This window comes from Azospirillum oleiclasticum, from assembly GCF_013423485.1.
Classification (GTDB): domain Bacteria; phylum Pseudomonadota; class Alphaproteobacteria; order Azospirillales; family Azospirillaceae; genus Azospirillum; species Azospirillum oleiclasticum.
The window spans coordinates 57,672-113,536 of sequence record NZ_JABFFR010000003.1 but is presented as its reverse complement, the minus strand read 5'-3'; the positions used below and the strand labels follow the sequence as shown (position 1 = coordinate 113,536).

Below are 55,865 nucleotides of genomic sequence, written 5' to 3'. Positions count from 1 at the left end.
GGAGGGGATCAGCGGCGTCCAGATCGGACCGGGGGCGACGGCGTTCACGCGGATGCCGCGACCGGCGAGGTGCTGCGAGAGCGACCGGGTGAAGGCGACGATGGCGCCCTTGGTGGAGGCATAGTCGATCAGCATCGCGTTGCCCTTGTAGGCGGTCACCGAGGTCGTATTCACGATGACGGCGCCCTCCTTCATGTGCGGCAGCGCCGCCTGCGCCATATGGAAATATCCGAAGATGTTGGTGCGGAAGGTTCGTTCGAGCTGCTCGGGCGTGATGTCCTCGAAGCTCTGCTGCGGATGCTGTTCGGCGGCGTTGTTGACCAACACGTCGATCCGTCCGTGTTCACCGACGATGCGCTCCACCGCCTGCCGACAGGTATCGCGACCGGTGATGTCGCCGCGGATGGCGATGCAGGGCTGCCCCTCCGCCTCGACCAGCCGCTTGGTCTCCTCGGCGTCGTCGTCCTCTTCCAGATAGACGAAGCCGATGCGTCCGCCCTCGCGGGCGAACAGCACCGCGGTGGCGCGGCCGATGCCACTGTCGCCGCCGGTGATCAGGCACACCTTGTCCCGCAACTTGCCGCTGCCGCGGTACTCCGGCCGGGTCGCCTGCGGGCGCGGGGTCATCGCCCCTTCGCGGCCGGGTTGGGTATCCTGATGCTGGGCGGGCTGCCGCCCTTCCTGCTGTGCCATGGGTTGCTTCCTCGCCGATCCGCCGGCGGTTGCGGGAGAAGTGTCAGGGCTGACAACAGGCGCGGTCCTATGACCGTTCCGAAATGCGGATGACCGGAACAAGGCTGCACGACCCGTGTTTCTCCATCGCAGACGACGCGGTCGCAAGGTTCAGAACGAGCGGACGGCTTGACGCCGCACCACGCACGGGTAAGGGTATCATCCAGCTGTCCTCCGACGGGTCCCCCATCGGAGGCGGCGGATCCCTCTCCACCGCATGCATGGTCGGCACCATATTGCCGGAAGAGTCCTGAACCCTTTCCGTAACCGGGCCTGGACCTTGGCGGCGCGCCGGGATTGAACGAGATGAAGCGTGTGACGATGAGCGATATCAACGCCTACCTCGATGGGGCACTCGACGACACCGAGCGCGAGGCGTTCGAGGAGGCCGTCGAGACGGACGCCGAAGCGAAAGCGTTGCTTTCGTTGCATCGTCAGCACGTGCAGGAACTCCACCGCCTCTATGATCCCATCCTCGACGAGCCGGTGCCGCAGCGGATGCTGGATCTGCTGCGCGGTCGCGGCAAGAGCTGAGCCACCGTTCCGGTCCTCGGCACGTCGCATGATGCCGTCCTGATTCGGGAGGACGCGGGCTTTCCTTTGCCGTGGACGCGTGCGGGCGTTATCAGGGACACATGGCTCGCGCGCGCATCGAACCCACCATCATCCTCGGTCCGGTCCTCTACTTCCGCGGCGAGCAGGCGGAACGCTGGCGGCTGTCCGTGCTGTTCATCCTGGACGGCGAGACCGAGCCCGAGGATCTGCGCGTCGATGGTGTGGGCCTTGCCGTGCCGCCGCGCCATGTCGGCTCCTGGAAGACGCGGCATGTCTGGCGTTTCGATTTCGCCGTCCCCCGCGGCGCGGAGGAGAGCACGGTCACCTATGGCTTCGAGGAGGGCACGCGCTGGCGTGTGACGGTGCCCGGAATTGGCGCGCGCGTCCGCATCGCCTACACCTCCTGCAACGGCGTGGAGGATGAGGCGACCATCACCGACCACCCGGCCCCACGCAACGCCCTGTGGGCCGACCTGTTCGATCGGCACGCGCAATACCCTTTCCACCTCCTGCTCCAGGGAGGTGACCAGCTCTACGCCGATGCGGTGTGGGAATGCCCGTTGATCGCGCGCTGGCGGGCGCGCCCGGCTCCCGCCCGGTTCGAGGAGCCGATGGAGCCGGCCATGGCCGAGGAGGCGATGGCCTTCTACTTCAACCACTATCTCAAGACCTGGGGCCAACCCGAAGTTGCCGCGGTACTTTCCCAAGTTCCGTCGGTCATGATGTGGGATGACCACGACATCTTCGACGGTTACGGCTCGCACCCTGAACCGATGAACCGCGCGCCCGTCCTGCGCGGGGTGGCGGAGGTGGCGCGGCGCACCTTCACCATGTTCCAGATCGGAGCGCCGGCCGACGACCTTCCCGAATGCGTGTGGGGCGGGCCGAGGGGCACCTTCTCGCAGGGGTTCAGGGTCGGTGCGTTCGGCATCCTCGCGCCCGACATGCGCAGCGAGCGTACGCCGCGCCGCGTGTTCTCGGACACCACCTGGCACGACCTTCCGCTCTGGCTGTCGCGGTTCGAGGGTTGCCGGCACCTGTTGCTGCTGTCCAGCGTCCCGCTGCTCTACGCCGACACCGGCGGAATCGAGCGCTTTTTGGGCCGGCTGCCCTTCCGGACCGGCTACGAGGACGACCTGCGCGACCAGTGGCGCAGCCACGCCCACCGGTCCGAATGGCGCCGCATGCTGAAGATGCTGGTGAACTTCTCGCGCGCCTACGGCTGCCGCGTCACCGTGCTGTCGGGCGAGGTGCACGCCGGCGGGCGGGCCGTGCTGCGCGGTGGCGGCACGGAAATCTGGCAGCTCATCTCCTCCGGCATCGTGCACCCACCGCCGCCGCGCTTGTATACGGCGGCCTTGGAACGGCTGGCCGCGCGACCGGACCAGCCGATGGATGGCTACAGTCTGGAGATGCCGGCCTTCGAGGAGAGCGGGCGCCGCATCATCCGGCAGCGCAACTGGTTGGCCCTCACCGTCACGGACCGCGGCCGGGTGATCGCCCGCTGGCGGGCGGAGGGCGAGCCGGCGATCTACGAGCAGGCGATATGATATGAGTGCCCGCTCGAACGAACGTCGTTAAACCTTTGTCAGGACAAACAGAAGCCCCTGCACCGGCTGGCCGCGCTCACGCCGTGGGCTGCACGGCTCCAACAGGGTGACGGCAAGGCCCGTGGCGGCCGCACGGTCGCGCACATGGGCCTCCGCATGGGCGTAGCGGCGGGCCGGTCCCAGGGCGAAGCCGTCGCCGTCCAGCCGTTCCACGGTCGCGGCCATCCGCCCGCCCGCCCGCAGGGCCAGGGCCGCCGACTCGAACAGCGGGCCGAGGTCGGCTATGTAGACGAGCACGTCGGCCGCGACGACCAGATCCCAGGCGTCCGCCTCCGCCCGCAGGGCGGCCACCGCGTCCGCAACGTCGAGACGGTCGTAGACACCGCGGGCGCGCGCCTTCTCAACCATCCGCGGCGCCAGATCGACGCCGGCCAGTTCGCTGGCCAGCGATCGGAACGTCACCCCGGCCAGCCCGGTGCCGCAGCCGAGGTCGAGCACGCGGAGGCCGCTCCGTCCATCGGCGAGGCTGTCCACGGCCTGCCGCAGCAGCTCCGGCGCCCGGTACTCCAGCCTGTCCACCAGATCGCGGTCGAACCGTTCGGCGTAACGGTCGAACAGCGCCCGCACATAGGCCGGCGTTAGGTCGGCCGGGTCGCCCGACTCGAGACGCGCGAGCAGGGCGCGGGCGCCGTGCCGGTCGGAGGGATCGTTGGCGGCGGATCGTTCCAGTGCCACCCGCGCCTTGCCAGCCTCCTGAAGCGCCAGCCAGACCCGACCGGCAACCGCCTGCAGGGCCGCATCGTCAGGATCATCCCGCAGGGCTGGTTGCAGCAGTTCCGCGGCCGCCAGAGCGTCGTCGCCTTCGACCAGAAGCGCCCCGAGCTCGGCCAGCGCGTCGCGGTCGTGCGGGTCGAGAACCACCGCTTCGCGGAACTCGGCGACAGCCTCCCCGTCGCGCCCGGCGTCGCGAAGAGCACGGGCAAGGCCACGCCGGGCCGCGGCCCAGTCCGACCGCTCCGCCACCAGAGCACCGAACGCATCGACGGCGCGCCGGTCACCAGCCGCGAGCCACGCGCCAGCCAGGGCAAGGCGCCAGTCACGCCGCCCGACGTCGATCGCGACGGAGCGGGCGTAGGCGCCAGCGGCGATCGCCGGGGAATGCTCGATGTGGGAGTCGCCCAGAGCGGCCCAGGCGTCCCCAAGATCCGGACACACCGCCGCTGCCGCGCGGAAGAGGATCCGGGCTGTGCCCGGATCACCGGCGCCCAGCGCATCGTACCCTTGGGACAACAGACCGTCGCCCGCCTCACACAGGTCCGTGGCAGGCTCGATTCGGGTCACGTTCGGCTGACCGGAGTAGGTCGAAGGGAAAGGATGTGCATGCCGCATCGCACAAGCGGGCGCAAGAGTGATGTCAGTCTTTTCACGGAAATGTGGCCAAGGCGACACGCCGTCGCACCCGCGTGGCTGGTTTTCCGTCCAGTCTGCACCCGCGAAAAGTGCCGCCCTGGGCTGCAAATTGTCTTAGTGACAACGGCTTAGTAGGGGACAGGCCGGTCGGTCATGGCCCCCGTTCGGTCAAAGGCTGCCGAGGCGAGGTCGGGCGAGGGTGGTATTACCAAGCCGTCAAGCGGGTTGACGGTCGGATAAATTTTTGGAAATGTCTCATCGGCGCCACGGTGGGTGGCGCTGACACTTGGGTAGGAGGCGGTCGCCGTAAGCGAATCGGCGGCCGGAATGAAAACTCCCGGACATGGGGTCCAGGGTTTCCCGCGGGCGGGCGGGGCGGCAAGAAGGGGAGAGATACATGCGACTTACGGACCGGCTCACGGGTGGGAGATTGGGTGGCGTCCTGGCCATCGCTCTCGGTGTGGCGATCCTCCCCTTCGCAGGGAAGCCGGCCCAGGCCGCCGATGACAACTGCGTGTCGCACGCCATCGAGGCGGAGCGTGAGCTGAACATCCCCGCGGGTCTCCTCGTCGCGGTATCGCTCGTGGAAAGCGGCCAGGACGGTGCGCCGTCGCCCTTCGCGATGAGTGTCCAGGGCCGCGCGATCTTCGCCCGCAGCGTGAAGGATGCCAGCCGGCTGCTGCGCGACTCGCGCGGCAACCTGCGCAGCAACACCTACGTCGGCTGCATGCAGCTCTCGCTCAGCCACCATCGTGGTCAGTTCGAGCCGGTCGAGCGCATCGTCGAGCCGCGTGAGAATGTCTGGTACGCCGGTCGCATGCTTCTGCGCTTGCATGGCGAGGAAGGCAACTGGCGCTCCGCCCTCGCCCGCTACAACGGTGGCTCCATGCGCACGGCGCAGAACTACGTCTGCAAGGTCTGGCAGCACCTGTCGGAGCTGGACGCGCGCAGCGCCCGCCTGATCGAGACGGCGGCCTGCGAGGACGGGACCCCGGCGATCGCCCCGAAGACCCGCCGCACCTTCCGCAACGGCCAGGTGGCCGCGCTCAACTAGCCGCGGCACTGAAACCCCACCCCTTGGCCGTTCCGGGGGGATGGGCTACACCGGGTGCATGAACTATCGTCACGCCTTTCACGCCGGAAACGCGGCCGACGTGCTGAAGCACGTGGTGCTGACCGCCATCATCCAGCGCCTGCGGGCCAAGCAGTCCCCCTTTTGCGTGCTCGACGCGCACGCGGGCATCGGACGTTACGACCTGTCCGCGGACGAGGCGCGTCGCACCGGCGAGGCGGAGGAGGGCATCGCCCCACTGCTCGCTGCTCCCCTCGCCCATCCCGCGCTCACCGCCTACCGTGATCTCGTCGCCGCCATGAACCCGCAGGGCGGCTTGCGCTGGTATCCTGGCTCGCCACGGATCGCCCGCGCGCTGCTGCGCCCGCAGGACCGGCTGCTGCTGGTGGAACTCCACCCCGACGACCATCGTGCACTGAAAGCGGAGTTTGCCGGCGACCCGCAGGTTGCCGTGCACCGCATGGACGCCTACGACGCGTTGAAGGCGCATCTGCCGCCCAAGGAGCGGCGCGGGTTGGTGCTGATCGATCCGCCCTTCGAAGCGCCGGACGAGTTCGCGCGCATGGTGGCCGGCATCGCCTTGGCGCACCGGCGCTTCCCGACGGGCGTCTATGCCCTCTGGTACCCGATCAAGGAGCGGCCGGCCGTGTGGCGCTTTCAGGAGGCACTGGCGGGCACCGGCATTCCGAAGATCCTGACGGTGGAGATGACCCTGCATCCAGAGGACACGCACCTCCGCCTCAACGGCAGCGGCCTCGCGATCGTGAACCCGCCCTGGACGTTGGACGACACGTTGCGCGACGCCCTGCCCGCGCTGCACGCGGCGCTTCCGCACAGCGGCGGCGGCGTCCGCATCGACTGGCTGGTGCCGGAAGGACCGCCGGCCTGAACGACCAAGGCCCCCGATCCTTTGACCGAGGGCCTTGGCGTCAGCGTCGCTCGTGCACTGCGTGTCAGCGGGTCAGGGTCTGCTTCGCCTCCTCCGCACGCTCGGTCAGCCGGCGCGCCGCGTCGTTGGCGGCCTGCGCCGACAGCTCGGAGATGCGGACGCTGCGGTTCAGCCACAGCTCCAGCTCACCCTTCACCAGGTCGCTCTGGGCTGCGTAGAAGTCCGGCACGGTGCGGGACCGCATGATGCTGCTCATGCCGTTCACCTGCCGCTGCATCGCCTCCTGGGTGAAGGAGAGATACTCGCGCCAGACGCTCTGCATGCCGTCCATCAGCACCGAGCCGCATTGCACGATGGCTTCGACGTTGTGCTGGGCCTGCTGGGCCACCTCGCCCTGCCCGTTGGCCCCGAAGCCGAACATCCGCTGAAGCTGCTCGGAGGTCATCCCGGCCGCACGCATGGCGGTGTCGGTCAGATTGGTCGCCGTCTCCCGGGCCGTCTCCGCGGTGCGGCGGCTCAGCTCGGCGCCGGCCTCCGTTACGCGGCGGGTGGCCTCGGCGCCTTCCTCGACGGTCCGTCGGGTGGCTTCGGCACCCTTGTCCGCCGCGTCGGAGGCGATGTCCTTGGCAGCGTCGGCGGCGCGGCGGGTCGAACTCGCCGCTGCGTTCGCCGTGTCTTCCATCGCCGCCTTGCCGCGCGCGGTCGCTTCCCTGGTCGCCGTGTTGGCGTCCCGTTCATTGGCCATCGTCACTCTCCCGATCCGGTGTCGATCACGACCGGGTCCCATGTTCCGGGTTTCCCGATTCGATCATGCTGCGCTGCGATATGCGCTGCGGCTGATATAGCACGCGGATAGCGAGTGATTCCGAGAGGGAAAAGGGTGAAGTGATACCTCGTAGTTGCACAGATGCAATCTGAATCCTGCACCACACCAACAGAAATCCCAAGGATTCAAAGCGATAGCGCGCGGGAGCCGTTCGGCGGCGCGACGAAGCATCGCATAAAAAAAGAGCGTCTGCCGGATTCCCCGGCGGACGCTCCTCGATTGACGCGCGGACGGTCAGCCGCGCGAACCTTTCAGGATCCGCGTGAGCTCACCCACGATGCCGCGGCGGAAGACCAGCACGCAGACCACGAAGATGGCCCCGATCACCACCGTCACCGGCAGGTTGGTGGCGGCGAGGTAGTTCTGCAGCGTGACGACCAACGCCGCCCCCACCACCGGGCCGAACAGCGTTCCCATGCCGCCCAGCAGCGTCATCAGCACCACCTCGCCCGACATCTGCCAGGACACGTCGGTCAAGGTGGCGAGCTGGAAGACGATCGCCTTGGTGGCACCCGCCAGCCCGGCGAGCGCCGCCGACATGACGAACGCGGCCAGCTTGTACTGCTCCGTCCGGTAGCCGAGCGAAATGGCACGCGGCTCGTTCTCGCGGATCGCCTTCAGCACCTGGCCGAAGGGCGAATGGACCGTCCGCCAGATGATCAGGAATCCCAACACCGCGATCGCCAGCACCGTGTAGTACATGGCGAGCGGGCTGGTCAGGTCGATCACCCCGAACAGCCGGCCGCGCGGCACAGCCTGAATGCCGTCCTCGCCGCCGGTGAAGGGCATCTGGAGCGCCAGGAAGAAGATCATCTGCGCCAGCGCCAGCGTGATCATGGCGAAGTAGATGCCCTGCCGCCGGATCGCCAGCAGCCCGAACACCATGCCCAGCGCGGCGGCGAAGGCGGTGCCCAGCAGGATGCCGATCTCCGGCGTCACCCCCCACACCTTCACGGTGTGGGCGGAGATGTAGGCGGCACCGCCGAAGAAGGCCGCGTGCCCGAAGGACAGCAGCCCGACGAAGCCGATCAGCAGGTTGAAGGCGCACGCGAACAGCGCGAAGCACAGCACCTTCATCAGAAACACGGGGTAGAGCGCGAAGGGTGCCGCCAGCAGCAGCACCAGCAAGACCGCCGCCAGCACGGTGCGCACCGGCCCGGTCAGGAGTCCCTCGCCACCGGTGACGGATCCGGGCGGCTTGTTCTGAGCAGTCTGGGTGTGGGTCGTCATGGCTCACCTCTCCCGGCCGAACAGGCCGGCCGGCTTGATCAGCAGGACCACGGCCATCACGACGAAGACCACGATGTTGGATGCCTCGGGGTAGAAGACCTTGGTCAAACCTTCCAACAGGCCCAGCGCGAAGCCGGTCACGATGGCGCCCATGATCGAGCCCATGCCGCCGATGACGACCACCGCGAACACCACGATGATCAGGTTGGACCCCATCAGCGGGTTGACCTGATAGATGGGCGCCGCCAGCACCCCGGCAAAGCCGGCCAGCGCCACACCGAAGCCGTAGGTCAGCGTGATCATGCGCGGCACGTTGATGCCGAAGGCCTGGACCAGCACCGGATTCTCGGTGGCGGCGCGCAGGTAGGCACCGAGCCGCGTGCGCTCGATGGCGTACCAAGTGCCGAGGCAGACCACCAGGGAGGCGACCACCACCCAGCCGCGGTAATTGGGCAGGAACATGAAGCCGAGGTTCCGCCCGCCCTGGAGCGCGTCCGGAATGCGGTAGGGCTGGCCCGAAGCGCCGTACCAGTGGCGGAACATCCCCTCCAGGATCAGTGCCAGCCCGAAGGTCAGCAGCAACCCGTAGAGATGGTCCAGCTTGTACAGCCGGCTCAGCATCGTCTTTTCCAGTATGATGCCGAACAGCCCGACCACCAGCGGGGCCAGGATCAGCGCCGGCCAATAGCCGATGCCGAGATATTGAAGCATCAGCCACGCCGTGAAGGCGCCGACCATGTACAGCGCGCCGTGCGCGAAATTGATGACGTTGAGCATGCCGAAGATCACGGCAAGCCCAAGGCTGAGCAGGGCGTAGAATGACCCGTTGATCAGCCCGAGCAGGAGCTGCCCGAACAGCGCCTGGGGCGGGACCCCCAAAAACTCAAACATGCCGTCCGCCCTTTCGATGGCATCCCAGCGCGGGACCGTACGCCGCCCTCACGGGAGAGGACGGACGTGCGGTCCCGTTCACTTCAGCCGTCAGCCCTTGATCGGGCAGCCGCTCTTCTCCAGCGTCGCGAAGGCCTGGTCGCCGGGGATGGTGCTGATGATCTGGTAATAGTCCCACGGCCCCTTGGACTCGGACGGCTTTTTCACCCGCGCCAGGTACATGTCGTGCACCATGCGCCCGTTCGGCAGGATCTTGCCGTTCTTGGCGAAGAAGTCGTTGACCGGCATCTCCTTCATCTTCTTGGCGACGGTGGGGCCATCGTCGGTGCCCGCGGCCTCGACCGCTTTCAGGTAATGCCGCACGGAGGAGTAGGAGCCGGCCTGCACCATGGTCGGCATCTTGCCGGTCTTGGCCTTGTACTTCTCCGACCAGGCACGGGTTTCGGCGTTCATGTCCCAGTAGAAACCGGTGGTGAGTTGCAGGCCCTGCGACACCTGCAGACCCAGCGCGTGGACATCCGACAGGAACAGCAGCAGGCCGGCGAGGCTCTGGCCGGACTGGGTGATGCCGAATTCCGACGCCTGCTTGATGGAGTTGATGGTGTCGCCGCCCGCGTTGGCCAGCCCGATCACCTGGGCGCCCGACGACTGGGCCTGGAGCAGGAAGGACGAGAAGTCCGACGTGTTCAGCGGGTGGCGCACCGTCCCGACCACGGTGCCCCCGTTGGCCTTCACGACGGCCGAGGTGTCGGCTTCGAGCTGGTGGCCGAAGGCGTAGTCGGCTGTCAGGAAGAACCACTTCTTGCCGCCCGCGTCCACGATCGCCTTGCCGGTGCCGACGGCCAGTGCGTGCGTGTCGTAGGCCCAGTGGAAACCGGTGGGCGAGCAGGCGTCGCCGGTCAGGCGCGAGGTGGCTGGCCCCTGCATCAGGAAGATCTTGCCCTTCTGCTTGGTGATGTCCTGCACCGCCAGCGCCACACCCGAGTTGGGCACATCGACGATCACGTCGACATTGTCCTGGTCGATCCACTGGCGGGTGATGTTGGAGCCGATGTCGGCCTTGTTCTGGTGGTCGGCGACGACCACCTCGATGGGCTTGCCGAGCACCTTGCCACCATGGTCCTCCGCCGCCATGCGGGCGGCGACGGCCGAGCCCTCGCCGCCAAGGTCGGCGTAGAGGCCGGAGCGGTCGTTCAGGACGCCGATCTTGATCACGTCGCCGGAAACGCCCTGCGCCTGCGCCGCACCGACGCCAAGGGCCACAAACGCCGCACCCGCGGCGAGAATCCGTGCCAGCATGTCCTTGCCTCCCAATCCTTGGTGTTTCTAGACGCCGAGATACTCGTGAAGGCGCTCCATGTTCGCCTCCAGCTGCTCGTTCGGGATCATGTCGACGATTCGTCCGTCTTCCATGACGTAGTGGCGGTCCGCCAGCGTGGCGGCGAACCGGAAATTCTGCTCCACCAGAAGAATGGTGAAGCCTTTCGCCTTCAGTTCGCGGATCACGCGGCCGATCTGCTGCACGATCACGGGGGCCAGACCCTCCGTCGGCTCGTCCAGCAGCAGCAGGGTGGCGCCGGTGCGCAGGATGCGGGCGATCGCCAGCATCTGCTGCTCGCCGCCCGACAGCTTAGTGCCCTGGCTGCGCCGGCGCTCCTTCAGGTTGGGGAACAGGCGGAAGATGTCCTCCACCGCCATGCCGCCCGGCCGGACCACCGGCGGCAGCATCAGGTTCTCCTCCACGTCCAGGCTGGAGAAGATGCCGCGCTCCTCCGGCACGAAGCCGATGCCGAGCCGCGGGATGCGGTGCGGGGCGAGCCCCACCGTCTCCGTTCCCTCCATGCGGATCGAGCCATCGCGGCGCGGGACGATGCCCATGATGGAGCGCAGCGTGGTGGTCTTTCCGGCTCCGTTGCGACCGAGCAGCGTCACCACTTCGCCTTTCGGCACGGTCAGCGACACACCGTGCAGCACGTGGCTCTCGCCGTAGAAGGCGTGGAGATCGGCAACTTCCAGCATGACGTCGTCAGGCATGCCCGGTCCCCATGTAGGCTTCCATCACGCGCGCGTCGCGCGACACCTCGGCGTAGCTTCCTTCCGCCAGGATCTCGCCGCGCGCTAGGACGGTGATTCGGTCGGACAGGTCCGCCACGACCGACAGGTTGTGTTCCACCATCAGGATGGTGCGCTTGGCCGCGACACGGCGGATCAGCTCGGCGATCCGGCCGATGTCCTCGTGCCCCATGCCGGCCATCGGCTCGTCCAACAGCATCATGTCGGGATCGAGCGCCAGGGTCGTGGCGATCTCCAGCGCGCGCTTGCGCCCGTAGGGCAGCTCCACCGCCAGATGGCCGGCGTAACCGCTGAGCCCGACATCCTCCAGCAGCTCCTCGGCCCGGCCGTTCAGGCGGTTAAGCCGCGATTCGGACTCCCAGAAATGAAAGGAGTTGCCGAGGGGGCGCTGAAGGGCGACGCGCACATTTTCCAGCACGGTCAGGTGCGGAAACACCGCCGAGATCTGGAAGGATCGCACGATCCCCAGCCGGGCCACGTCGGCCGGCTTGATCCGCGTGATGTCCTGGCCGTTGTAGAGAATCCGGCCGCTGGTCGGTTGCAGGAACTTGGTCAGAAGATTGAAGACCGTGGTCTTGCCGGCTCCGTTCGGTCCGATCAGGGCATGGATCGTGCCCCGCTCGACGCGGAGGTCCACATTCCGCACCGCAACGAACCCGCGGAACTCCTTGGTGAGCCCGTTGGTCTCGAGAATGGCGTCCCCCGCCATGCGCTTCCCATCCCTGTTCTTCGTATTTCGTTTCAGCTTCGGATGATACACGAGCCGAACGGTGCGGCAAACCCTGGCTGAGCCAATCCATGCGGAAAAGGATCCATACCGACGCATGAAGCGCCGGGAACGCGCGTCGACCGGTCACGATCCGCCGGCGATAACGCCCGGACGCGGGCGAATCGAGAGATCTTATTAATATACAAATGAAATGCCTGGCGATCAGCAGTGTCGGACGCCGAATCGCAACAATTCGGGCGTCCAACCGATTCGGAAGGACGCCCGCAGGGAGACAGCGTGCGTGGCGGCCGTCAGGCCGCGGACGTCAACGGAAAGCCGCTGTAGTCCAGTGACGCGGACCAGAAGCGCTCCAGCCGGCGCAGGGTCTCGTTCGCGCGGACCAGCTCCTCGTCGCTGAAGCCGGCTTTCTCCAGCGCGGTCAGGTGGCGCTCGAACATGCGGCTGATCTTCTCGCGCAGATCCAGCCCCTTTTCGGACAGGCGGACCCGCACCGAGCGACGGTCATGCGGCGAACGCTCCTGGCCCAGGTAGCCGTTCTCGACCATCTTCTTGACGTTGTAGGAGACGTTCGAGCCCAGATAGTAACCGCGGGCCGTCAACTCCCCGACCGTCATCTCATCCTCTCCAATGTTGTAGAGGATGAGGCTCTGCACGTTGTTGATGTCCTGGATCCCCAACCGGTCCAACTCCGTCTTGAGCACTTCCAGGAAGTGGCGGTGAAGCCGTTCGATCAGCAGGATGCTTTCATAGTAGGGTTTGCGCACCGCAGTCTCCATTGGCTCTGACCTGGAACCGGGGGGATGGCCGACACCGCATCCCAGGCAGCGTAACCTCAGATTAACCGATCATTCGCCGGCAATCATCTTAATAATGTCTGAAAAACACCATCCCGACGCCACAGATTGTCGCAAAAAGCGTAAAATTGACGGGTTTTCCACTGACGGATGTCGTAGATAGCTCGGAAATCGTCGCACTTCCAATGCAATTTCCGGCACCCGGCCGCCTTGCCCCGATCACCGCAGCCCCCCGTCCCTAACCACGCAGCCGGCATGGACACGTCCCGCCCGGATGCCGGACGCCGGCACAGCCCGGCACGGTTGAACGTTCAACGTTCCACGTGTCGGAATGTGCCGCACCGTCACCGTAAGAAAACGCACATGGGCGATGATTCTTCCATGCACGCAGGGCAACCGGGTGTTGCGACGGTTCAGACGGTGAAGGACAGATCACCCGCCTTGGGCGTCGCGAAGTACCGCTCCACCCGCGCCGCGTCCACGGCGTCGAGCGTGGCGGGGTTCCAGCGCGGGTTCTTGTCCTTGTCGACCAGCAGAGCGCGCACGCCCTCATAGAAATCGTCGGCGGCCAGGAATGACTGTGACAGGCGATACTCCATCACCATGCAGTCCTCGAACTCCAACGCGGCGCCGCGGCGCATGGCTTCCAGCGTCACCTTCAGGCTCGTCGGGGCGACGCGGGCGAAGATGTCGAGAACGCCGCGCGCCCAGTCAGTGCCTTCGGCGTCCAGCGCCGCCATGATCGCCTCGACGCTTGCGCCGGCGAAGCAGCGGTCGATGGCCGGGCGCAGCGCGGCCAACGGTGCGTCCGCCGCCGGTGCGGCGTGGGCGCGCAGGATCGCCATCACCTCGTCAGCCCCGCAGCCCGACGCGGCGATGGCGTCGACCAGCGAATCGAGCCGGTCGCTCGGCACCAGCACGTCGCCGACGCCGGCCTCCACCACGTCGGCACCCTTCAAGCGTTCGCCGGTCAGACCGAGATACAAGCCGACCCCACCCGGGCAGCGCGGCAGGAAGTGGGTGCCGCCGACGTCGGGGAACAGGCCGATGCCGGTTTCCGGCATGGCGATCATCGTGCGCTCGGTCACCACCCGGTGCGAGGCGTGCATGGAGATGCCCATGCCCCCGCCCATGGAGATGCCGTCCACCAGCGGGATGTAGGGCTTGGGAAGGCGCTTGATGCGCCGGTTCAGCCCATATTCCGCCCGGAAGAAGTCGCGGCGCAGTGTGCCCACCGGTTCTCCGGCGCGCTCCGCCACACCTTCGCGGTACATGGCCACCACGTCGCCGCCGGCGCAAAAGGCCTTGCCGCCGGCCCCGCGCACCACCACCGCCTTGACGTCCGGATCCTCCTGCCACGCCGCGAGCTGCGCGTCGAAGGCGCGGATCATGCCCAGCGTCAGCGCGTTGAGCGCCTTAGGACGGTTCAGGGTGACGAGGCCCAGCGGGCCCCGGCGGTCGAACAGGATTTCCGGCTCGGTCATGACGTCCTTCGGAGGTTGCGGCCGTGTTTGGTCTCTTTCCTACGCCAGCAGACGGCGGGCGACGATCAGGCGCATGATCTCGTTGGTCCCTTCCAGGATCTGATGCACACGCACATCGCGCACGACGCGTTCGATGGGGTATTCGCGGATATAGCCGTAGCCGCCGTGAAGTTGAAGCGCTTCGTTCGCAACCGCGAAACCCGCGTCCGTGGCGAAGCGCTTGGCCATGGCGCAGCGCTGCGTCGCCTCGGGATGCCTGGCGTCGAGCGCTGCCGCACCGCGGTGCACCATCAGCCGCGCGGCGTCCAGCTCGATCGCCATATCGGCCAGCCGGAACTGCAGCGCCTGGAACTCGGCAAGCTTCCGCCCGAACTGCTTGCGCACGCCCATGTACTCGACCGCCTTCTCCAGGCAGAAGCGGGCGCCGCCGATCGAGCAGGCGGCGATGTTGATGCGCCCGCCATCCAGACCGCGCATGGCGATGGCGAAGCCGTCGCCCTCCTCCCCCAGCCGGTTGGCCACGGGGACGCGGCAGTCGTTGAAGACCACCGCGGCGGTGGGCTGGCTGTTCCAGCCCATCTTCTTCTCCTTCTTGCCGAAGCTCAGGCCCGGCGTGCCCTTCTCCACCACGATGCAGGAGATGCCCTTCGGTCCCTCCCCGCCCGTGCGCACCATGCAGACATAGACGTCCGACGCGCCGCCGCCGGAGATGAAGGCCTTCTCGCCGTTCAGCACATAATGGTCGCCGTCGCGCACAGCCCTGGTCTTCAGCGACGCGGCGTCCGACCCGGCCCCCGGCTCGGTCAGGCAGTAGGAGGCGAAATGCTCCATGGTCATCAGCTTCGGCAGGAAGCGGGCACGCTGCTCCTCCGTGCCGAAGGTGTCGATCATCCAGGCGGCCATGTTGTGGATGGAGATGTAGGCCGAGGTGGACACGCAGCCCGCCGCCAGCTCCTCGAAGATCACCGCGGCGTCGAGCCGCCCCAGCGCCGAGCCGCCATGGTCCTCCCGGCAATAGATGCCACCGAAACCCAGCTCGGCCGCGGCGCGCAGTGCTTCCACCGGAAAGATCGCGTGCTCGTCCCACTCGGCGGCTTCCGGGGCCATGCGTTCCCGCGCGAAGGTGCGCGCGACATCCTGGAACGCCATCTGGTCTTCGGACAATTCAAAGTCCACGGTCACAACCCTCCCCAACCGCGGCGCCTGCCGCGCCGTCGGGCGCGATCCTAGCGCAGCGGAGGCCGCAGCGGTACAGCGCGCCGTGACACCGCCGGAAACCGAGGTCATAAGCCCGGATGGTCAGTTGCATCACCGCCCGTCAAACCGCATCATTCCGCGACGGCGGCCGGCTTCCGGCTGCGCCCCGACCCGTGATCATGGCTTCCGCATGACCGACTCCGCACCCCTCCAGGGCCGCAGCATCCTTCTCGTCGAGGACGAGGCGGTCGTGGCCATGATGGTCGAAGACATGCTGGCGGAGGCCGGCGCGTCGGTCGTCGGCCCGGCCTACAGCCTGGATCAGGCGCTCGACCTCGCGCGCAGCGCCGAACCGGTGCACGCCGCCCTGCTGGACGTGAACGTCGGCGGACAGGCGGTTTTCCCGGTGGCGGAGGCGCTGGCGGCGCGCGGCATTCCCTTCGCGTTCGCCAGCGGCTACGGGGAAGGCGGGATTGTCGATGCGTTCCGCAACCGCCCGTCCCTTCAGAAGCCCTTCCACGAGGCCGACCTGTTGACCGTTCTGTCGGGCCTGTTCGACCATTGACCGGCACCGGGCTGGCGGCACCGGACAGATCCGCGGGGAACCGCGTCCGCCCCTTGCACGTTCAGGGACCGCGCGACAGATCATGGCGTGACCGCGCCCCGCCGTCGGCATCCCTGGAACGGACCTGCATGAAAGTCGCCATCGTTCTGAACATGTCCGCCGGAACGCTGATGGACATGGAGCGGGACACCGCCGTCGCGACGATAGCCTCGGCCTTCGAGCGGCAGGGAGCGACGGTGACCACCGCGGCGGTCGAGGCGCGCGAGTGCCACGCGGCCATGGAACGGGCGGTCCAGTCCGACGCCGATGTGGTTGTGGTGGGCGGCGGTGACGGCACCATCGCGACGGCGGCCAATCTGCTGGCGCCCACGGGAAAGGCGCTGGGCGTGCTGCCGCTCGGCACTATGAACCTGCTGGCGCGCGACATGGGGATTCCGCTCGACTTGCCGGCGGCCGTGGACGCGCTGGCCGCCGGCAGCATCCGCCCGATCGACATCGCCGAAGTGAACGGTGCGCTGTTCCTCAACAACTCCGTTCTCGGCATCTTCCCCGCCATGGTGCGGGAGCGCGAGCGCCAGCGCGGCCAGCATCACCTGCGCAAATGGCCGGCCATGGCGGTGGCGGCGGTGAAGGCGCTCTACCGCTTCCCGATGCTGGAGGTGTGGATCGATCTGGGCGCCGGGCCGCACCGGGTGCGCACCCCGATCCTGGCCGTGTCCAACGGCTCCTACGAGGAGGGGTACGGGCCGGTGATCCGCCGGGCGAGCCTGGAGCGGGGCAAGCTCGGCGTCTATGTCGCCCACCACCGCAACGCCTGGGGCATGCTGCGGCTGGTCGCGCGCATGGGGCTGGGAACCTGGGCCGAGGATGACGAGTTGGACAGCATGACGGCCACGACCGTTACGGTGAACAGCCGGCGCCGCCGCCTGCGCGTCGCCAATGACGGCGAGGTCCTGCGGCTGAAGCCGCCGTTGGTCTACCGGATCAGGCCCGGTGGCCTGAACGTGCTGACGCCGAGGCGGGAGGACCCGTGAAGACGCTCGCCCACATCTCCGATCTGCATTTCGGCCGCATCGACCCGACTGTCGTCGAGGGGCTGCTGGCCGATCTGGTCCACACGCGGCCCGACCTGGTGGTGATCTCCGGCGACCTCGTGCAGCGGGCGCTCCCCTCCCACTTCAAGGCGGCGCGGGCGTTCCTGGAACGGCTGCCCTTCCCTTATCTGGTGGTGCCGGGCAACCATGACATTCCCGTCTACAATCTGTTCCAGCGCTTCACCGACCCGTTCGCGACGTACCGCCGCTACATCAGCCGCGACCTCAGCCCCTTCCACATCGACGACCATGTCGCGGTGCTCGGCATCAACACCGCGCGCTCGGTGATCCTCGATTTCTCCCACGGGCGCATCAACGGCAAGCAGATCCGGCGCATCCAGGAGGTGTTCGCCCAGGTGCCGGAGCATGTGTTCAAGGTGCTGTTCACCCATCACCCGTTCCTGCCGCCGCCCGACGCGCCGCAGACGCGGCTGGTGGGACGCGCCCGTCTCGCCCTGCCGGCGCTGGAGGCCTGCGGCGTCGATCTGCTGCTGGCCGGTCACCTGCACCGCGCCTATTCCGGCGACATCATGAGCTTCCACACCCAGGTCGCCCGGTCGATCCTGGTGGCCCAGGCGTCCACCGCGACATCGACCCGGCTGCGCAACGAAGCCAACGCCTACAATCTGATCACCATAGCCAACCCCGCCGTCACCTTCGAGGTGCGGTCGTGGGAGGGGGCGTCCTTCGCCCGCGGTCTCGTCTCCCGCTACGTCCGCCAGGGGCAGCGCTGGCAGCTGGAGACGCAGGACACCGGATTCCGCCCGGACGGCGTGCCGATGCCGTCGGGCCTGCCCATCGCCCGATGAAGCGTCCGTCGATGGCCGCGTCCGGGCTGGCCCGACGGCCGTGACTTACCCGTGACGGTTCGCGGGAGGACGCCACACCGTCGTCCGTCGGTCCATACAGGCGAGGATTCGCCCGTCGCTTCGTTCCCGATCGCCATGACGTCGATGGAGGCAAGTTTGCCGGGTGGTCGGCAGGGCCGCCCGCTCCGTCGGCGATGCCCTCATGGAACCATGCTTGATTATTCAACAATCAGCGATCATGAATATTAATCATAACAAGAATCCGGTGGCCACGGGGAGGGTTGACCAACATGCGCGCAGTGGTTGACACGGCTTGGCGTACCAACATGTATGGAGCGACCGAGCAATATGAAGCTTGGCAGCGGAAGCTCAACGATGTCTATGGCGCATGGACTTTGACCGGGGGAGGAAAGGCGGAATTCCATGCAGAAGTTCAGCATCATTCCGTCGGAAATCTTCACATCGTCAATTGCATCTGCGATCCTTGTGGCGCGGTTCGAAGAAAGGAGAACGCCAGCAGCGAACGTCAGGACATGATGGCGATACAGCTGGTACTTTCCGGCCGCGAGCACTTCACGATTGGCAGCAAGACCGCCACGCTTGGCGCCGGGGATGTGCTGATCTGGAACACGACGCGCCCCATGAGCTTCGCGGTCGTCGAGCGGCTGAAGAAGATATCCGTGATGATGCCACTGTCGCGGTTGAGGAGCTGGTTGCCCAACTCCTGGCAGTCGCTCGAAAGCACGCTGCCGCATGAGTCGGAGCCGGCCAGGCTCCTTGCCTCGTTCATCAACTCGGTGTCGCCCGGTTTTTTTTCCGGCGCTCTTCAGAACGGCGAAGCGCTGACCGAAGCCATGATGGGCATGCTGATCAGCAGCATAGGCATGGATGAATCCAGGAGCGAGTCATCACCCTTGCGTGCCGCACAGCTCTTGCGGGTCAAACACCACATCGACACACATCTTGATGATCCGGAGCTTTCACCGGGCGGCATCGCCACGGCCAACCGGATATCGGTGCGCTATCTGCACCGCCTGTTCGAACGGGAAGGAACAACCGTTCTGCAGTACGTCATCAGGGAGCGGCTTGCGCGTTGCCGTCGCGAACTGTCCAACCCCACGATGGCCCGGCGGACGATCACCGACATCGCCTTCTCCTGGGGATTCCAGAGTTCGACCCACTTCAGCCGCCGCTTCAAGGAGGCGTACGGAGCGTCACCGTACGACTTCCGCCGTGAAGCCTGCTCGACGGTGCCGACGGATCGGCGTCCGTCGTGACACGCCCAAGCGGAGCCCGCGGCAATCTTCCCCTCGACGGTTGCCGTTGACAGGGATTCCGCCGAGAGGTTCTCGATCCGGCAACCGCCAGGATTGCCGATGACCGCCGGATGCCCAAACACAATGATGTGCGTCTGAGGGCGGAAGACCGGTTCCACGAAAACGACGCGCCGCCGGATGACAGCAGCGGCCGGAGGAAACCGGCTGATCCACGCGTCACATCACGGTCGTCACGCCTCGCGTCGACGTGCAAGGCGGCATCGGCCTGCGCACCTCGCTCCGGTGGGGTCGGTGCGCCGGGCTTGTGCACTCACAGTCAACCGACATTGCGCCGGCAGGCATGCGGGATCGAGCCCCACGGCGCTAAGCTTGGTCCATTCACAGAAAGCGTCCAAGAAAAACGGACCTGCTCCACTCAACGCTCCCAAGGGAGGAAAACAACATGCAAGTCAATGCCGAAAGAAAAAGCAAACATCATGCCGCCGAAGAGTATGTTCAGATCGACGACAGCGCCTGGTCTCCATTCCCCGAGGCCTTCTCCCAAGGCGGCATCACGTGGCGACTCCTGCATGTCTCGCCCGAGATGGGGTCCTGGACAGCGATCTTCGACTGTCCGGCCGGTTCGTCGTTCAACCCCCACATTCACACCGGTCCGGGCGAATATCTGCTCACGAAAGGACGGATGGACGTTCGTGGCGGCAAGCATCAGGGCGGCGATACCGCGGTTGCCCCTGGCTATGGATTCGAGTCATCGGGTGCCTACCATGACAGGACCCATTTTCCGGTCGCGAGCGAATTCTACATGACGTTCCTGGGACCGCTGGCCTTCGTGCGGCCGGACGGCTCGATCATCGCCAACATCGGATGGGCCGAGGCGCAGGGCGCCTGGGATTCCTTCGTCGCGTCCCAAAAGGCCGCGTGATCACGGCGGCCAAGCGCCAGACGCTCAGCCCACCCGACCAGAGTTAAACGACCGGACCATCGACGTCTATCCAGCGAGGAGACCACGCTAGCATGGCGACTCCAACGGAAACAGCCAGCGAGGCGACACAGCGCGTGTTCGGGCACCATCTGGGAGCATTCAGCGACGGCATCGATGCTATTCTGTCCGACTACACGGAACAGTCGGTGCTTCTGACTCCCGATGCCACGTACCGCGGCCTGCAACAGATCCGTGATTTCTTCGATGCGTTCCTGAAAGCCGCATCGCCGGAGTTCTGGAGCGCCTTCAAGCTCGGCACCCACGTGATCGAAGGCGAGGTCGCCTATATGACCTGGTCCGCCGGCTCCTTCATGCCATTGGCCACGGATACCCTTCTGGTACGTGGTGGCCGGATCCAGGTCCAGACCTTCACGCCGTTTCGGTCATGAACCGCAGTGGTCCCCCGGTCCGCGGGAGTCGCGGACCGGGGAAACTTTGGCGGATCGGCTGAACCGGTCCGCCCCAAGCGCCGGGGCCTTCCGACAAAGGATTCCTTCAACGCGATCAATCGTTGAGTCCGCATCGAAATCACCGCCGCGACTTGAGTCGCGGCGGTGAAGGGGCGTAGCATCGCGGCACCGAAGGGTCTCACCGCAGATAGTCCGTCCGATGACCAAGCCGCTTCCGCACGCCGCCTTCCCGCGCACCCGCATGCGCCGCAACCGCGCCGATGGCTGGACGCGCCGTCTCGTGGCCGAAACGACCCTGTCGGTCGATGACCTGATCTGGCCGGTCTTCGTGATCGAGGGGCAGAACCGTCGGGAGGCCGTGGCCTCCATGCCCGGCGTGGAGCGTTTCACCATCGACCTGCTGGTGGACGCTGTCGGCGAGGCGAACAACCTCGGCATTCCCTGCGTCGCCCTGTTCCCCGTGGTTGGTTCCGACGGCAAGTCGGAGGACGCAGCCGCCGCCTGGGATCCGGAAAACCTAATGAACCGCGCTATTCGCGCGCTGAAGGCCGCGATCCCCGACATGGGCATCCTGGGAGACGTGGCGCTCGACCCCTACACCACCCACGGGCACGACGGGTTGATGCGCGACGGCCGCATCTTGAACGACGAAACGGTGGAGGTGCTGATCCGCCAGGCACTATCGCAGGCGGAGGCCGGCGTCGATATCGTCGCCCCGTCGGACATGATGGACGGCCGCATCGCCGCCATCCGCGACGCGCTGGACGGCTCCGGCCACCAGCTCGCCCGCATTTGTTCCTACGCCGCCAAATACGCCTCGGCCTTCTACAGCCCGTTCCGCGACGCGGTGAACAGCGGCGGCTTTCTGAAGGGCGACAAGCGCACCTACCAGATGGACCCCGCCAACGGCGACGAGGCCCTGCGCGAGGTGGCGCTGGATCTTCAGGAGGGGGCCGACATGGTGATGGTGAAGCCGGGCCTTCCCTACCTCGACATCATCCGCCGGGTGAAGGACGGCTTCAGCGTTCCCACCTTCGCGTACCACGTCTCTGGCGAGTACGCGATGCTGCGAGCCGCCGCGCTCAACGGCTGGCTCGACTACGACAAGGCTGTGATCGAGCTGATGACCGCCTTCAAGCGCGCCGGCACCGACGCCGTGCTGACCTACACCGCGAAGGACGTGGCGCGGCTGCTGAGGGGGTAAGGTCAGCCGCCCCGCCACACCTGGAACTGTGGCGTTTCAAGGAGAAGTGCCGCGTTCTTCAAGCCGGCCGCGAACAGCTTGCCGGCTCCCGCCGTGCGTTGGACGATCGCCACCAGCGCACCTTTGGGCCGCAGCCGTCCGGAGGACTGTTTTGCCAGCGCGTCGAGCGTGGAGAAATCCTCATCCTTGCCGCGGTGGATGGGCGGGTTGCTGACGATCAGGTCGAAGCGCTCGCCAGCCGCGAGGCCGGCCCAGCCATCGCTCAACACCATGTCCGCATCCGGAACGTTCCGCCTTGCGGCGTGCAGCGCCAGCGCGTCCACGTCCAGCAGCGTGACGCGGGCGTCCGGCACCCGGTCGCGGATGGCACGGGCGATCACCCCGGCGCCGCAACCGAAATCCAGCACCCGCGCGCCCGCCTTGATCTCCGGCAGCGCCTCCAACAGGCAGGCGGTGCCGGCGTCGAGCCGGCCATGGGCGAACAGACCCGGATACGTAACGATCTCCACCGGGCCGGCCACGCCGGGCAGATCCAGCGTCACCGTCTCCCGCCAGTCCTCCAGCCCGCCGCGCGCCGCTTCGGCCGTGCGGCGCAGCTCCAGCACCCGCGCGTGCCGCTTCACCAGGATGGACTCGGCCCCCTCGGCCAGACCGTCCAGATGCTTGGGAACGGACTGGATGCCCTCGTCCTTGCTGCCGTAGATCCACAGGGGCGAGCCGGGCTCCAGCCGGGCTGCGGCGGCGTGCAGGTCCATGGCCAAGGCGGCGCGGCCCTGCGGCAGCCGCAGGACCACACCACCGAACGGCCCCTCCGGCGGCCAGGCGGAGGCCGGCCGGCCGCCGAGCGCCTGCCGCTGCCAGGGCACCACCTTGCAGCCCGCACCGTGCAAGGCGGCGGACACGCCGCCGTCGAGGTCACCCATGACGAGGACGCGCCCACGGGGCGCCCGATCGGTCAGTGCCTCCGCCGCGACCGAGGCCAGCACCGCCTCGCGGTCGCTGCCGCGCTGGGATGTACGTGCCATGGGATCAGCCCTTCTCGCGCATCAGCCGGGCTTTGTCGCGCTGCCAGGTCCGGGCCTTCTCGGTCTCGCGCTTGTCCACCTTGCGCTTGCCGGTGGCCAGCCCGACCTGCACCTTCGCGATGCCACGGTCGTTGAAGTACACCGTCATCGGCACCAGCGTAACGCCCTTCTGCTTGATGGCGCCCATCAGCTTGTTCAGCTCGCGCTTGTGCACCAGCAGCTTGCGCGGGCGCCGCACCTCGTGCTGGAGCCAGCGGCCGGCCTGCAGGTACTCCGGGATGTACGCGTTGAACAGGTACAGCTCGCCATGGTCGAGCCCGGCGTAGGATTCGTTGATGCTGGCCCGGCCCGAGCGCAGCGATTTCACCTCGGTGCCGGTCAGCATCAGCCCGGCCTCAAGCGTGTCCTCGATGAAATAGTCGAAGCGCGCCCGGCGGTTCTGGGCCGCCAGGCGTCTCGGTTCCGGCTCGCGCGGTGCCAAAAGCTGTCTCCCGTCCGCTCCGTCAGGTCAGCAAGCCGGTCTGCACCATGGCCTCGCGCACCGCGACGCGGGTGGAGTCCGACACCGGCACCAGCGGCAGCCGCACCTCCTCGCCGCACTTGCCGAGCAGGCTGGCGGCGTACTTCACCGGACCCGGCGAGGTTTCCACGAACATCGCGTCGTGCAGCGGCATCAGCAGGTCGCGGTAGCGCTCGCAGGTGGCGAAGTCGCCCTTGCGCCAGGCGTTCTGCATCTCCGCGCACAGGCGCGGCGCCACGTTGGCGGTGACCGAGATGCAGCCCACCCCGCCCTGGGCCAGGAAGGCCACGGCGGTGGCGTCCTCGCCCGACAGCTGGCAGAAGTCCGGGCCGATCTCCACCCGCGTGCGCAGCGGGCGGACCAGATCGGCGGTCGCGTCCTTCACGCCGACGATGTTCGGCAGCTTGGCGAGCCGCGCCATCGTCGCCACCGACATATCCACGACACTGCGGCCCGGAATGTTGTAGATAATGATCGGTAGATCGGCCGCGTCATGGATCGCCTTGAAATGCTGGTACAGACCCTCTTGCGTAGGCTTGTTGTAGTAGGGCGTGACGACGAGCGCCGCGGTGGCGCCCGCCTGCTTGGCGTGCTGCGTCAGCTCGATCGCCTCGGCGGTGGAATTGGAGCCGGTGCCGGCGATGACCGGCACGCGGCCGCCCGCCGCCTCGATGCACAGCTCGACGACGCGCCGGTGCTCGTCGTGGCTGAGCGTCGGCGATTCTCCGGTGGTTCCGACCGGGACCAGACCGTGCGTGCCCTCGGACACCTGCCACTCGACGAAGGACTGGAAGGCGGCCTCGTCGACTTTCCCATCCTTGAACGGGGTGATGAGCGCGACGATGGAACCGTGGAACATGACGTGACCCTCCGTCCTGCACAAAAAAAAGCGTCGCGCACAGTAGCCGTCCTCATGGGCGCGGGCAAGAGCACCAGAGCCGCGCTGCGAGCCGGTCTGCTGTCGATTCCGCTCACCCTGGCGGCCGCCCTGCCCGCCGCCGCCGCACCCCTGTCGCAGGCCGACATCACCATCTACCGCGACGCGTTTCGGGCGGCCGACAACGACCGCCATGACGAAGCGCTGCGATTGGCGTCGCGCGCCAAGGATCCGTTGCCGGCCAAGGTGATCCGCTGGATGCAGCTCGCCACCCCCGCCGGCGGCAGCTTCGACGAGATCGCCGCCTTCATCCGCGACAACGGCGACTGGCCCAACATGACCCAGCTCCGCCGCCAGGCGGAGAAAGCGATGCCGCTCGACATGGACGAGAACCGCGTGCTCGCGTGGTTCCGCGACTACCCGCCCCAGTCGAACGAGGGGGTGATGCGCTACGCCGACACGCTGCTCGCCACCGGCGGGGAGGAGCAGGCGGTGAAGCTGGTGCGCGCCCGGTGGGTCGAGGGTTCCTTCGGCCCCACCGACGAGGCGGAGTTCCTCGGCCGCTACCGCAGCCACCTGCGCAAGCAGGACCACGTCACCCGCTTCGACCGCCTGCTGTGGGAGCGGCAGGAGACGTCCGCGCGCCGCATGCTGGATCTGCTGGGCGAGGGCTATGACGCGCTGCTCGACGCCCGCATGGCGCTGGATGGCGACCGGGGCGGGGCTGATGCCGCCTTCGCCCGCGTGCCGTCCAGCCTGCGCAACGATCCCGGCCTGCTGTTCGACCGCGCCCGCTGGCTGCGCCGCAAGGGCGACGACGACGGCGCGCTGGCGATCTTCCTGAAGCCGCCGCCGGAGCTGGGCCGCCAGCAGTCCTGGTGGGGCGAGCGGCACATCCTGGCACGGCGCGCCATCGAGCGCGGCGACTACCGCATGGCCTACCGGATCGCCTCCACCCACCGGCAGGAGGACGGCGTCACCCACATGGAGGCGGAGTTCCTGGCCGGCTGGCTGGCGCTGCGCTTCCTCGACCAGCCGTCCGAGGCCTTCAAGCACTTCCACACCCTCTACCGCACGGTGACCGCGCCGATCAGCCGGGCGCGCGGCGCCTACTGGTGCGGACGCGCCGCCGAGGCGCTCGGCAACCGCGAACAGGCGCGGGAGTGGTTCACCAAGGCGTCGGGCTACGGCACCACCTTCTACGGCCAGCTCGCCGTGTCCAACCTCGGCGGCTCGGCCCGTGTGACCGTGCCGGAGGAGCCGAAGGTGGCGAACGCCCAGGTCACGGCCTTCGAGCGGCGGGAGGTGGTGCAGGTCATCCGCCAGCTCGTTCAGATCAGCGGCCGGGAGAACGACCGGCTCACCGGCTTCCTGCGCCGAATCAGCCTGGACGCCAAATCCCCCGCCGACTATGTGCTGGCCGGCCGGCTGGCGCGCGATGTCGGACGCCCGGACCTCGCGGTCGCCGCCGCCAAGGACGCCGCGCAGAACGAGGTCTACCTGACGGAGGTCGGCTACCCGCTGGTGTCGGCCAGCCGGAATGCCACCGAGGTGTCGCTGGTCCACGCCATCATCCGCCAGGAAAGCACCTTCAACACCAACGTCGTGTCGTCGGCCGGCGCGCGCGGGCTGATGCAGCTCATGCCGACCACGGCGCAGCTCGTGGCCAAGCAGCTCGGCATCCGCCACACCCACGCGCGGCTGACCGCCGATCCCGACTACAACGTGCTGCTGGGATCGACCTACATTGGCGATCTGGTGGACCGCTTCAACGGCTCCTACGTGCTGGCGATCGCCGGCTACAACGCCGGTCCGGGCCGGGTACGCCAGTGGATCGACCAGTTCGGCGACCCGCGGACCGAGGCCATCGACGTCGTCGATTGGATGGAGCTGATCCCCATCTACGAGACGCGCAACTATGTGCAGCGCGTGCTGGAGGCGCTGCTGGTCTACCGGTCCAAGCTCCAGGGCGGCCGCGCGGAGCTGGACATGGCGCGGGAGCTGCGCCGATGAGCAGCCCCTTCCGGGGCGTGCGCGCCTGCGTCTTCGACGCCTACGGCACGCTGTTCGACGTGGACGCCGCGGCCCGGCATTGCGCCGCGGAGCTCGGCGACCGATGGGAGGCGCTGTCGGCCCTTTGGCGTACCAAGCAGCTCGAATACACGTGGCTGCGCAGCCTGATGGGCCGCTATGCCGATTTCCGCACCGTGACCGCGGATGGGCTGGACTTTGCGCTCGCCGCCCACGGAATCGCCGACACCGCCCTGCGCGACCGGCTGTTGGGCCTGTACGACCGGCTGGACGCCTATCCGGACGCCGCCGCGACGCTCGACGCGTTGCGCGCGGCCGGACAGACGACCGCGATCCTGTCCAACGGCAGTCCGGCCATGCTGGACAGCGCGGTGAACCATGCGGGCCTGCGCGACCGACTGGACGCGGTCCTGTCGGTGGATGAGGTCGGCGTCTACAAGCCGCACCCGTCGGTCTACCAGCTCGCCTGCGACCGCCTGGCGGTGACGAAGGACGAGGTGCTGTTCGTCTCGGCCAATGGCTGGGACGGCTGCGGAGCGGCGGAATTCGGCTTCCGGGTCGCCCGCCTCAACCGGCGGGGGTTGCCACCGGAACGCCTGCCCGCCCAGCCGTTGGCCGAGATCGCGGCCCTGGCCGAGCTTCCAGCGCTTCTGTAGCCGGCCGGTGTTCGAAGGTGGTCGGACATAGCCGTACCCGCCGTTACTGCGCCTGAATCCCGCGAATACTGCGTTATGCTCGGCAATGTGATTTCCAGAAGCAATTCGATGCATTCCTCACCGGCTTCGTCCCAAAAACTGCCCTATTTGGATCCCCACCTTACCGACGATTACCATCGGTCGGGCGCGAGGACCTGAACTGTCACAGTGTTCGCGAGGATTACCGAGGGATTACCACGAAAGATGACTTATGATAACTGCGGGACTTAAAGGTTCTTTAACCGCACGGAGTGCCAAACTAGGGACATATTCACGCACCGGTTAAGGAGCCCCAGAAAATGCCTGCACCCGCGGTCGCCGACGAACTCCGCAAGGCTTGCCGTCTGCACGCCCGTCTGCTCGACGCATTCATCGAGCTGACTCAGAAGGAATTGAACCAGCTCCCCCCCGGCTTCGCGGAGGAGAGCCTTCGTGAGTCGCTGGAGACCATGCGGGCGGCGCGCAAGACCTACGGTTCCGCCGGCGGCGTGTTCGTGGTGTCCAACGCGGCCTGACCGTCGTTCACCTCCGGTGCGGCTGGCCCTGTCCGCTGTGGGCAGGGCCGGCTCTGGATGACGCGGATTCAGGCCGATTGGGTTTTGCGGGTTCTGGTCTTGCGCGGCGCCGGTTCGGGAGCCGCTTCCGCCTTCGAATCCTTGTCCGTCGGTGCGGGTTTGCGTGAAGCCGCCGGCTTCTTGGCCGGTGCCGCTTCTGCATCCGGTGCCGGAGCGGCCTTCTTGCCCGCGGGCTTGCGCGTTGATGGCTTGCGTGCCACCGGAGCGTCAGCCGTCACCGCGGATGCAGCTGGCTCCGCGGCCATTTCGGCTTCCACCTCGCGGGTGGCCCTGACCCAATGCTCCTCGGCACGGCCTTCCGGACGGCCTTCCTCCTCCCAGATCGCGTGCGCACGGGCGCGGATGCGCTCTTCGACGTCCGATGCCATGCCCTGTCTCCCCACGGTGACTGCGGTTATTGCACGACGGAATTTTGCCGCAGCTGCGTCCACCGACGCAAGCGCGTGTCCGGCGACGAACGGATAGCCTCAGTCGACGGCTGCGTCGCTGCCGCCATTGACCTTTCTTTGCACCTCCCGCCAGCGGGCCACGTTCCGGTTGTGGTCGGGCAACGACTTGGCAAAGGCGTGGCCACCGGTTCCGTCCGCCACGAAATACAGGAACTCGTGACGCTCGGGCTTCACCGCCGCCAGGAGTGATGCCCGACCCGGATTGGCGATCGGACCCGGCGGAAGGCCGGACGCGTGATAGGTGTTGTAGGGCGACTCGTAGCGCCAGTCGGCGCGGGTCAACGCCCGGCCCAGCTCCCCGCCGCCGTCGGTCAGGGCGTAGATGACGGTCGGGTCGGACTGCAGCTTCATCCCCTGCTCCAGCCGGTTCAGGAAAACGCCCGCCACCCGCGACCGCTCGGCGGGAACGGCCGTCTCCTTCTCCACGATGGACGCCAGCACCAGCGCGTCGCGCGCCGATGAAATGGGCAGGTCCGGCGCGCGCTGCTTCCACGCGTCGGCCAACGCCTGGTCCATGGCCACACGCATGCGCTCCAGCAGCGCGTCGCGGCTGTCGCCGAACTGGTAATGGTAGGTTTCCGGCAGAAGCGTGCCATCTTCGGGCACCGCCTTCGGCTCGCCGGTCAGGGCCGGCTCGCTTCTCAACAGCGCGACGATCTGCGCGGAGGTCAGCCCCTCCGGCACGGTCAGCCGGCGCACCACCGTCTTGCCGTCGCGGAGTTGCCGCAGCACGCCGTCCATGCTAACGCCGGGGGCAAAGGCGTATTCACCCGCCCGCAGGTTCCGCATGCCGCCGGTGAGCTTGGCCGACAAGGCGAAAATCAGGGGCGAGTCGATCACCCCCGACTCGTCCAGCGTGATGGCGATCGCCTCAAGCCCGCTGCCGCGCTGGATGACGACGGCCGCCGGCTCGGCCAAGGGACCGGGCGCGGTCATCCGCAGCCCGCCCCACAACAGACCCGCCGCACCAGCAACGGCGACGGCAAGGCCCCCGGCCGTGATCCGGAGCGCCCAGCCCATCAGCGCCTCAGCCGAACGCCTTGAAGATCACGGAAGCGTTGGTGCCGCCGAACCCGAAGGAGTTCGACAGAGCCGCGCGCACGCGCTTCTCCTGCGCCACCTTGGGAACGAGGTTTACGCCCAGGCAGCTTTCCGAGGGGTTCTCGAGATTGAGCGTCGGCGGCACCACGGAGTGGTTGATCGCCTTGATGCTGTAGATCGCCTCGACCGCGCCGGCGGCACCCAGCAGGTGGCCGATCGCCGACTTGGTGGAGGACATCGCCACGGTCTCGATGGCCGAGCCGAATAGACGACGCACCGCACCCAGCTCGATCTCGTCGCCCAGCGGCGTGGAGGTGCCGTGGGCGTTGATGTAGTCGATCTCGTCCGGGTTCATGCCGGCGCGCTTCAACGCGCCTTTCATGGAGCGGAAACCGCCGTTGCCATCCTCCGCCGGGGCTGCCAGGTGGTAGGCGTCGCCCGACAATCCGTAGCCGCAGACCTCGGCGTAGATGGTGGCGCCGCGCTTCTTGGCGTGCTCCAGCTCCTCGAGGATCACCACGCCGGCACCCTCGCCCATGACGAAGCCGTCACGGTCCTTGTCGTAGGGGCGGGACGCCGCGGTCGGGTTGTCGTTGAAGCCGGTGGACAGGGCGCGCATGGCGGCGAACCCGGCGATGCCCAGCCGGCACAGCGCCATCTCGGCGCCACCGGCAACCATCACGTCCGCGTCATCCAGCATGATCAGGCGCGCGGCGTCGCCGATGGCGTGGGCGCCGGTGGAGCAGGCCGTCACCACCGCGTGGTTCGGCCCCTTGAAACCATGGTTGATCGAAACATGCCCCGACGCCTCGTTGATGAGGCAGGACGGGATGAAAAAGGGGGAGATGCGGCGCGGCCCCTTCGTGTGCAGAGTGACGGCGCCCTCGGCGATGCCCGGAAGGCCGCCGATGCCGGACCCGATCATCACACCGGTGCGCTCGCGCTGCTCGTCCGTGTCGGGCTTCCAGCCCGAATCGGCAATCGCCTCTTCGGCAGCGGCGATGGCGTAGACGATGAACTCGTCCATCTTCCGCTGCTCCTTGGGAGCGATGAAGCGGTCGGGGTTGAACTGCCCCTCCCCGTCGCCCCGCGGAACCTCGCCCGCGACCTTGGCGGGCAGGTCGGAAACGTCGAACTTGGTGATCGGTCCGAGACCCGAATCGCTGTTGATCAGGCGGTCCCAGTTGTACCGATGGCCGACCCCGAGCGGCGTGACCATGCCAAGGCCGGTGACGACGACGCGACGCATAGGGAATTCCTGCTCTTGCCGAAACTGATGGGGGCGCTCCGCAAGCTGGGGCGAAGCGCCGGCCCGTCGTCCAACGCCGTGCGGCGGCCGGTCAGGCCGCGGCGTTCGACTTGATGAAATCGATGGCGTCCTTCACGGTGAGGATCTTCTCGGCCGCGTCGTCCGGGATCTCACAGCCGAACTCCTCCTCGAAGGCCATGACCAGCTCGACGGTGTCGAGGCTGTCGGCGCCCAGATCGTCGATGAAGGCGGCGTTCTCGGTCACCTTCGACTCTTCGACCCCCAGATGGTCCACAACGATCTTCTTAACGCGCTCGGCGATGTCGCTCATCTTCTCTGACCTTCTTCACACAATTCCATGGAACCGTTCGGACGGATCCCACCGGCATGGACATGCACCTAAGCACGGCGTCCTGCCCCGAAAAGCCCCGTCCGATAACACATTTCGCAGTGCTTGACCAGCGCCGGAGAACGTTCGTTCCGCCCCTCGCGCAACAGCCGGCACAGCGTCAGATCATCGCCATGCCGCCATTGACATGCAGCGTCTGACCGGTGACGTAGGCCGCCTCCTCGCTTGCCAGGAAGACGACGCCGGCGGCGATCTCCGACGGCTCTCCCATGCGGCCGGCGGGGATGCCGCCCAGCAGCTTCTCCTTCTGGTCGCCGGTCAGCGCGTCGGTCATCGCCGTGGTGATGAAGCCCGGCGCCACGCAGTTGACGGTGATGTTGCGCGACGCGACCTCGGCCGCCAGCGACTTCGACATGCCGATCATGCCGGCCTTGGATGCGGCGTAGTTGGCTTGGCCCGGGTTGCCGGTGACACCGACGATGGAGGTGATGCCGATGATCCGACCCCAGCGGCGCTTCATCATGCCGCGCATCACAGCGCGCGACAGGCGGAAGGCCGCCGTCAGGTTGACGTCCAGCACCGTCTGCCAGTCGTCGTCCTTCATCCGCAGGGCGAGCTGGTCGCGAGTCAGGCCCGCGTTGTTGACCAGGATGTCGATGCGCCCGCCCAGCGCCGCCTCGGCCTCCTTGGCGAGCGCCTCGGTCGCGGCGGCATCCGTCAGGTTGCCGGGGGTGACGACGGCGCGCTCCCCAAGCTCGGCCGCGAGCGCCTGCAGCGGCTCGACGCGGGTGCCGGACAGCGCGACGGTGGCGCCCTGCGCGTGCAGGGCGCGGGCGATGGCGGCGCCGATGCCACCGGAGGCGCCGGTCACCAGCGCGGTCTTGCCGGTCAGATCGAACATGGGCGGGCTCCGCTCACTGAGTCGTCGGGACTCACAGGGTCTTCAGGAAGGCATCGACATCGGCCGGCGTGTGGACCGAGGTCGCCGTCAGCTCCTTGTCGATGCGCTTGGCGAGGCTGGCCAGCACCTTGCCGGCGCCGACCTCGACCAGCGACGACACGCCGGCGGCCTTCATAGCCTGCACGCTCTCGCGCCAGCGCACCATGCCCGTCACCTGCTCCACCAGAAGCCGGCGGATGGCGTTGGGATCCTGCACCGGGGCGGCGGTCACGTTGGCGACGACCGGCACCACGGGGGCGGAGACCACCACCTTATCAAGCGCCTCGCCCATGGCGTCGGCGGCCGGCGCCATCAGCGGGCAATGGAAGGGCGCGCTGACCGGCAGCCGCACCGACCGCTTCAGCCCGCGCTCGGCGGCCAGACGGATGGCGCGGTCGATGGCGTCGGCTTCGCCGGAGATCACCACCTGGCCCGAGGCGTTGTCGTTGGCGACGGTGCAGACCTGCCCCTCGGCCGCGTCGGCCGCGATGCCCTGCGCCTGCTCCAGCTCGGCGCCGAGCAGGGCGGCCATGGCGCCCTTGCCGACCGGCACCGCCTTCTGCATGGACTGGCCGCGCAGCTTCAAGAGCCGCGCCGTGTCGCCCAGCGTGAAGGCGCCGGCGGCGCAGAGCGCCGAATACTCGCCCAGCGAATGGCCGGCGACGAAGGCGGCGTGCTTGGCGAGATCCACCCCGCCCTGCTGCGACAGGACGCGCATGACCGCCACGCTGACCGCCATCAGGGCGGGCTGCGCGTTCTCGGTCAGGGTCAGGTCGGTTTCCGGCCCCTCGAACATCAGGCGGGACAGCCGCTGACTCAGCGCGTCATCGACCTCCTCGAAGGTCCGGCGGGCCACCTCGAACGCCTCGGCCAGTTCGCGGCCCATGCCGACGGCCTGACTTCCCTGCCCCGGAAAAACGAATGCCCTGGTCATTTACGTTGAAGCCCGTCGACCATGTAATAAGGTGCGCGCCCGGCGCACGGTGGGCGGAAGTGATACTCACGGCTTCTGCCGTGTCAAGTGAGGTTCCGCCGGTCGCGACGTGGGACGGCGTTTTCCCTTGCTCGCCGGGGCCTCCTGTGTATAGTGCGCCGCTTCGCAACTCCTTGCCGGCGTGCACTCCCATGCCGCCGGCTAGGCCCGGGCGGCTGGCCGGACATTGCCCTACCAAGGCTTGGCCCGCACAGCGCCGGACCACGAACAGCCATGGGGAGTATCATGTCGACCTACGAGTGCGTGCTGATCGCACGCCAGGACATCTCGGCCGCCCAGGCCGAGGCGCTCGGCGAGACCTTCGCCCAGATCATCCGCGACAATGGCGGCAACGTCGTGAAGTCGGAATACTGGGGCCTGAAGACCCTCGCCTACAAGATCAAGAAGAACCGCAAGGGTCACTACATCATGCTCGGGCTCGATTCGCCGCCGGCCGCGGTGGCGGAGATGGAGCGCAATATGAGCATCAACGAGGACGTGCTGCGCTACCTGACCGTCCGCGTCGATGCGCTCGACGCGACGCCGTCGGTGATGATGCAGTCGCGTGGCGAACGGGGCGAGCGCGGTGAGCGCGGCGGCCGCCGCTTCGACGACCGCGGCCCGCGTCCCCCCCGCCGCAGCGAACCCGCCCCCGTTTCCGATGAGGCCTCGGCATGAGCGACAAGCAGACCACGGGCGCGCCCGCCCGCAGCGGTGGCGGTCCCCGCCGTCCGTTCTTCCGCCGCCGCAAGACCTGCCCGTTCTCGGGCGCCAACGCGCCGGCCATCGACTACAAGGACGTCAAGCTCCTGTCCCGCTTCATTTCCGAGCGTGGCAAGATCGTGCCGAGCCGCATCACCGCTGTCTCCGCGAAGAAGCAGCGTGAATTGGCCAGGGCCATCAAGCGCGCGCGTTTCCTGGCCCTGCTTCCCTATCTGGTGAAGTAAGGCCGGGAACGCGGACGAGGAAGGCGAAGGTGGCGCCATGCACACGGCACTGGCCGCCGCGGTCGGGGGCGGGTTCGCCAGCGCGCTGTTCTACCTGTCGGTCCTGTTCGGCGGGTTCGGCGCGCTGATCCTTGGCTACCTGACCCCCCTCCCGCTGTTGGCCGCCGGGCTGTCGCTCGGTCTGACGGCGGCGCTGGTGGGGAGCGTGGCCGGCGCCGTTATGGTGCTCGGCGTGTCCGGCAGCCTGACCATCACCGGCGCCTACGCGCTGACCGCGGCGGTCCCAGCCGTGTTCACGGTGCGGCAGGCGCTGCTGGCTCGCCCGCGGGCGGACGGTGGTCTGGAATGGTACCCGCCGGGCATGCTCCTCACCGGACTGACGGGCCTGGGAATCTTGGGTTTCGTCGGGGCGGTGGCGCTGGCCGTGGGGGAACCGGGCGGTCTGGAAGGCGTGGTCCGGCGCGCGCTGGGCGATATGGCGGCGCAGTTCGCGCCGCCGGACGCCGAGCCGTCGGCGGACACCGACCATCTGTGGATCGCACCGGCTCTGCCGGGCTTCGTGGTGGTCTCGTGGATGTTCATGACGATCATCAACGGGACGCTGGCGCAGGGCGTGCTGATGCGGTTCGGCCGCAACCGCCGCCCCGGCATGCGGATCACGGAGCTGGAGCTGCCGCGCTGGTTGGGTCCGGTCTACGGCACCGTGGTGGCGATGGCGCTGGCGATCCCCGGCGATGTCGGGTTCCTGGCGCTGAACCTGGGGCTGATCCTGTCCGTGCCCTTCGCCTTCGCCGGACTGTCGGTGGTGCACGCTTACGCGCGGGCGCGATCGACGCGGACGGCGATCCTTGTCGCGTTCTACATGTTCCTGGTTCTTTTCGGCTGGCCGGTCGTGGTTCTGGTCGGCCTCGGCATGATCGAGCAATGGATGGGGCTTCGCCGTCGCTGGACGACCGGCCCCCGTCAGGAGGACGAGTGATGGAAGTGATTCTGCTGGAGCGGGTCGAGAAGCTCGGCCAGATGGGCCAGATCGTCAAGGTGCGGCCCGGTTTCGCCCGCAACTATCTGCTGCCCCAGAAGAAGGCCCTGCGCGCCACCAAGGCGAACATGGCCTATTTCGAGAAGCAGCGCGTGCACCTCGAAGCCATGAACCTGGAGCGCCGCAAGGACGCCGAGCAGGTCGCCGGCAAGATGACCAACGTGTCGGTCGTGGTCACCCGTCAGGCTGGTGACACCGGCGTGCTGTACGGCTCGGTCTCGCCGCGCGACATAGCCGACGCGCTGACCACCGCCGGCTACCGGGTCGAGCGTACCCAGGTCGCCATCGACCAGCCGATCAAGTCGCTGGGCCTGTTCCGGGTGCGCATCGTTCTGCACCCGGAAGTCTCCGTGATGGTGACGGTCAACGTCGCCCGCACGCAGGAGGAGGCCGAGCTTCAGGCGCAGCGCGGTGGCATGGTCACCGCTGCCGACCTGATCGAGGACGAGGACGAGATGGAGACCGAGGCGGAGGATCAGGCGGAAGCCTGATCCCCGATCCTTTCGGATCACCGTCCTCCGCCCTGGGCCCGCTTCCGCCGGAAGCGGGCTTTTGGCGTTGGCTGGTTGGTTTACACCGATCGTCTTAGAGCGTTTCTGAATCTGGTTCAACCGGCGGGGCCGGAGCACTCTGTTCGTGTTCGAGGCTTCACGCCCGGATCGATCTGGAGGCAGGAATGCTTTTTGCGCGATTGCTCAAGGAAGCCGTCCGTTCCGAATCCCTCGCCCTGGTCGATGCCCGTGGGCATCGCCACATCCTCGGCCAGGGCGACCCCCGCATCACACTGAGACTTCACGACACCGCGCTGCACCGCGAGCTGCTGCTGAATCCGCGCCTCGCCTTCGGGGAGGCCTATATGGACGGGCGCATGACCGTGGAGGGCGGCGGCATCCACGAGGTGCTGTCCATCCTGACCCGCGACGCCCATGTCGATGGCCCGGTCGGCCGCTTGATCGAAATGCTGGGCCCGATCGCCCGCCGCATCCAGCAGACCAACCCGCTGAAACGGTCGCGCGACAACGTCGCCCACCACTACGACCTGTCGCGCCAGCTCTACCAACTCTTCCTCGACCGCAACATGCAGTATTCCTGCGCCTATTTCCCGCGGCCAGGCATGACGCTGGACGAGGCGCAGGAGGCGAAGATGTGCCACATCGCGGCCAAGCTGCTGCTTCAGCCGGGACAGCGGGTGCTGGACATCGGCTGCGGCTGGGGCGGCATGGCGGTCTTCCTGGCCCGCCACGCCGGGGTGGAGGTGACCGGGATCACACTGTCCACCGAACAGCTCCAGGCCGCCCGCGAGCGGGCCGAGCGCTGCGGGGTCGCCGACCGGGTCCGATTCGAGCTGTACGACTACCGCGAGATCGGCGGACGCTTCGACCGGATCGTGTCGGTGGGCATGTTCGAGCATGTCGGAGTGCCCCATTACGGCCGTTTCTTCACTCGCGTGCGCGAGCTTCTGGCCGACGACGGGGTGGCGTTGCTGCATTCGATCGGCCGTTCCGACGGGCCGGGCGTGACCAACGCGTGGTTCCGCAAGTACATTTTTCCCGGCGGCTACTCCCCCGCCCTGTCCGAGGTCGTCCCGGAAGTCGAACGCGCCGGCCTCTGGGCCACCGACATCGAGATCCTGCGGCTGCACTACGCGGAGACGCTGCGCCATTGGCGCGAGCGCTTCGCCCAGCGGCGCGACGAAGCGAAACGGCTGTACGACGAGCGCTTCTGCCGGATGTGGGAGTTCTATCTGGCGGGTGCCGAATTGAGCTTCCGGCATCAGGGCCACATGGTCTTCCAGATGCAGCTCGCCAAATCCATCGGCGCCGTCCCCTTGACCCGCGATTACATGGTCGAGACGGAGCGCAGCCTTGCCGACACCCGCGGGCTTGCGGCGTAGGCGACGCAAATCGTTGACGGGGCGAGGATTTCGGGTCTGTCCCCAGAGTTCTCCACATGGGGATGACTCTTGTGCACAGCTTTCCGGAGGCCGGTTGCCGGTTCGGGCGCGCCACGGCGGCCGGCCTTTGGTAAGATGAAGGGATGGATCACAAGCTCCCCACCCCGTTCGCCACAATCCGGACGGACGGCGGCGCGCCCCGTCTCGGCATCGTCCGGCCCGCGCCGGAGTACCGCACCGCCCCCCACAACGAGGAGGCGGAGCAGGCGCTGCTGGGCGCCATCCTGGTCAACAACAAGGCGTTCGAGAAGGTCGGGGAGTTCCTTCAGCCCGAGCACTTCTACGACCCTCTGCACCAGCGAATCTTCGGCGCCATCGCCAAGATGGTGGAACGCGGGCAGATCGCGAACCCGGTCACGCTGAAGGCCTATTTCGAGAACGACACCGATCTTGCCGGCGAAGGTGCCGGCTATCTGGCGGAGCTGGCGGCCAGCGTCGTCACCGTCATCAACGCCGGCGATTACGGCAAGACCATCCACGATCTGTTCCTGCGCCGACAGCTGATCGAGATCGGCTCGGACATGGTCAACGAGGCCTACCGGCACGACCTGGACGTGACGGCGCTCGACCAGATCGGCGAGGCGGAGAAGCAGCTTTTCGACCTCGCCTCGACCGGCGACGTGAAGGGCGGCTTCGTCGCCTTCGGCGAGTCGCTCAAGCACGCGATCGCGACGGCGGAGGTGGCGTTCCGCAGCTCCAGCCACGTCACCGGCGTGACCAGCGGCCTGATCGACATCGACCGCAAGCTCGGCGGCCTGCACCCGTCGGACCTGATCATCCTGGCCGGCCGCCCGTCGATGGGTAAGACAGCGCTGGCCACCAACATCGCCTTCGCCGCCGCCAAGGCGCATTTCCGGACACAGGGGGCGGAGGGGGCGCCGGTCGGCTTCTTCTCGCTGGAAATGTCGGCCGAGCAGCTCGCCACCCGCATCCTGGCGGACGAGGCGCAGGTGCCCGGCGACAAGATCCGCCGCGGCGAGATCCGCGACACCGATTTCCCGAAATTCGTCCAGGCCAGCCAGGAGCTGGGCCGCGTGCCCTTCTTCGTGGACGACACGCCGGCCCTGTCGGTGGCGGCGGTGCGCACCCGAGCGCGGCGGTTGAAGCGCACCAGCGGGCTGGGGCTGCTGGTGGTCGATTACCTCCAGCTCCTGCGCGGCTCGTCGGCTCGCGGCAGCGAGAACCGGGTGCAGGAAATCTCCGAGATCACCCGCGGTCTCAAGGCCATCGCCAAGGAGCTGGACATCCCCGTCATCGCGCTGTCCCAGCTCAGCCGTGCGGTGGAACTGCGCGAGGACAAGCGGCCGCAGCTCGCCGACCTCCGCGAGTCGGGCTCCATCGAGCAGGACGCCGACGTGGTGATGTTCGTGTTCCGGGAGCAGTATTATCTGGAACGCGCCGAACCCAGCCGCCGCGCCGACGAGAACGACGACAAGTTCAACGACCGTTACCAACGCTGGCAGCAGCGCCTCGGGGAAGTGCACAACACCGCCGAGGTCATCATCGCAAAGCAACGCCATGGCCCCATCGGCACCGTCCGGCTCTATTTCGACGGCCAGTTCACCAAGTTCGGCGACCTCGACCAGCACCACGGCGGCGGTGGCATCGACGAGTGAGGCGGCACGCGCCGGCGCCATCCTCACCATCGACCTCGCCGCCATCGCCGCCAACTGGCGGACCTTGCGCGACCGCGCAGGCCCCGCCGCCTGCGCGGCGGTGGTGAAGGCCGACGCCTATGGGCTGGGTGCCGCACGGGTGGCACCGGCGCTGGCCGTGGCCGGCTGCCGCAGCTTCGTCGTCGCCACGCTGGACGAGGCGATCGCGCTGCGCGGCGTTCTGCCGGAGGGTACCGAGGTGATCTGCCTGGGCGGCCTGCCGGCGGACTCCGAAGGGGAGTTCCAGCGCCACGCGGTGACGCCGGTGCTGAACCATCTGGGCGAGGTCGAGCGCTGGCGGGTTTTCGCGCGCTGGCGAGGCACCCCCTACCCCGCCGTCATCCACATCGACACCGGCATGAACCGCTTGGGACTCGGCCCCGACGAGCTGGACAGGCTGGCCACGGAACCGGACCGGCTCGACGGGCTGACGGTGCGGCTGTGGATGAGCCACCTCGCCTGCGCCGAGGCCGACAGCCCGATGAACGCCGCGCAGCTTGCGGCCTTCCGCGCCGCGCTGGCCCGGCTGCCCGCCGCACCCGCCAGCCTCGCCAACTCGTCGGGCCTGTTCCTAGGGTCCGACTACCGGTTCGACCTTGCGCGGCCGGGATGCGCGCTGTACGGCGTGAACCCCACGCCCGGCCGGCCGAACCCGATGAGCGGCGTGATCCGGCTGGACGCGCGCGTGCTGCAGGTGCGCAACGTTGACAGCCCTATGACCGTTGGATACGGTGCCACCCACCGCGTTGCGGGGAGTGGCAAAGTTGCAACTGTTGCAGTGGGTTATGCCGACGGATACGCGCGCACGCTCAGTGGGCGTGGTCATGTGCATGTCGGCGGCGCGGCAGCGCCCGTCGTCGGGCGCATATCGATGGATCTGATCACCGTGGACATCTCCCACCTGCCGGACGGCGCGGTCGTTCCCAATGCCTTTGTGGAGCTGATCGGGCCAAGTCGTCCCGTCGACACCGTGGCGGAGGAAGGCGGTACCATCGGCTACGAGATCCTCACCGCTCTCGGCCGCCGGTATCACCGAGTCTACACCGGCGGCGCGGCGGAGGGGCTGTGATGGATTTCCTTGCAACCATCGGCCGCACCTTCCTGGTGTTTCTGAACGCCACGGGCCGGCTCGCGATGTTCGCGGGCCTCGGCGTCTCCCACTGCCTGCGTCCGCCCTATTATCTGCGGCAGATCCTGCGGCAGATGATCGACATCGGCTACTACTCGCTGCCGGTGGTCGGGTTGACCGCTCTGTTCACCGGCATGGTGCTGGCCCTGCAGAGCCATTCCGGATTCGCCCGTTTCCAGGCGGAGGGCGCCATCGCCACCGTGGTGGTGCTGTCCATCACCCGCGAGCTGGGGCCGGTGCTGGGCGGGCTGATGGTCGCGGGCCGCATCGGCGCCGCCATGGCGGCCGAGATCGGCACCATGCGGGTGACCGAGCAGATCGACGCGCTGTCCACCCTGTCCACCAACCCCTTCAAGTATCTGGTGGCGCCACGGCTGATCGCCGGGCTGACCATGCTGCCGATCCTGGTGCTGGTGGCCGACATCATCGGCGTGTTCGGCGGCTTCCTGGTAAGCGTCTACCGGCTGGACTTCAACCCGGCCAGCTACCTGCAGCGCACCTGGGAATTCCTGGAGCCGGTGGACGTCATCTCCGGCCTCGTCAAGGCCGCCGTCTTCGGCTTCGTGGTGGCGCTGATGGGCTGCTACTTCGGCTACCATTCGAAGGGCGGCGCGCAGGGCGTGGGCCAAGCCACCACCAACGCGGTGGTTGCCGCTTCCATCATGATCCTGGTGTTCAACTACCTGCTCACCGGCATCTTCTTCTCCGACAAGTGACGGCCCCATGAGCGACACGACGAACGGCGGCACGGAGATCAACGGAGCGGCCGGCAACGGCACGCCGAAGATCGCGTTGCGGGGCGTGCACAAGCGCTTCGGGCAGAAGGTGGTGCTCGACGGCATCGACCTGACGGTGAACAAGGGCGAGTCGATGGTGGTCATCGGCGGCTCGGGCACCGGCAAGTCGGTGATGCTGAAGTGCATCCTGGGCCTGCTCCACCCCGATTCCGGCCAGATCCAGGTCGATGGGGAGAACACCACCCACCTGCATGGCCGTGATCGGGAAAAGCTCCTGCACAAGTTCGGCATGCTGTTCCAGGGTGCGGCACTCTTCGACAGCCTGCCGGTGTGGGAGAATGTCGGCTTCGGCCTGATCCAGGGCGAGCACATGCCGCGCGCCAAGGCCAAGGAGATCGCCATCGCCAAGCTCGGCGCCGTGGGGCTGGGTCCGGAGGTGGCGGAGCTGTTCCCGGCCGAGCTGTCCGGCGGCATGCAGAAGCGCGTCGGCCTCGCCCGCGCCATTGCCGACGAGCCGGACATCATCTTCTTCGACGAGCCGACCACCGGGCTCGACCCCATCATGGCCGACGTGATCAACGAGTTGATCGTCCAGTGCGTGAAGGACCTGGGGGCGACCGCCGTCACCATCACCCACGACATGGCGTCGGCCCGCAAGATCGCCGACCACGTGTCCATGATCCACAAGGGCCGCATCATCTGGACCGGCCACGCCAACGACATCGACCACTCCGGCAACCCCTACGTCGACCAGTTCGTCAACGGCCGCGCCGAAGGGCCGATCAAGATGCAGGTTAGGGCGCTGTAAGGCGCCTGCCACGACGTAAGGTTGGCGTAAGCTCACGGTCATAGGGTTCCCCACGCCGCAAGACGGCTGACAGGAGACCCCAGATCATGCGCATCGTCACCGCTTCCATCCTCGCCGCGTTCGCCACCCTCGCCGCCGCGGCTCCGGCCCTTGCCGAGCCGAAATGCACGACCGAGCCCAAGTCGGCCTGGCTGACCGAGGACGCCATGAAGGCGAAGATCGCCGGCATGGGCTACAAGGACATCCGCACCTTCAAGTCGACCTCGGGCGGCTGCTACGAGATCTACGGCCACGACAAGAACGGCAAGAAGGCCGAGGTGTACTTCAACCCGGTGACCGGCGACATCGTCCACGCCAAGTAAGGGCCGGACCATGGTCGATGCTTCCGCCGCCGGCTCCCCCGCGGAGCCGGCGACGGTCCCGGTCTGGGACCGTTTCGTCCGTGTCTTCCACTGGTCGGTGGTCGCCGGCTGCGCCGCCAACAGCTTCGCGTTGGAAGGTGGCAAACTCCCGCACGAGATCGTCGGCTACGCCGTCGCGGCGCTGGTGGCGGCCCGCCTGGTGTGGGGATTCGTCGGCACCCGGCACGCGCGCTTCGTCGATTTCGTGCCAGGCCCCGCGACGTTGGCCGCCCATCTGAAGGCGCTGCTCCAGGGCCGGGAGCCGCGCACCCGCGGCCACAACCCCGCCGCGGCGGTGATGATCCTGGCCCTGATGGCGGTGCTGGCCGTGCTCGGCGTCACCGGCTGGATGACCACGCTGGATGCCTTCTGGGGTGCCGAGTGGCTCGAAGAGACGCACGAACTGCTCGCCGACGCGCTCCAGCTCATGGTGCTGGTGCACGCCGCCGCGGCCGTGCTGGAAAGCCTTCGCCATCGCGAGAACCTCGTCCTCGCCATGATCACCGGGCGCAAGCGCCCATGACGGTGGAGCGGCGCCGGAGGGCTTGCCCATCCCCCTTCGCTCTGCAACCCTGCGCTGGTGGCAGCGGCAGGAAAGACGGCGCCCCATGCGCCTGCTGATCGTCGAGGACGAAGAGGAGCTGGCCGAGCTCATGAAGGCCAACCTCCGCCGCGGGGGCTTCGCGGTGGACACGGTCGGCGACGCCGAGGGCGCCCGGGCCGCGCTGGCGGCGCAGCGCTACGACGCCGTGCTGCTCGACCTCGGCCTGCCGGACGACGACGGGCTGGACGTGCTGGCCGAACTCAGGGCGAGGCGCGACGGCACGCCGGTCATCGCCGTCACCGCCCGCGACGGGGTTGCCGACCGGGTGCGTGGGCTCAACGGCGGTGCCGACGATTACCTCACCAAACCCTTCGCCCATGAGGAGCTGCTGGCCCGCATCCACGCCGTGCTGCGCCGGCCGGGCGGGGTGATGGGCTTGCGGCTGGAGCTGGCGAACCTCGCCTTCGATTCGACCAGCCGGGACGTGACGGTCGATGGTGCTGCACTGACGGTGCCGCGCCGCGAACTGGCGGTGCTGGAGGCTTTGCTTCGCCGCTCCGGCCGGGTGGTGGTGCGCGACGCCCTGGAAAGCGCCGTCTACGCCTTCGGCGACGAGGTCGAGTCGAACGCGCTGGAGGCCCACGTCTCGCGCCTGAGGCGGCGGCTTGGCGACGCCGGGGCGCGGGTGTCCGTCCACACCGTGCGCGGCGTCGGCTACCTGCTGCGCGCGGAGGAGGACAAGCCGGGTGGCGGTGACTGACGACCGGCGCGCCGAGCGGCGCCTCGTCCGCCGCGATTCCGCGCTGATCGCCGCCATCGTCGCGGTGACGGTGCTGGCGCTGTCCGGCGGCTACGCCGCCTCCCGCAGTCTGGTGGAGGGGCTGACGGAGGCGCACGCGCTGCGCGTCGCGGCCGGCTTTACCCGCAGCCTCGCCGACGCCCTGATCCCCTTCGACCGTGAGGGACGCTTCACCGGCATGGCCGGCGAGGAGCAGGAGGCGGTCTACCGCTTCGCGCGGGAGGTGGCGCACATCGACCGCATCGTCGCCATCGGGCTCGACCGCGTGATCGTCTTCGACAGCGCCGGCGAGCGCACCGGCCAGATCAACGAACGTCCCACCATCATCGACGCCCTGACCGGCGGCCGGTCCACGGTCAGCTTCGCCGACCTCGACAAGACGGCACCGCCCCATGGCGGTCCCTACATCGCCGAAACCTATGTGCCGGTGCATTCGGCCGGGCGGCTGGTCGGCGTGTTCGAGCTGTATCTCGACGTGTCGGATTACGTGACCTCGGTGGAGGAGGCGTTCGGCACGGCCTACGCCACCGTTGCCGTGGCCGTGGTGCTTGCGACGGTCGCCGCGGTGGCGCTGGTCGACCGCTCGATGCGGCGGCGGCTGGCCGACCTGCGCCGCATGCGGGCGCTGCGCGACGACGCCGAGACGGCCCGCAGCGCGATGGAGCGGAGCTTGGCGCAGCAGCGCCGCTTCACCGCAAACGCCGCGCACGAACTGCGCACCCCGCTTGCCGTGCTCCGCGCACGGCTCGACGGAATGGAGCCGGCCAAGGCCGGTGCGCTGGTCCCCGACGTCGAGCGCATGGGGCGGCTGGTCGAACAGCTGCTGTCGGTCGCCCGGTTGGAGGCGCGCATGGTCGAATTGAGCGACGGCATCGATCTGGGCCATGTCGCCCGCGACACCGTGGCGCACCTGTTCCCACTGGCACTCTTGGAACGCAAGTCCATCGTGCTCGACGCGCCGGCCGAACCGGTTCCGGTGCGTGGAAACGTTTTTGCGCTGGAGGATGCGCTGCGCAACCTGATCGAGAACGCGCTCCGGCACACGCCGCCCGACGGCGCAGTCGATGTGACGGTCACCGCGGACGCGACCGTCGAGGTGGGCGACCGCGGGCCGGGATTGCCGGAGACGCTGCGCGGCCAGCTTTTCGAACCGTTCGTGCACGGCCGAGGGCGCCGCGGGGGGGCAGGTCTGGGGCTCGCCATCGTGGCGGAAACGGCGGCGATCCATGGCGGCACGGCGGTGGCGCTGGACCGCCCCGGCGGCGGGGCGCTGTTCCGGTTGTCGTTGCCTCACCGGAGTGTCCAGGCCACCGACAGGTCCGAGCATGGAACGTGACGTGTTCCGCCGGCTCACCATCCGGCTGGCCCTGGCGTCGCTGGTGATCGCGCCGGTCTTCGGCGGCGCCGTCTGGTACTACGAACTGGAACGGATCGACGACGCGGTGGTCGAACTCGCCACGACCGAGGCGCGCGCCTTCGCCGAGCAGCATGGCGATGCGCTGGTCGCGGGTCGGGGGGTCCAGGAGCGCCTGCAACGCTTCCTGGAGGAGAGGGCGCAAGAGCGCGGCGGACGCGGCCATTTCCTGGTGGTCGAGCTGTACGACGGCGGCCACCGGCCGATCGCGGAGGCGTCCCTGGAGCAATCGGCGTCCGTGGACGCCGCCTTCAACCGGGGCGCCCACCCCTTCCCCACCGATGGCGGCGTGCAGTACGAACGGCTGACCCTGGACGGGGTGCTGTATGTGCGGGTGCTGAGCGACCTTCACGCGGGACCGTTCCAGGGCCATTTCGAAGGGCTCTACCGGGTGGCGCCCGAACGCAAGGCGAGGATCGAGGAGAATGTCCTCGGCACGGTTCTGATCGTCATCGGCGTGGTCGTCGGCACGACCCTGGCGCTTCTGCCGGTGGTGGTCGGGTTGAACCGCCGGCTGGTCCGCATGAACGACCGCCTGCTGCGGGCCAATCTGGAAATCCTGGAGGTTTTGGGCTGCGCCATCGCCAAGCGCGACAGCGAGACCGGCAGCCACAACTACCGCGTCACGCTCTATGCGGTGCGGCTTGCCGAGACTCTGGGCTGCCAGTCGGAGTCGATACGGGCTCTGGTCAAGGGCGCCTTCCTGCATGATGTCGGCAAGATCGCCATCAGCGACACGATCCTGCTGAAGCCGGGCCGGCTGACCACGGAGGAATTCGCCGTCATGAAGACCCATGTCCAGCATGGGACCGACATCGTCGGCCGGTCCGCATGGCTGGAGGACGCCACTCCGGTGGTGGCCGGTCACCACGAGAAGTTCGACGGCTCCGGCTACCCGGCCGGGTCGTCCGGCTCCGCCATCCCCCGGAACGCCCGCATCTTCGCGGTGGTGGACGTGTTCGACGCGCTCACCTCCCGCCGGCCCTACAAGGAACCGATGACGTTCCAAGCCGCCACCACGATCCTGCTGGACGGCCGCGGTGGCCATTTCGACCCGGACGTCCTTGATGGTTTCCTGCGCATCGCGTGCGATCTGCACGCCCGCCTCGGAAACGCGTCCGAGGAGTCGCTGCGCGCGGAACTGCTGACGGTGATCGAGCGCTACTTCTGACCGCACACGTCCATCAGTCTTCCGGCGCTGCCACCATCTCGGTGTCACGCATCCCTCTCACCAATGTCGCGGACGGTCCCGGCCCCGATCCCAGTCGCGGTGGCCGTGCCAATGGCGGGGCGGCGGACCGCGCCAGCGCGGCGGCGCCTCGTAGTAGTAGCGCCGCTCCACCACCACCGGGGGACGCGGCGGCGGCGGCGGGCGGTAGGCGAAGGGCGGCTGGATGACCACGGCGGGCGGCATGATGACGATGCCCGGCCCGCCATAACCGCCGCGATAGTCGTGCGCCGCGGCCCCCGCCACCGTCGCGGCCGACAGGGCCGCCGCCGCCAACAGGCCCGTGAACCAACGCATGTCCGTTCTCCTTTTCCCGCAAGCGACGGGTGATTGACCGACACACGAACGAACACGCACCACGACCGCTCTATTCCCGGTCCCGACGGCGTCCCCCGGTCTGGACAGGCCGGCGCGGTTGGAGTAGGCGTGCGGCCAGCGTTGCAGCGACGGAGCGGGAACATGGCGGAGGACATCGAGGTTCGGCGCAAGAGGCTGCGGTTCCGCGCCTGGCACCGCGGCACTCGGGAGGCCGACCTGCTGATCGGCAGCTTCGCCGACGCCCACACCAACGGATTCGACGACGGCCAGCTCGACCGCTTCGAGGCGCTCCTGGAACTCAGCGATCCCGATCTCTATAACTGGATGACCGGGCGCGAAACGGTCCCGGCGGAGCACGACACCGACGTGATGCGGCTGTTGCAGGCCTTCCGCTTCACGCCCCGGCCGGGCTCCTGACCCTCCGCAGCCCTCGGACACACCCGCGTTGATCACCATCGACCTACAGCCCGGCCGCGCCTCCCGCCTTCTCATCGGTGGAGCGCCGGAGGGGCACGACGCCCGCATCCTGGCGGAGCTGGCGAAGAAGGCCGGGGCCGCCGGCCTGCTGCACGTGGCGCTGGACGACGCGCGCGTCGCCCGGCTGGAGGAGGCGCTGGCCTTCTTCGCGCCGGGGCTGGAGGTGGTGACCTTTCCCGCCTGGGACTGCCTGCCCTATGACCGTGTGTCGCCCAACGGCGGCATCGTGGCGAACCGCATCGACGCGCTGACCCGGCTGCTGGCCCGCGGGTCAGGTGCCGGGCCGGTGGTGGTGCTGACCACGGTCAACGCGCTGGTGCAGAAGGTGCCGCCGCGCTCCGCCTTCCGCAACGCCTCCTTCACCGCGAAGCTGCGCGACCGCATCGACCTGGAGGCGCTCCAGCGCTTCCTCGCCAACAACGGCTACACCCGGGCCCAGACGGTGCGCGAGCCGGGCGAGTTCGCCGTGCGCGGCGGCATCGTCGACCTGTTCCCGCCGGGGGCGGAGGAGCCCCTGCGGCTCGACCTGTTCGGCGACGAGCTGGAGGGGGTCCGCGCCTTCGACCCGATGAGCCAGCGCACGACCGAGAAGCGCGACGGCGTGACGCTGAAGCCGATGTCGGAGGTGTTCCTGGACGAGCCGTCCATCGCCCGCTTCCGCTCCGGCTACCGCGAGCTGTTCGGCGCCGTGCTGGCCGACGACCCGCTCTACGAGGCGGTCAGCGCCGGGCGCAAGCACGCGGGCATGGAGCATTGGCTGCCGCTGTTCCACGACGGCATGGACAGCCTGCTCGACTACATGCCCAAATCCATCGTCAGCCTGGACCATCAGGCGGAGGAGGCGCGTGACAGCCGCCTCGGGCAGGTGGCCGAGTTCCACGACGCCCGCGCCACCATGGTGGCGGTGGAGAAGAAGGCGGGCAACGCCCCCTACAAGCCGATACCGCCCGGCATGCTGTTCCTCGACAGAGCCAACTGGGACGCCGCACTCGGCCGTCACGCGGTGGCCCAACTCAGCCCCTTCGCGGTGCCCCCCGGCCTGATGGGCCAGATGGACGCCGGCGGCCGCCGCGGCCACGACTTCGCCGAGGAACGGGCGCGGCCCGACGTCAACGTCTTCGACGCGGTGAAGGAGCGGCTGCGCGACCTGCGCGCCGACGGGCGCAAGGTGCTGGTGGCCGGCTATTCCGCCGGGTCGCGGGACCGGCTGATGGCGGTGCTGGCCGATCACGGCATCGAGGGGCTGGAGCCGGCCGACAGCATCGAGGACACCCGCCGTTTCGACCGCAAGATCACCGGCATGGTCGTGCTGGGGATCGAGCACGGCTTTTCCGCCAGGGACATGGCGGTCATCACCGAGCAGGACATACTCGGCGACCGCCTCGTCCGCCCGGCCAAGAAAAAGCGCAAGGCCGCCAACTTCATCGCCGAATACACCGCGCTCAACCCCGGCGACTTGGTGGTCCACATGGACCACGGCATCGGCCGTTACGACGGGCTGGAGACGCTGGCGGTGTCGGGCGCCCCGCACGACTGCCTGCGGCTGGTCTACGAGGGCGGCGACAAGCTCTATGTCCCCGTCGAGAACATCGAGGTGCTGTCGCGCTATGGCTCCGAGGACGCCGGGGCGCAGCTCGACAAGCTCGGCGGGGCCGGCTGGCAGGGCCGCAAGGCGCGCGTCAAGAAGCGGCTGAAGGACATGGCGGAGGCGCTGCTGCGCATCGCCGCCGAGCGCGAGCTGAAGCGCGCCGACCCGGTGATGACGCCGGAGGGGCTGTACCAGGAATTCGCCGCCCGTTTCCCCTACCCGGAGACCGACGACCAGCTCAAGGCCATCGAGGAGGTCTTCACCGACCTCGGGTCCGGCAAGCCGATGGACCGTCTCGTCTGCGGCGACGTCGGCTTCGGCAAGACGGAGGTGGCGCTGCGCGCCGCCTTCCTCGTCGCCATGGGCGGCCAGCAGGTCGCGGTGGTGGTGCCGACGACGCTGCTGGCGCGCCAACATTTCCGCACCTTCCAGCAGCGCTTTGCCGGGCTGCCCGTGCGCATCGTCCAGCTCTCCCGCATGGTCTCCACCAAGGATCAAACGCTGGGCAAGAAGGAGCTGGCCGACGGCACGGCCGACATCGTGGTCGGCACCCACGCGCTGTTGTCCAAGACCATCGGCTTCAAGCGGCTGGGCATGGTCATCGTGGACGAGGAGCAGCATTTCGGCGTGAAGCAGAAGGAGCGGCTGAAGGAGCTGCGCGCCGACGTCCATGTGCTGACGCTGACCGCCACGCCGATCCCGCGCACGCTGCAGATGGCGCTGGCCGGGGTGCGCGAGCTGTCGGTGATCGCCACGCCTCCGGTGGACCGGCTGGCCGTGCGCACCTTCGTGCTGCCCTACGACCCGGTGGTGATCCGCGAGGCGATCCTGCGCGAGCATTACCGCGGCGGCCAGAGCTTCTATGTCTGCCCGCGGGTGGAGGATCTGCCCAAGGTGGCCGAGCGGCTGCGCGAGCTGGTGCCGGAGGTGAAGGTCGTCAGCGCCCACGGCCAGATGGGGTCCGGCGAGCTCGAAGACGTGATGACCGCCTTCGACGAGAAGAAGTACGACGTGCTTCTGGCCACCAACATCATCGAGAGCGGGCTGGACATCCCGTCCGCCAACACGCTGGTGGTGCACCGCGCCGACCTGTTCGGGCTGGCCCAGCTCTACCAGATCCGCGGCCGGGTCGGGCGGTCGAAGGTGCGCGGCTACGCCTACCTCACCTACGCCAGCAACAAGCCGCTGTCGGCCACCGCGACGCAGCGGCTGCACGTGATCGAGACGCTGGACAACCTCGGCGCCGGCTTCCAGCTCGCCAGCCACGACATGGACATCCGCGGCGCCGGCAACCTTCTGGGCGAGGAACAGTCCGGCCATGTGAAGGAGGTCGGCGTCGAGCTCTACCAGCACATGCTGGAGGAGGCGGTGGCGAACGCCCGCGCCGGCCTGAATGGCGCGGTGCCCGGTGGCGGCGAGGAGGAGTGGACGCCGCAAATCAACCTCGGCACCCCCGTGCTGATCCCGGAGAGCTACGTCACCGACCTCAACGTCCGTCTGACGCTCTACCGCCGCATCGCCGAGCTGGTCGACCGGGCGGAGATCGACGCTTTCGCGGCGGAGCTGATCGACCGCTTCGGCAAGCTGCCGGCGGAGGTCGAGAACCTGCTGGACGTGGTGACCATCAAGCAGCTCTGCCGGCAGGCGGGCATCGAGCGGGTGGACGCCGGGCCGAAAGGCGCCGTGCTGACCTTCCACGGCAACGTCTTCGCCCGCCCCGACCGGCTGGTCGCCTACATCGCGCAGCAGGCCGGCACGGTGAAGCTGCGCCCCGACCACAAGCTGGTCTACACCCGCGTGTGGGACGACGCCCCGATCCGCGTCGCCGGCGCCAAGCGCCTGATGCGCGATCTCGCCCAGATGGCGACCGGCGACGGCCCGGTGCCCAAGGCCGACGTTCCGCCCCCGCCGCCACCTCCGCCCCCGGCACCGGTGGCGGCCAAGCGCCCACCCTTCGGCAAGGGCGGCTTCACCCGCGGGCGGCCGGTGTCGCGGCGCTGACCGGGCGGCAAAGCGGCTGACAATGGAGTGTGCCGATCGCATCGGCACCGGGTGACGATCAGTGCGGTCGCGCTGGCCCTGTCAATCAGGCCGTCCTCGCGCACGGACGAGCGGCAGGAAGATCGCATCGACCCAAGCCGTCCTCAGATCCAGTGGCGGCGGTGTGAACGTCATGAAGACGTGGTGTCGGAACAGGACGCCGAGCAGCGTCACGACCGGTGGGATCAGCTTGTCCGGATCGATCTCGCCACGGTCCACCGCCCGGTTCAGGATCGGAGCCAGGGCATCGACGCCGCCGGCGGCGAGCGCTGCGCGCAAGTCATGCGGCGTGGATCCGCTTTCGCGGAAATACTCGTTCGAGAACATGGTGAAGGCGGCGGCGATCCCGGCCGCGCGGTCGGACGCCCGTTCCAGGAACTCCAGCAGCTCGGTGCGGACGTTCCCGCTGTCCGCCACGGTCAGCGGATACTTCGCCATCTGCTGCCGGATCGCCGCGACCGCAAGCTCGGCCTTTCCGTTCCACCGCCGGGCGAGCACCGGCCGGCTGGTGCCGGCCCGCGCGGCCACGCTCTCCATGGTCAGGCCGGAGTATCCGTTTTCCGTCAGCTCCTCCCAGGCGGCGTCAAGGATGGCTTCCTCGAGGTCCGCACCGCGACGACGTCGCTTCATCCGATGACGACTCCAATAAGATACATTGGCGCATCTTGACAGCTGGAAATTCCGGTTGATACAAGATGCGCGAATGGATCTTATTGACGGGGTGCGGAAATGACAAGAGACACTGGACCGGGGTGGCCGTTCGCCGCGGTCATGGCACTGACCATGGCCACGATGACGGCTGGCACCGCGGCGTCCGCACATGCGGATCCGGTTCCCGGTGAACCATCCTCGGACAGGCTCGACGTTGGCGCGGACGTCTCGGAGCAGAAGGGGCAAAATCGGTGGATTTTCGGCGCCGGCGTGGCGATGGCACCGCGATACCAAGGCTCCGACCGGTATGAGGCCCAACCGCTGCCGCTCATCGACGTGCGGGTGGGGCGGTTCTTCGCGAAGGTCGGTGACGGCATCGGTGTCACCGTCATCGAAACCCCGACATTCACAGCCGGAGTCAGCGTCAACTGGCTGCAGGGCTACGACGCGGACGATGTGCCCGACGGAGTCCAGGGCGTGGATTCCGCGCTGGGTGCCCGCGTCTTCGTCTCGGCACGGCTGAAAGGTTTCGTGGCGACGCTCGCGGCCACGCAGGCCGTCACCGACACGGACCGTGGCCTGCTCATCAACGCCGGCGTGGCCTATCCCATCCGAGCGACGGAGCGCCTCACCATCACGCCGAGCCTCGGTGCGACCTGGGGGAGCCGGACCTACATGGACGGATACTTCGGCATCGACACGTCGGAGGCCACGGCGTCGGGACTTCCCCGATACCGCCCGTCCAGCGGACTCAAGGACCTTTCCTTCCGCGTCGCCGCCAATTACCGGATCACCGACAGCATCAGCCTGGCCGCGTCCATCGGAGTCACGCAGTTGCTCGACCGGGCCGCGGACAGCCCGATCGTTGAGAAGAAGACCCAGCCCATCGGACTCGTGGGTCTGACCTACTCGTTCTGACCGGCGGCGTTCCGGAGAGCCTGGACCCGCGGGTCAGGCGCCGGTGCCGCTGGCGCCCTCAACCCGACCGCAGTGTCTTCGCCGCCGAATCACGGTCGAACAGGTAGAGCAGCGTCTTCAGCGCTTGCCCGCGTTCGCCGGCCAGCGCCGGATCGCGCTCGACGATCAGCCGGGCGTCGTCACGGGCAGCGGCCAGCAGTTCGCCGTGTTCGGCAAGGTCGGCCATGCGGAACTCTGGCAGGCCGGACTGGCGGGTGCCCAGAAGCTCGCCGGAGCCGCGCAGGCGCAGATCCTCCTCGGCGATCAGGAAACCGTCCTCGGTGTCGCGCATGATCTTCAGGCGCTGGCGCGCGGTCTCGGTGAGCTGGGGGTCGAAGAGCAGCAGGCAGATGGACGCCCCCTCCCCGCGCCCCACCCGGCCGCGGAGCTGGTGGAGCTGGGCGAGGCCGAAGCGCTCGGCGTGCTCCACCACCATCACCGTCGCCTCGGGCACATTCACCCCCACCTCGATGACGGTGGTGGCGACCAGCACGTCGAGGCGCCCGGCGGCGAAGTCGTGCATCACCGCGTCCTTGTCGGCGCCGCGCATCTTGCCGTGCACAAGCCCCACCCGCTCGCCGAAGGTCGCCCGCAGGTACGCATGCCGCTCGGTCGCCGCGGCGAGGTCGAGCTGTTCCGATTCGTCCACCAGCGGGCAGACCCAATAGACCCGGGCGCCCTCCGCCACCTTGCGGTGGATGCCGCCGACCACGTCCTCAAGCCGGTCGAGCGCCACCGTGCGGGTGTCCACCGGCTTGCGGCCCGGCGGCTTCTCGGTCAGGCGCGACACGTCCATGTCGCCGTAGGCGGTGAGCGTGAGAGTGCGCGGGATCGGGGTGGCCGTCATCACCAGCACATCCACCCCCCGCCCCTTGGCGGAGAGCTGGAGCCGCTGGTGCACGCCGAACCGGTGCTGCTCGTCGATGACCGCCAGCGCCAGATCCTTGAAGGCCACATCCTCCTGGAAGATCGCGTGGGTGCCGATCACCAGCGGCAGCTCGCCGGACGCCAGCCGCTCCAGCACGCGTTCGCGCGCCTTGCCCTTGTCCCGCCCGGTCAGCAGCCCGATCTCCACTTTTGCCGCCCAGCACAGCGGGGCCAGCGACTCGGCGTGCTGGCGGGCCAGGATCTCGGTGGGTGCCATCAGCACCGCCTGATGCCCGGCCTCCACCGCGTTCAGCATGGCGAGCAACGCCACCACGGTCTTGCCGCTGCCGACGTCGCCCTGGAGCAGCCGCAGCATACGCGCGTCCGCCGCCATGTCGCCGAAGATCTCGGCCAGCGCCATGCGCTGCGAGCCCGTCAGGTGGAAGGGCAGCGCCCGCTCCACCGGCTCGCGCAGCCGCCCGTCGCCCTTCACCGCGCGGCCGGACAGGGTGCGCTGGTGCTCGCGCACCAGGGCCAGCGCCAGCTGGTTCGCCAGCAGCTCGTCGAAGGCGAGGCGGCGCCGGTGGGCGGTGGACAGGCCGAGGTCGGCCTCATCCTCCGGGTGGTGAGCGCGGTGCAGCGCGTCCGACCAGCGCGGCCAGCCCTGACGGGCCAGCCAGGCCGGGTCCTGCCATTCCGGCAGCTCGGGCACGAGGTCGAGGGCGGCGCGCACCGCCTTGCGCAGGGTCTTGGCCGGGAGCCCGGCGGTCATGGGGTAGACCGGCTCCACCCGCTCCAGCTCGTCGCGCTGGTCGGCGGGCACGACGGCGTCGGGGTGGGGCATCTGCGGCGTGTCGTGGAACCACTCCACCTTGCCGCTGATCACCACCATGCGGCCGATGGGCAGCATCTTCTGCACCCAGTCGCCGCGCGCGTGGAAATAGACCAGCTCGATCACCCCCGTCTCGTCCACGCAGCGCACCTTGAAGGGATGGCGCGGGTTGATGGGTGGCACGTGTGACTCGACACGCACCTCGAGCGTCGCGATCTGCCCGTTGGGAGCGGCCGCGATCTTCGGGGACAGGCGCCGGTCGATGATCCCGCAGGGCAAATGCCACAGCAGGTCCGTCACATGCGGGCCGGCCAGCTTTTCGGCCAGCTTGCCGAGCCGGGGACCGAGCCCCGGCAGCGAGGTGACCGGGCGGAAGAGGGGAAAGAGAACGGCGGGGCGCAATGATCGGGCTCGTCGCGTGGGGAGCGGGTATCCCCATTCGATTCCGCCCTAAACGCCCCGCCGTCAAGAGCGGCCGGCGAGGGATGCGGGGTATGCCGGACCGCGGGGCCGATGGCCGGGGGCGACCATCGGGGAGAGACGAGGAGAGCCCCCCGGCGAACCGGGGAACATCGTCGCTACGGATGGCACCTTATCGCCCGGCGGGTAACGGTCGCGTTGCGAGGGGATGAAATCGCGTTCATGTCACCGCTTGACGACCATCCATGGGCCATGGCTGGCTCGACGGGAACCCAAACCGGAGGAACCGTTGATGCCCGTCGAACTCTGGCTCGCCTTCGCCGCCGCGGCGGCGGCGCTGATCCTCATTCCCGGCCCGACCGTGCTGCTGGTGATCGGCTACGCCGTCTCCGGCGGGCTGCGGCCGGCGCTCGCCGGTCTGATCGGGGTGGCGCTGGGCGACGCCACCGCCATCGCCGTGTCGTTCCTCGGCATGGGCGCCGTGCTGGCGACCTCGGCGGAGCTCTTCCTGATCATGAAATGGGCCGGGGCGGCCTATCTCGTCTGGCTCGGGCTGAAGCTCTGGCGCGCCCCGCCGGCCCTGCCGGGCGGCGATCCCGTGGCGCCGCGCCAGCCATCCCTGACGATGCTTCGCACCGCCTTCATGGTGACCGTGCTGAACCCGAAGGGCATCCTGTTCTTCACCGCCTTCATGCCGCAGTTCATCGACCCCGCCGCCCCGGCGCTGCCGCAGATGATGATCCTCGGCGGCACCTTCGTGGCGCTGGCGCTGTCCATCGTGACCGGCTTCGCCGTGATGGGCGCGCGGGCGCGGCACTTGTTCCGCTCCCCCGCCGCCATGCGGACCTTCAACCGGGTCGGCGGCGGGGTTCTGATCGGGGCCGGGGCGCTTACAGCCACATTGAAGCGGGTGTAGGAAGCCTCACGCGGCACGCACCGTCGCCAGGAAACGCTCAACCTCCGTCTTCAGGGCGCCGGCCTGACCGGAGAGCTGGCTGAACGAGTCGTGCAGGTCACGCGCGACCTTGCCGCTCTGATCGGCGGCGGCGGTGACGCCGGTGATGGAGCTGGACACCTCCGTTGTGCCCACGGCGGCCTGCTGGATGTTGCGGGCGATTTCGCGGGTGGCCGCCCCCTGCTCCTCGACGGCGGACGCGATGGCAGACGCGATCTGGTTCATCCGAGCGATGATCTGGCCGACGCCGTTGATCTCGGTCACCGTGTCGCCGGTCGCCGCCTGGATCGCGGCGACCTGGGCGCCGATCTCCTCGGTCGCCTTGGCGGTCTGGGACGCGAGATGCTTCACCTCGCCCGCCACGACCGCGAAGCCTTTCCCCGCCTCGCCCGCGCGCGCTGCCTCGATCGTCGCGTTCAACGCGAGGAGGTTGGTCTGGCTGGCGATGGAGTTGATGAGACCGACGACCGCGCCGATGCGCTCCACCGCCTCCGCCAGTCCGGAGATGCGCTCGTTGGCGCGGTCCGCCTGCCCGACCGCCTGCGACGCGATTTCGCTGGAGCGGGTCACCTGCCGCGCGATCTCGTCGATGGAATGGGACAGCTCCTCCGACGTGGTCGCGACCAGTTGCACGTTCGCGGCGGTCTGTCCCGTCGCCGCTGCCATCGTCGCGGCGAGGCGGTCGGTCTCGGCGGTGGCGGCGGTCATGGAGTTGGTCTTGACCTGCATCGCCGCCGTCTCCTGCATCACCGCACCGAGCACCCCGCCCACGGTGCGCTCGAAGGTGTCGGCCAAATGGTGCAACGACCGCCGCTTGTCGGATTCCGCCCGCTGCCCGGCTTCGGCGCGCTCCTCCTCCAGCTTGCGCTTGGCGACGGCGTTGTCCCGGAACACCTCCACCGCCCGCGCCATCTCGCCGATCTCGTCGCCACGGGCGGCTTCCGCGAAGCTCTGGTCCAGGTCCCCGGCGGCCAGCCGCCGCATGCGCTCACCCATGCGGCGGATGGTGCCGCTGACCGAGAGCCCCACATAGCCGACGGCCAGGACCAGCGGCAGCGTCAGCAGCGTGATGATGGCGATCAGCCACAGCGCGTGCGTCGCGAAGTCGTCCCACAGGTCGTCCATGTAGACGCCCGTACCGATCGCGTAGCGCCACGGGACGAACGCCTTCACATAGGCGGCCTTGGGCTGCGGCTCGACGCCGCCGGCTTTCGGCCACCAGTATTCGATCACCCCTTCCCCCTTGCCCTTCGCCAGATCGGACATGGCGCGGGCGAACGGGAAGCCGTTGCTGTCCTTCAGCCCGGACATGTCCTTGCCGACGGATTCGGGGCGCGCCGGGTGGACGACGCCGACGCTGTCGAAATCGTTGACGAAGATGTATTCGCCGGCGCCGTACCGCATCGCGGTCAGGGTCGCGGTGAAGCGGCGCTGCGCCTCCTCCCTGCTCAGCGTGCCTTTGGCCACCTCCGCCTCAAGTGACGCGGCCACTCCATGAGCGGTCTCGACAATGGCGCGGAGGCTCGCGACTCGGTCCTCGTACATCTGATGATAGTTGATCCAAAGACCGGAAGCGGCGACAAAGCAGACCACACCGAAGGTCATCC

The 55,865-nt window shown here is 68.2% G+C and carries 56 protein-coding genes (1 of these 56 only partly in view); 32 read left to right on the top strand and 24 right to left on the bottom strand.

The genetic code is table 11. The annotated features are described in order from the left end of the window. Positions 1-693 carry the 5' portion of an SDR family oxidoreductase gene (locus HL658_RS05595; protein WP_180280949.1) on the bottom strand. Its footprint begins 168 nt before the window's first position, so 693 of the gene's 861 nt are visible here — the first part of the coding sequence; the start codon lies at positions 691-693; its stop codon lies beyond the left edge, outside the window. A 345-nt stretch (positions 694-1,038) separates the two neighbouring features. On the opposite strand from HL658_RS05595, the gene HL658_RS05590 reads away from it, so the two are divergent. Further along, the gene (locus HL658_RS05590) at positions 1,039-1,266 is read left to right on the top strand and encodes an anti-sigma factor family protein (RefSeq protein WP_180280948.1); all 228 of its coding nucleotides are present in this window, start codon (positions 1,039-1,041) and stop codon (positions 1,264-1,266) included. Between the two features lie 101 nt (positions 1,267-1,367). Beyond that, positions 1,368-2,837 carry an alkaline phosphatase family protein gene (locus tag HL658_RS05585; protein WP_180280947.1) on the top strand — a complete coding sequence of 490 codons (1,470 nt, stop codon included), beginning with the start codon at positions 1,368-1,370 and terminating at the stop codon, positions 2,835-2,837. 27 nt (positions 2,838-2,864) lie between these two features. On the opposite strand, the gene HL658_RS05580 is transcribed toward HL658_RS05585, so the two are convergent. Beyond that, positions 2,865-4,052 carry a methyltransferase gene (locus HL658_RS05580; RefSeq protein WP_343055017.1) on the bottom strand — a complete coding sequence of 396 codons (1,188 nt, stop codon included), beginning with the start codon at positions 4,050-4,052 and terminating at the stop codon, positions 2,865-2,867. Positions 4,053-4,644: 592 nt separating this feature from the next. On the opposite strand from HL658_RS05580, the gene HL658_RS05575 reads away from it, so the two are divergent. Both HL658_RS05575 and HL658_RS05570 read left to right on the top strand, forming a co-directional pair. Continuing rightward, on the top strand, positions 4,645-5,301 hold the full coding sequence (locus tag HL658_RS05575) for a transglycosylase SLT domain-containing protein (protein ID WP_180280945.1): 657 nt from the start codon (positions 4,645-4,647) through the stop codon (positions 5,299-5,301). Between the two features lie 58 nt (positions 5,302-5,359). Then, complete coding sequence (locus tag HL658_RS05570) at positions 5,360-6,208, top strand: 23S rRNA (adenine(2030)-N(6))-methyltransferase RlmJ (RefSeq protein WP_180280944.1); 849 nt, start codon at positions 5,360-5,362, stop codon at positions 6,206-6,208. A 64-nt stretch (positions 6,209-6,272) separates the two neighbouring features. On the opposite strand, the gene HL658_RS05565 is transcribed toward HL658_RS05570, so the two are convergent. From HL658_RS05565 to HL658_RS05525, 9 genes are all read right to left on the bottom strand, one after another. Then, on the bottom strand, positions 6,273-6,953 hold the full coding sequence (locus HL658_RS05565) for a phasin family protein (protein WP_180280943.1): 681 nt from the start codon (positions 6,951-6,953) through the stop codon (positions 6,273-6,275). A 315-nt stretch (positions 6,954-7,268) separates the two neighbouring features. Beyond that, positions 7,269-8,264: a branched-chain amino acid ABC transporter permease gene (locus HL658_RS05560; RefSeq protein ID WP_180280942.1), complete on the bottom strand. Its 996-nt coding sequence runs from the start codon at positions 8,262-8,264 to the stop codon at positions 7,269-7,271. A 3-nt stretch (positions 8,265-8,267) separates the two neighbouring features. After that, positions 8,268-9,155 (bottom strand): branched-chain amino acid ABC transporter permease, encoded by an 888-nt coding sequence (locus HL658_RS05555; protein ID WP_180280941.1) that lies wholly within the window; start codon positions 9,153-9,155, stop codon positions 8,268-8,270. A 90-nt stretch (positions 9,156-9,245) separates the two neighbouring features. Further along, entirely contained in the window at positions 9,246-10,454 is a 1,209-nt protein-coding gene (locus tag HL658_RS05550; protein ID WP_180280940.1) for an ABC transporter substrate-binding protein, read from the bottom strand. 27 nt (positions 10,455-10,481) lie between these two features. Next, entirely contained in the window at positions 10,482-11,189 is a 708-nt protein-coding gene (locus HL658_RS05545) for an ABC transporter ATP-binding protein (RefSeq protein ID WP_246337332.1), read from the bottom strand. Then, positions 11,182-11,937: an ABC transporter ATP-binding protein gene (locus HL658_RS05540; RefSeq protein WP_180280939.1), complete on the bottom strand. Its 756-nt coding sequence runs from the start codon at positions 11,935-11,937 to the stop codon at positions 11,182-11,184. Before HL658_RS05540 ends, HL658_RS05545 begins: the two co-directional genes overlap by 8 nt. Before the next feature lie 311 nt (positions 11,938-12,248). Further along, the gene (locus tag HL658_RS05535; RefSeq protein ID WP_180280938.1) at positions 12,249-12,722 is read right to left on the bottom strand and encodes a winged helix DNA-binding protein; all 474 of its coding nucleotides are present in this window, start codon (positions 12,720-12,722) and stop codon (positions 12,249-12,251) included. Between the two features lie 443 nt (positions 12,723-13,165). After that, positions 13,166-14,236 carry an enoyl-CoA hydratase/isomerase family protein gene (locus HL658_RS05530; protein WP_180280937.1) on the bottom strand — a complete coding sequence of 357 codons (1,071 nt, stop codon included), beginning with the start codon at positions 14,234-14,236 and terminating at the stop codon, positions 13,166-13,168. Between the two features lie 39 nt (positions 14,237-14,275). Further along, positions 14,276-15,412 (bottom strand): acyl-CoA dehydrogenase family protein, encoded by a 1,137-nt coding sequence (locus HL658_RS05525; RefSeq protein WP_180280936.1) that lies wholly within the window; start codon positions 15,410-15,412, stop codon positions 14,276-14,278. A gap of 211 nt (positions 15,413-15,623) precedes the next feature. Between HL658_RS05525 and HL658_RS05520 the strand changes: the two genes are divergently transcribed. From HL658_RS05520 to hemB, 7 genes are all read left to right on the top strand, one after another. Further along, positions 15,624-15,998, top strand: coding sequence for a response regulator (locus HL658_RS05520; RefSeq protein ID WP_180280935.1), 375 nt, complete (start codon positions 15,624-15,626; stop codon positions 15,996-15,998). Between the two features lie 128 nt (positions 15,999-16,126). Continuing rightward, the gene (locus HL658_RS05515; RefSeq protein WP_180280934.1) at positions 16,127-17,032 is read left to right on the top strand and encodes a diacylglycerol/lipid kinase family protein; all 906 of its coding nucleotides are present in this window, start codon (positions 16,127-16,129) and stop codon (positions 17,030-17,032) included. Continuing rightward, positions 17,029-17,901: a metallophosphoesterase gene (locus HL658_RS05510; protein ID WP_180280933.1), complete on the top strand. Its 873-nt coding sequence runs from the start codon at positions 17,029-17,031 to the stop codon at positions 17,899-17,901. The genes HL658_RS05515 and HL658_RS05510 overlap by 4 nt, the downstream gene beginning before the upstream one ends. A 290-nt stretch (positions 17,902-18,191) precedes the next feature. Continuing rightward, positions 18,192-19,178, top strand: a complete 987-nt coding sequence (locus HL658_RS05505; RefSeq protein WP_211109660.1) for a helix-turn-helix domain-containing protein — start codon at positions 18,192-18,194, stop codon at positions 19,176-19,178. Positions 19,179-19,620: 442 nt separating this feature from the next. Beyond that, positions 19,621-20,100: a cupin domain-containing protein gene (locus HL658_RS05500; RefSeq protein ID WP_180280932.1), complete on the top strand. Its 480-nt coding sequence runs from the start codon at positions 19,621-19,623 to the stop codon at positions 20,098-20,100. A 92-nt stretch (positions 20,101-20,192) separates the two neighbouring features. Further along, entirely contained in the window at positions 20,193-20,549 is a 357-nt protein-coding gene (locus HL658_RS05495; RefSeq protein ID WP_180280931.1) for a nuclear transport factor 2 family protein, read from the top strand. Positions 20,550-20,769: 220 nt separating this feature from the next. After that, positions 20,770-21,774, top strand: a complete 1,005-nt coding sequence (gene hemB / locus HL658_RS05490) for a porphobilinogen synthase (RefSeq protein ID WP_180280930.1) — start codon at positions 20,770-20,772, stop codon at positions 21,772-21,774. Positions 21,775-21,776: 2 nt separating this feature from the next. Here hemB and HL658_RS05485 read toward each other — a convergent pair whose 3' ends face one another. From HL658_RS05485 to dapA, 3 genes are read right to left on the bottom strand one after another with little or no spacing between them, the layout of a single operon-like run. Next, positions 21,777-22,799, bottom strand: a complete 1,023-nt coding sequence (locus HL658_RS05485; protein WP_180280929.1) for a class I SAM-dependent methyltransferase — start codon at positions 22,797-22,799, stop codon at positions 21,777-21,779. Positions 22,800-22,803: 4 nt separating this feature from the next. Beyond that, entirely contained in the window at positions 22,804-23,280 is a 477-nt protein-coding gene (gene smpB / locus HL658_RS05480; protein ID WP_180280928.1) for an SsrA-binding protein SmpB, read from the bottom strand. A gap of 22 nt (positions 23,281-23,302) precedes the next feature. After that, positions 23,303-24,178, bottom strand: a complete 876-nt coding sequence (gene dapA / locus HL658_RS05475) for a 4-hydroxy-tetrahydrodipicolinate synthase (protein ID WP_180280927.1) — start codon at positions 24,176-24,178, stop codon at positions 23,303-23,305. Positions 24,179-24,232: 54 nt separating this feature from the next. Between dapA and HL658_RS05470 the strand changes: the two genes are divergently transcribed. The 3 genes from HL658_RS05470 (at position 24,233) to HL658_RS05460 (ending at position 27,437) form a co-directional block, all read left to right on the top strand. Next, positions 24,233-26,209, top strand: a complete 1,977-nt coding sequence (locus HL658_RS05470; RefSeq protein ID WP_180280926.1) for a lytic transglycosylase domain-containing protein — start codon at positions 24,233-24,235, stop codon at positions 26,207-26,209. Then, positions 26,206-26,883, top strand: a complete 678-nt coding sequence (locus HL658_RS05465; RefSeq protein ID WP_180280925.1) for a haloacid dehalogenase type II — start codon at positions 26,206-26,208, stop codon at positions 26,881-26,883. Before HL658_RS05470 ends, HL658_RS05465 begins: the two co-directional genes overlap by 4 nt. 338 nt (positions 26,884-27,221) lie before the next feature. Beyond that, positions 27,222-27,437 carry a hypothetical protein gene (locus HL658_RS05460; protein WP_180280924.1) on the top strand — a complete coding sequence of 72 codons (216 nt, stop codon included), beginning with the start codon at positions 27,222-27,224 and terminating at the stop codon, positions 27,435-27,437. 68 nt (positions 27,438-27,505) lie between these two features. On the opposite strand, the gene HL658_RS05455 is transcribed toward HL658_RS05460, so the two are convergent. From HL658_RS05455 to fabD, 6 genes are all read right to left on the bottom strand, one after another. Beyond that, positions 27,506-27,865: a DUF2934 domain-containing protein gene (locus HL658_RS05455; RefSeq protein WP_180280923.1), complete on the bottom strand. Its 360-nt coding sequence runs from the start codon at positions 27,863-27,865 to the stop codon at positions 27,506-27,508. A gap of 99 nt (positions 27,866-27,964) precedes the next feature. Then, positions 27,965-28,966, bottom strand: coding sequence for an endolytic transglycosylase MltG (gene mltG, locus HL658_RS05450; RefSeq protein ID WP_180280922.1), 1,002 nt, complete (start codon positions 28,964-28,966; stop codon positions 27,965-27,967). Between the two features lie 7 nt (positions 28,967-28,973). Beyond that, the gene (fabF, locus tag HL658_RS05445) at positions 28,974-30,236 is read right to left on the bottom strand and encodes a beta-ketoacyl-ACP synthase II (protein ID WP_180280921.1); all 1,263 of its coding nucleotides are present in this window, start codon (positions 30,234-30,236) and stop codon (positions 28,974-28,976) included. 91 nt (positions 30,237-30,327) lie between these two features. Continuing rightward, entirely contained in the window at positions 30,328-30,567 is a 240-nt protein-coding gene (locus tag HL658_RS05440) for an acyl carrier protein (RefSeq protein ID WP_180280920.1), read from the bottom strand. Positions 30,568-30,745: 178 nt separating this feature from the next. Then, positions 30,746-31,486 carry a 3-oxoacyl-[acyl-carrier-protein] reductase gene (gene fabG, locus HL658_RS05435; protein WP_180280919.1) on the bottom strand — a complete coding sequence of 247 codons (741 nt, stop codon included), beginning with the start codon at positions 31,484-31,486 and terminating at the stop codon, positions 30,746-30,748. Between the two features lie 31 nt (positions 31,487-31,517). Further along, positions 31,518-32,459 carry an ACP S-malonyltransferase gene (fabD, locus tag HL658_RS05430; protein WP_180280918.1) on the bottom strand — a complete coding sequence of 314 codons (942 nt, stop codon included), beginning with the start codon at positions 32,457-32,459 and terminating at the stop codon, positions 31,518-31,520. A gap of 285 nt (positions 32,460-32,744) precedes the next feature. Between fabD and rpsF the strand changes: the two genes are divergently transcribed. From rpsF to HL658_RS05360, 14 genes are all read left to right on the top strand, one after another. Then, the gene (gene rpsF / locus HL658_RS05425; protein WP_180280917.1) at positions 32,745-33,176 is read left to right on the top strand and encodes a 30S ribosomal protein S6; all 432 of its coding nucleotides are present in this window, start codon (positions 32,745-32,747) and stop codon (positions 33,174-33,176) included. After that, positions 33,173-33,445: a 30S ribosomal protein S18 gene (rpsR, locus tag HL658_RS05420; protein ID WP_180280916.1), complete on the top strand. Its 273-nt coding sequence runs from the start codon at positions 33,173-33,175 to the stop codon at positions 33,443-33,445. Before rpsF ends, rpsR begins: the two co-directional genes overlap by 4 nt. A gap of 37 nt (positions 33,446-33,482) precedes the next feature. Continuing rightward, complete coding sequence (locus HL658_RS05415; RefSeq protein ID WP_180280915.1) at positions 33,483-34,424, top strand: DUF2232 domain-containing protein; 942 nt, start codon at positions 33,483-33,485, stop codon at positions 34,422-34,424. Continuing rightward, complete coding sequence (gene rplI / locus HL658_RS05410) at positions 34,424-34,975, top strand: 50S ribosomal protein L9 (protein ID WP_180280914.1); 552 nt, start codon at positions 34,424-34,426, stop codon at positions 34,973-34,975. The genes HL658_RS05415 and rplI overlap by 1 nt, the downstream gene beginning before the upstream one ends. 185 nt (positions 34,976-35,160) lie before the next feature. Next, positions 35,161-36,378 (top strand): SAM-dependent methyltransferase, encoded by a 1,218-nt coding sequence (locus HL658_RS05405; RefSeq protein WP_180280913.1) that lies wholly within the window; start codon positions 35,161-35,163, stop codon positions 36,376-36,378. Between the two features lie 143 nt (positions 36,379-36,521). Then, positions 36,522-38,054, top strand: a complete 1,533-nt coding sequence (locus HL658_RS05400; protein ID WP_180280912.1) for a replicative DNA helicase — start codon at positions 36,522-36,524, stop codon at positions 38,052-38,054. Beyond that, positions 38,038-39,162 (top strand): alanine racemase, encoded by a 1,125-nt coding sequence (gene alr / locus HL658_RS05395; RefSeq protein ID WP_343055016.1) that lies wholly within the window; start codon positions 38,038-38,040, stop codon positions 39,160-39,162. The genes HL658_RS05400 and alr overlap by 17 nt, the downstream gene beginning before the upstream one ends. After that, positions 39,162-39,938: an MlaE family ABC transporter permease gene (locus HL658_RS05390; protein ID WP_180280910.1), complete on the top strand. Its 777-nt coding sequence runs from the start codon at positions 39,162-39,164 to the stop codon at positions 39,936-39,938. The genes alr and HL658_RS05390 overlap by 1 nt, the downstream gene beginning before the upstream one ends. Before the next feature lie 7 nt (positions 39,939-39,945). Beyond that, entirely contained in the window at positions 39,946-40,767 is an 822-nt protein-coding gene (locus tag HL658_RS05385; RefSeq protein ID WP_180280909.1) for an ABC transporter ATP-binding protein, read from the top strand. Between the two features lie 86 nt (positions 40,768-40,853). Beyond that, entirely contained in the window at positions 40,854-41,129 is a 276-nt protein-coding gene (locus HL658_RS05380; RefSeq protein WP_180280908.1) for a PepSY domain-containing protein, read from the top strand. Between the two features lie 10 nt (positions 41,130-41,139). Then, positions 41,140-41,691, top strand: a complete 552-nt coding sequence (locus HL658_RS05375) for a cytochrome b/b6 domain-containing protein (protein ID WP_180280907.1) — start codon at positions 41,140-41,142, stop codon at positions 41,689-41,691. Positions 41,692-41,776: 85 nt separating this feature from the next. Further along, a complete protein-coding gene (locus tag HL658_RS05370) occupies positions 41,777-42,472 on the top strand; it encodes a response regulator (protein ID WP_180280906.1) in 696 nt (231 codons plus the stop codon). Further along, on the top strand, positions 42,459-43,847 hold the full coding sequence (locus tag HL658_RS37950) for an ATP-binding protein (protein ID WP_180280905.1): 1,389 nt from the start codon (positions 42,459-42,461) through the stop codon (positions 43,845-43,847). The genes HL658_RS05370 and HL658_RS37950 overlap by 14 nt, the downstream gene beginning before the upstream one ends. After that, positions 43,837-45,096, top strand: coding sequence for an HD-GYP domain-containing protein (locus tag HL658_RS05360; RefSeq protein WP_180280904.1), 1,260 nt, complete (start codon positions 43,837-43,839; stop codon positions 45,094-45,096). Before HL658_RS37950 ends, HL658_RS05360 begins: the two co-directional genes overlap by 11 nt. A 57-nt stretch (positions 45,097-45,153) precedes the next feature. Here the strand turns inward: HL658_RS05360 and HL658_RS05355 are convergent, their stop codons facing one another. Continuing rightward, on the bottom strand, positions 45,154-45,450 hold the full coding sequence (locus tag HL658_RS05355) for a hypothetical protein (RefSeq protein ID WP_180280903.1): 297 nt from the start codon (positions 45,448-45,450) through the stop codon (positions 45,154-45,156). A gap of 162 nt (positions 45,451-45,612) precedes the next feature. On the opposite strand from HL658_RS05355, the gene HL658_RS05350 reads away from it, so the two are divergent. After that, the gene (locus HL658_RS05350; RefSeq protein ID WP_180280902.1) at positions 45,613-45,888 is read left to right on the top strand and encodes an FAD assembly factor SdhE; all 276 of its coding nucleotides are present in this window, start codon (positions 45,613-45,615) and stop codon (positions 45,886-45,888) included. Positions 45,889-45,916: 28 nt separating this feature from the next. Further along, positions 45,917-49,537: a transcription-repair coupling factor gene (mfd, locus tag HL658_RS05345; protein WP_180280901.1), complete on the top strand. Its 3,621-nt coding sequence runs from the start codon at positions 45,917-45,919 to the stop codon at positions 49,535-49,537. Positions 49,538-49,618: 81 nt separating this feature from the next. On the opposite strand, the gene HL658_RS05340 is transcribed toward mfd, so the two are convergent. Then, positions 49,619-50,206 (bottom strand): TetR/AcrR family transcriptional regulator, encoded by a 588-nt coding sequence (locus tag HL658_RS05340; protein WP_180280900.1) that lies wholly within the window; start codon positions 50,204-50,206, stop codon positions 49,619-49,621. Between the two features lie 141 nt (positions 50,207-50,347). Between HL658_RS05340 and HL658_RS05335 the strand changes: the two genes are divergently transcribed. Next, positions 50,348-51,145, top strand: a complete 798-nt coding sequence (locus tag HL658_RS05335) for a MipA/OmpV family protein (RefSeq protein WP_211109659.1) — start codon at positions 50,348-50,350, stop codon at positions 51,143-51,145. Between the two features lie 58 nt (positions 51,146-51,203). Here HL658_RS05335 and recG read toward each other — a convergent pair whose 3' ends face one another. Further along, complete coding sequence (gene recG, locus HL658_RS05330; protein WP_180280899.1) at positions 51,204-53,285, bottom strand: ATP-dependent DNA helicase RecG; 2,082 nt, start codon at positions 53,283-53,285, stop codon at positions 51,204-51,206. Positions 53,286-53,595: 310 nt separating this feature from the next. Here recG and HL658_RS05325 point away from each other — a divergent pair, with 310 nt between their 5' ends. Next, a complete protein-coding gene (locus tag HL658_RS05325; protein ID WP_180280898.1) occupies positions 53,596-54,219 on the top strand; it encodes a LysE family translocator in 624 nt (207 codons plus the stop codon). Between the two features lie 6 nt (positions 54,220-54,225). Here HL658_RS05325 and HL658_RS05320 read toward each other — a convergent pair whose 3' ends face one another. Further along, on the bottom strand, positions 54,226-55,803 hold the full coding sequence (locus tag HL658_RS05320; RefSeq protein ID WP_246337331.1) for a methyl-accepting chemotaxis protein: 1,578 nt from the start codon (positions 55,801-55,803) through the stop codon (positions 54,226-54,228). Positions 55,804-55,865: the final 62 nt, after the last annotated feature.

Bases quoted from the DNA above. Each gene is read 5' to 3' on its own strand.
- HL658_RS05350 (WP_180280902.1), top strand. From the start codon at position 45,613: ATGGCGGAGGACATCGAGGTTCGGCGCAAGAGGCTGCGGTTCCGCGCC.
- HL658_RS05465 (WP_180280925.1), top strand. From the start codon at position 26,206: ATGAGCAGCCCCTTCCGGGGCGTGCGCGCCTGCGTCTTCGACGCCTAC.
- HL658_RS05380 (WP_180280908.1), top strand. From the start codon at position 40,854: ATGCGCATCGTCACCGCTTCCATCCTCGCCGCGTTCGCCACCCTCGCC.
- rpsF (WP_180280917.1), top strand. From the start codon at position 32,745: ATGTCGACCTACGAGTGCGTGCTGATCGCACGCCAGGACATCTCGGCC.
- HL658_RS05485 (WP_180280929.1), bottom strand. From the start codon at position 22,799: ATGGCACGTACATCCCAGCGCGGCAGCGACCGCGAGGCGGTGCTGGCC.
- HL658_RS05370 (WP_180280906.1), top strand. From the start codon at position 41,777: ATGCGCCTGCTGATCGTCGAGGACGAAGAGGAGCTGGCCGAGCTCATG.
- HL658_RS05415 (WP_180280915.1), top strand. From the start codon at position 33,483: ATGCACACGGCACTGGCCGCCGCGGTCGGGGGCGGGTTCGCCAGCGCG.
- HL658_RS05555 (WP_180280941.1), bottom strand. From the start codon at position 9,155: ATGTTTGAGTTTTTGGGGGTCCCGCCCCAGGCGCTGTTCGGGCAGCTC.
- rpsR (WP_180280916.1), top strand. From the start codon at position 33,173: ATGAGCGACAAGCAGACCACGGGCGCGCCCGCCCGCAGCGGTGGCGGT.
- HL658_RS05340 (WP_180280900.1), bottom strand. From the start codon at position 50,206: ATGAAGCGACGTCGTCGCGGTGCGGACCTCGAGGAAGCCATCCTTGAC.
- HL658_RS05390 (WP_180280910.1), top strand. From the start codon at position 39,162: ATGGATTTCCTTGCAACCATCGGCCGCACCTTCCTGGTGTTTCTGAAC.
- HL658_RS05400 (WP_180280912.1), top strand. From the start codon at position 36,522: ATGGATCACAAGCTCCCCACCCCGTTCGCCACAATCCGGACGGACGGC.
- HL658_RS05520 (WP_180280935.1), top strand. From the start codon at position 15,624: ATGACCGACTCCGCACCCCTCCAGGGCCGCAGCATCCTTCTCGTCGAG.
- HL658_RS05515 (WP_180280934.1), top strand. From the start codon at position 16,127: ATGAAAGTCGCCATCGTTCTGAACATGTCCGCCGGAACGCTGATGGAC.
- HL658_RS05505 (WP_211109660.1), top strand. From the start codon at position 18,192: ATGCGCGCAGTGGTTGACACGGCTTGGCGTACCAACATGTATGGAGCG.
- fabG (WP_180280919.1), bottom strand. From the start codon at position 31,486: ATGTTCGATCTGACCGGCAAGACCGCGCTGGTGACCGGCGCCTCCGGT.
- dapA (WP_180280927.1), bottom strand. From the start codon at position 24,178: ATGTTCCACGGTTCCATCGTCGCGCTCATCACCCCGTTCAAGGATGGG.
- hemB (WP_180280930.1), top strand. From the start codon at position 20,770: ATGACCAAGCCGCTTCCGCACGCCGCCTTCCCGCGCACCCGCATGCGC.
- HL658_RS05550 (WP_180280940.1), bottom strand. From the start codon at position 10,454: ATGCTGGCACGGATTCTCGCCGCGGGTGCGGCGTTTGTGGCCCTTGGC.
- HL658_RS05440 (WP_180280920.1), bottom strand. From the start codon at position 30,567: ATGAGCGACATCGCCGAGCGCGTTAAGAAGATCGTTGTGGACCATCTG.
- fabD (WP_180280918.1), bottom strand. From the start codon at position 32,459: ATGACCAGGGCATTCGTTTTTCCGGGGCAGGGAAGTCAGGCCGTCGGC.
- HL658_RS05560 (WP_180280942.1), bottom strand. From the start codon at position 8,264: ATGACGACCCACACCCAGACTGCTCAGAACAAGCCGCCCGGATCCGTC.
- HL658_RS05375 (WP_180280907.1), top strand. From the start codon at position 41,140: ATGGTCGATGCTTCCGCCGCCGGCTCCCCCGCGGAGCCGGCGACGGTC.
- HL658_RS05590 (WP_180280948.1), top strand. From the start codon at position 1,039: ATGAAGCGTGTGACGATGAGCGATATCAACGCCTACCTCGATGGGGCA.
- HL658_RS05405 (WP_180280913.1), top strand. From the start codon at position 35,161: ATGCTTTTTGCGCGATTGCTCAAGGAAGCCGTCCGTTCCGAATCCCTC.
- HL658_RS05335 (WP_211109659.1), top strand. From the start codon at position 50,348: ATGGCACTGACCATGGCCACGATGACGGCTGGCACCGCGGCGTCCGCA.
- HL658_RS05585 (WP_180280947.1), top strand. From the start codon at position 1,368: ATGGCTCGCGCGCGCATCGAACCCACCATCATCCTCGGTCCGGTCCTC.
- HL658_RS05385 (WP_180280909.1), top strand. From the start codon at position 39,946: ATGAGCGACACGACGAACGGCGGCACGGAGATCAACGGAGCGGCCGGC.
- rplI (WP_180280914.1), top strand. From the start codon at position 34,424: ATGGAAGTGATTCTGCTGGAGCGGGTCGAGAAGCTCGGCCAGATGGGC.
- HL658_RS05575 (WP_180280945.1), top strand. From the start codon at position 4,645: ATGCGACTTACGGACCGGCTCACGGGTGGGAGATTGGGTGGCGTCCTG.
- HL658_RS05500 (WP_180280932.1), top strand. From the start codon at position 19,621: ATGCAAGTCAATGCCGAAAGAAAAAGCAAACATCATGCCGCCGAAGAG.
- HL658_RS05325 (WP_180280898.1), top strand. From the start codon at position 53,596: ATGCCCGTCGAACTCTGGCTCGCCTTCGCCGCCGCGGCGGCGGCGCTG.
- HL658_RS05320 (WP_246337331.1), bottom strand. From the start codon at position 55,803: ATGTACGAGGACCGAGTCGCGAGCCTCCGCGCCATTGTCGAGACCGCT.
- HL658_RS05360 (WP_180280904.1), top strand. From the start codon at position 43,837: ATGGAACGTGACGTGTTCCGCCGGCTCACCATCCGGCTGGCCCTGGCG.
- fabF (WP_180280921.1), bottom strand. From the start codon at position 30,236: ATGCGTCGCGTCGTCGTCACCGGCCTTGGCATGGTCACGCCGCTCGGG.
- mltG (WP_180280922.1), bottom strand. From the start codon at position 28,966: ATGGGCTGGGCGCTCCGGATCACGGCCGGGGGCCTTGCCGTCGCCGTT.
- HL658_RS05455 (WP_180280923.1), bottom strand. From the start codon at position 27,865: ATGGCATCGGACGTCGAAGAGCGCATCCGCGCCCGTGCGCACGCGATC.
- HL658_RS05545 (WP_246337332.1), bottom strand. From the start codon at position 11,189: ATGCCTGACGACGTCATGCTGGAAGTTGCCGATCTCCACGCCTTCTAC.
- HL658_RS05565 (WP_180280943.1), bottom strand. From the start codon at position 6,953: ATGGCCAATGAACGGGACGCCAACACGGCGACCAGGGAAGCGACCGCG.
- HL658_RS05470 (WP_180280926.1), top strand. From the start codon at position 24,233: ATGGGCGCGGGCAAGAGCACCAGAGCCGCGCTGCGAGCCGGTCTGCTG.
- HL658_RS05570 (WP_180280944.1), top strand. From the start codon at position 5,360: ATGAACTATCGTCACGCCTTTCACGCCGGAAACGCGGCCGACGTGCTG.
- HL658_RS05355 (WP_180280903.1), bottom strand. From the start codon at position 45,450: ATGCGTTGGTTCACGGGCCTGTTGGCGGCGGCGGCCCTGTCGGCCGCG.
- HL658_RS05540 (WP_180280939.1), bottom strand. From the start codon at position 11,937: ATGGCGGGGGACGCCATTCTCGAGACCAACGGGCTCACCAAGGAGTTC.
- HL658_RS05495 (WP_180280931.1), top strand. From the start codon at position 20,193: ATGGCGACTCCAACGGAAACAGCCAGCGAGGCGACACAGCGCGTGTTC.
- HL658_RS05530 (WP_180280937.1), bottom strand. From the start codon at position 14,236: ATGACCGAGCCGGAAATCCTGTTCGACCGCCGGGGCCCGCTGGGCCTC.
- HL658_RS05460 (WP_180280924.1), top strand. From the start codon at position 27,222: ATGCCTGCACCCGCGGTCGCCGACGAACTCCGCAAGGCTTGCCGTCTG.